At 52.5% G+C, this 55,044-nt stretch carries 55 protein-coding genes, 2 pseudogenes and 1 riboswitch (1 of these 58 only partly in view); of the genes and pseudogenes, 28 read left to right on the top strand and 29 right to left on the bottom strand.

The genetic code is table 11. The annotated features are described in order from the left end of the window. The 10 genes and pseudogenes from dsrK to ACXJJX_RS00800 all read right to left on the bottom strand — a co-directional run. A protein-coding gene (gene dsrK / locus ACXJJX_RS00845; protein ID WP_456430953.1) for a sulfate reduction electron transfer complex DsrMKJOP subunit DsrK crosses the window boundary here: on the bottom strand, nt 1-1,019 show its 5' portion. The gene continues 592 nt to the left of window position 1, outside the view; the window shows 1,019 of its 1,611 coding nt (coding positions 1-1,019); the start codon lies at nt 1,017-1,019; the stop codon falls past the left edge of the window. A gap of 27 nt (nt 1,020-1,046) precedes the next feature. After that, nucleotides 1,047-2,114 (bottom strand): sulfate reduction electron transfer complex DsrMKJOP subunit DsrM, encoded by a 1,068-nt coding sequence (gene dsrM, locus ACXJJX_RS00840; protein WP_456430951.1) that lies wholly within the window; start codon nt 2,112-2,114, stop codon nt 1,047-1,049. Nucleotides 2,115-2,119: 5 nt separating this feature from the next. Further along, nucleotides 2,120-2,668 (bottom strand): RsbRD N-terminal domain-containing protein, encoded by a 549-nt coding sequence (locus tag ACXJJX_RS00835; protein ID WP_456430949.1) that lies wholly within the window; start codon nt 2,666-2,668, stop codon nt 2,120-2,122. Between the two features lie 241 nt (nt 2,669-2,909). Continuing rightward, nucleotides 2,910-4,355 (bottom strand): ABC transporter ATP-binding protein, encoded by a 1,446-nt coding sequence (locus tag ACXJJX_RS00830; protein WP_456430947.1) that lies wholly within the window; start codon nt 4,353-4,355, stop codon nt 2,910-2,912. Next, nucleotides 4,352-5,125 (bottom strand): hypothetical protein, encoded by a 774-nt coding sequence (locus tag ACXJJX_RS00825; protein WP_456430945.1) that lies wholly within the window; start codon nt 5,123-5,125, stop codon nt 4,352-4,354. Before ACXJJX_RS00825 ends, ACXJJX_RS00830 begins: the two co-directional genes overlap by 4 nt. Beyond that, nucleotides 5,034-6,095 carry a hypothetical protein gene (locus tag ACXJJX_RS00820; RefSeq protein ID WP_456430943.1) on the bottom strand — a complete coding sequence of 354 codons (1,062 nt, stop codon included), beginning with the start codon at nt 6,093-6,095 and terminating at the stop codon, nt 5,034-5,036. The genes ACXJJX_RS00825 and ACXJJX_RS00820 overlap by 92 nt, the downstream gene beginning before the upstream one ends. Then, the gene (locus tag ACXJJX_RS00815; RefSeq protein WP_456430941.1) at nt 6,074-7,216 is read right to left on the bottom strand and encodes an adenosylcobinamide amidohydrolase; all 1,143 of its coding nucleotides are present in this window, start codon (nt 7,214-7,216) and stop codon (nt 6,074-6,076) included. The genes ACXJJX_RS00820 and ACXJJX_RS00815 overlap by 22 nt, the downstream gene beginning before the upstream one ends. Continuing rightward, on the bottom strand, nt 7,216-8,304 hold the full coding sequence (locus ACXJJX_RS00810) for a radical SAM protein (RefSeq protein ID WP_456430960.1): 1,089 nt from the start codon (nt 8,302-8,304) through the stop codon (nt 7,216-7,218). Before ACXJJX_RS00810 ends, ACXJJX_RS00815 begins: the two co-directional genes overlap by 1 nt. Before the next feature lie 51 nt (nt 8,305-8,355). After that, nucleotides 8,356-8,898, bottom strand: a pseudogene (locus ACXJJX_RS00805) (cobaltochelatase subunit CobN); the annotation flags it as partial. After that, nucleotides 8,882-11,998, bottom strand: coding sequence for a cobaltochelatase subunit CobN (locus tag ACXJJX_RS00800; protein WP_456430939.1), 3,117 nt, complete (start codon nt 11,996-11,998; stop codon nt 8,882-8,884). The gene ACXJJX_RS00800 and the pseudogene ACXJJX_RS00805, both read right to left, overlap by 17 nt. A gap of 121 nt (nt 11,999-12,119) precedes the next feature. Continuing rightward, nucleotides 12,120-12,332: riboswitch (cobalamin riboswitch) on the bottom strand. Between the two features lie 197 nt (nt 12,333-12,529). Here ACXJJX_RS00800 and ACXJJX_RS00795 point away from each other — a divergent pair. From ACXJJX_RS00795 to ACXJJX_RS00780, 4 genes are read left to right on the top strand one after another with little or no spacing between them, the layout of a single operon-like run. Further along, on the top strand, nt 12,530-13,282 hold the full coding sequence (locus ACXJJX_RS00795; protein ID WP_456430959.1) for an energy-coupling factor transporter transmembrane component T family protein: 753 nt from the start codon (nt 12,530-12,532) through the stop codon (nt 13,280-13,282). Continuing rightward, entirely contained in the window at nt 13,279-14,148 is an 870-nt protein-coding gene (locus ACXJJX_RS00790) for a WD40 domain-containing protein (RefSeq protein WP_456430937.1), read from the top strand. The genes ACXJJX_RS00795 and ACXJJX_RS00790 overlap by 4 nt, the downstream gene beginning before the upstream one ends. Then, entirely contained in the window at nt 14,145-14,747 is a 603-nt protein-coding gene (locus ACXJJX_RS00785) for a hypothetical protein (protein ID WP_456430935.1), read from the top strand. Before ACXJJX_RS00790 ends, ACXJJX_RS00785 begins: the two co-directional genes overlap by 4 nt. A gap of 17 nt (nt 14,748-14,764) precedes the next feature. Then, nucleotides 14,765-15,106 carry a cupin domain-containing protein gene (locus ACXJJX_RS00780; protein WP_456430933.1) on the top strand — a complete coding sequence of 114 codons (342 nt, stop codon included), beginning with the start codon at nt 14,765-14,767 and terminating at the stop codon, nt 15,104-15,106. Between the two features lie 5 nt (nt 15,107-15,111). Here the strand turns inward: ACXJJX_RS00780 and ACXJJX_RS00775 are convergent, their stop codons facing one another. Continuing rightward, nucleotides 15,112-17,346: a PAS domain-containing hybrid sensor histidine kinase/response regulator gene (locus tag ACXJJX_RS00775; protein WP_456430931.1), complete on the bottom strand. Its 2,235-nt coding sequence runs from the start codon at nt 17,344-17,346 to the stop codon at nt 15,112-15,114. 221 nt (nt 17,347-17,567) lie between these two features. Between ACXJJX_RS00775 and ACXJJX_RS00770 the strand changes: the two genes are divergently transcribed. Genes ACXJJX_RS00770 through ACXJJX_RS00760 form a run of 3 tightly spaced genes read left to right on the top strand, consistent with a single transcriptional unit; the run spans nt 17,568 to nt 19,727 of the window. Then, nucleotides 17,568-18,209, top strand: coding sequence for an urease accessory protein UreH domain-containing protein (locus tag ACXJJX_RS00770; RefSeq protein WP_456430929.1), 642 nt, complete (start codon nt 17,568-17,570; stop codon nt 18,207-18,209). Next, nucleotides 18,206-18,622 carry a MarR family winged helix-turn-helix transcriptional regulator gene (locus tag ACXJJX_RS00765; RefSeq protein ID WP_456430927.1) on the top strand — a complete coding sequence of 139 codons (417 nt, stop codon included), beginning with the start codon at nt 18,206-18,208 and terminating at the stop codon, nt 18,620-18,622. The genes ACXJJX_RS00770 and ACXJJX_RS00765 overlap by 4 nt, the downstream gene beginning before the upstream one ends. Before the next feature lie 13 nt (nt 18,623-18,635). After that, the gene (locus ACXJJX_RS00760; RefSeq protein WP_456430925.1) at nt 18,636-19,727 is read left to right on the top strand and encodes a M20 family metallopeptidase; all 1,092 of its coding nucleotides are present in this window, start codon (nt 18,636-18,638) and stop codon (nt 19,725-19,727) included. On the opposite strand, the gene ACXJJX_RS00755 is transcribed toward ACXJJX_RS00760, so the two are convergent. Beyond that, nucleotides 19,689-20,204: a GNAT family N-acetyltransferase gene (locus tag ACXJJX_RS00755; protein WP_456430923.1), complete on the bottom strand. Its 516-nt coding sequence runs from the start codon at nt 20,202-20,204 to the stop codon at nt 19,689-19,691. The two genes, ACXJJX_RS00760 and ACXJJX_RS00755, sit on opposite strands and share 39 nt — an antisense overlap. 327 nt (nt 20,205-20,531) lie before the next feature. Here ACXJJX_RS00755 and ACXJJX_RS00750 point away from each other — a divergent pair, with 327 nt between their 5' ends. The 3 genes from ACXJJX_RS00750 to scpB all read left to right on the top strand — a co-directional run bounded on the left by ACXJJX_RS00750 (nt 20,532) and on the right by scpB (nt 25,123). Beyond that, nucleotides 20,532-20,969 (top strand): Fur family transcriptional regulator, encoded by a 438-nt coding sequence (locus ACXJJX_RS00750; protein WP_456430921.1) that lies wholly within the window; start codon nt 20,532-20,534, stop codon nt 20,967-20,969. Between the two features lie 67 nt (nt 20,970-21,036). After that, a complete protein-coding gene (gene dnaE, locus ACXJJX_RS00745) occupies nt 21,037-24,543 on the top strand; it encodes a DNA polymerase III subunit alpha (RefSeq protein ID WP_456430919.1) in 3,507 nt (1,168 codons plus the stop codon). Between the two features lie 4 nt (nt 24,544-24,547). Further along, the gene (scpB, locus tag ACXJJX_RS00740) at nt 24,548-25,123 is read left to right on the top strand and encodes an SMC-Scp complex subunit ScpB (protein WP_456430917.1); all 576 of its coding nucleotides are present in this window, start codon (nt 24,548-24,550) and stop codon (nt 25,121-25,123) included. Here the strand turns inward: scpB and ACXJJX_RS00735 are convergent. Genes ACXJJX_RS00735 through polA form a run of 3 tightly spaced genes read right to left on the bottom strand, consistent with a single transcriptional unit; the run spans nt 25,104 to nt 29,566 of the window. After that, on the bottom strand, nt 25,104-26,195 hold the full coding sequence (locus ACXJJX_RS00735; RefSeq protein ID WP_456430915.1) for a DUF763 domain-containing protein: 1,092 nt from the start codon (nt 26,193-26,195) through the stop codon (nt 25,104-25,106). The two genes, scpB and ACXJJX_RS00735, sit on opposite strands and share 20 nt — an antisense overlap. Then, nucleotides 26,195-26,884 carry a flagellar brake protein gene (locus ACXJJX_RS00730; protein WP_456430913.1) on the bottom strand — a complete coding sequence of 230 codons (690 nt, stop codon included), beginning with the start codon at nt 26,882-26,884 and terminating at the stop codon, nt 26,195-26,197. Before ACXJJX_RS00730 ends, ACXJJX_RS00735 begins: the two co-directional genes overlap by 1 nt. Before the next feature lie 15 nt (nt 26,885-26,899). Then, nucleotides 26,900-29,566 carry a DNA polymerase I gene (polA, locus tag ACXJJX_RS00725; protein ID WP_456430911.1) on the bottom strand — a complete coding sequence of 889 codons (2,667 nt, stop codon included), beginning with the start codon at nt 29,564-29,566 and terminating at the stop codon, nt 26,900-26,902. A 70-nt stretch (nt 29,567-29,636) separates the two neighbouring features. Here polA and ACXJJX_RS00720 point away from each other — a divergent pair, with 70 nt between their 5' ends. Beyond that, nucleotides 29,637-30,938 carry an adenylosuccinate synthase gene (locus tag ACXJJX_RS00720; RefSeq protein ID WP_456430909.1) on the top strand — a complete coding sequence of 434 codons (1,302 nt, stop codon included), beginning with the start codon at nt 29,637-29,639 and terminating at the stop codon, nt 30,936-30,938. Here the strand turns inward: ACXJJX_RS00720 and ACXJJX_RS00715 are convergent. Genes ACXJJX_RS00715 through ACXJJX_RS00705 form a run of 3 tightly spaced genes read right to left on the bottom strand, consistent with a single transcriptional unit; the run spans nt 30,914 to nt 32,349 of the window. Beyond that, nucleotides 30,914-31,555, bottom strand: coding sequence for an endonuclease III domain-containing protein (locus ACXJJX_RS00715; RefSeq protein ID WP_456430907.1), 642 nt, complete (start codon nt 31,553-31,555; stop codon nt 30,914-30,916). The genes ACXJJX_RS00720 and ACXJJX_RS00715 overlap by 25 nt on opposite strands. Nucleotides 31,556-31,567: 12 nt before the next feature. Then, complete coding sequence (locus tag ACXJJX_RS00710; RefSeq protein ID WP_456430905.1) at nt 31,568-31,903, bottom strand: hypothetical protein; 336 nt, start codon at nt 31,901-31,903, stop codon at nt 31,568-31,570. A 2-nt stretch (nt 31,904-31,905) separates the two neighbouring features. After that, a complete protein-coding gene (locus ACXJJX_RS00705) occupies nt 31,906-32,349 on the bottom strand; it encodes a MarR family winged helix-turn-helix transcriptional regulator (RefSeq protein WP_456430903.1) in 444 nt (147 codons plus the stop codon). A 389-nt stretch (nt 32,350-32,738) separates the two neighbouring features. Between ACXJJX_RS00705 and ACXJJX_RS00700 the strand changes: the two genes are divergently transcribed. The 5 genes from ACXJJX_RS00700 to lgt are packed head-to-tail and all read left to right on the top strand — an operon-like array spanning nt 32,739 to nt 35,729. Beyond that, complete coding sequence (locus tag ACXJJX_RS00700; RefSeq protein WP_456430901.1) at nt 32,739-33,335, top strand: HNH endonuclease; 597 nt, start codon at nt 32,739-32,741, stop codon at nt 33,333-33,335. Nucleotides 33,336-33,366: 31 nt separating this feature from the next. Continuing rightward, on the top strand, nt 33,367-33,840 hold the full coding sequence (locus tag ACXJJX_RS00695) for a flavin reductase family protein (protein ID WP_456430899.1): 474 nt from the start codon (nt 33,367-33,369) through the stop codon (nt 33,838-33,840). Between the two features lie 11 nt (nt 33,841-33,851). Further along, complete coding sequence (locus ACXJJX_RS00690; RefSeq protein ID WP_456430897.1) at nt 33,852-34,499, top strand: tetratricopeptide repeat protein; 648 nt, start codon at nt 33,852-33,854, stop codon at nt 34,497-34,499. Between the two features lie 9 nt (nt 34,500-34,508). Further along, nucleotides 34,509-34,898: a DnaJ family domain-containing protein gene (locus ACXJJX_RS00685; RefSeq protein WP_456430895.1), complete on the top strand. Its 390-nt coding sequence runs from the start codon at nt 34,509-34,511 to the stop codon at nt 34,896-34,898. Between the two features lie 42 nt (nt 34,899-34,940). Continuing rightward, nucleotides 34,941-35,729, top strand: a complete 789-nt coding sequence (gene lgt / locus ACXJJX_RS00680; protein ID WP_456430893.1) for a prolipoprotein diacylglyceryl transferase — start codon at nt 34,941-34,943, stop codon at nt 35,727-35,729. Here lgt and ACXJJX_RS00675 read toward each other — a convergent pair. From ACXJJX_RS00675 to gatC, 5 genes are all read right to left on the bottom strand, one after another. Then, nucleotides 35,616-36,623 carry a GGDEF domain-containing protein gene (locus ACXJJX_RS00675; protein ID WP_456430891.1) on the bottom strand — a complete coding sequence of 336 codons (1,008 nt, stop codon included), beginning with the start codon at nt 36,621-36,623 and terminating at the stop codon, nt 35,616-35,618. The genes lgt and ACXJJX_RS00675 overlap by 114 nt on opposite strands. Further along, complete coding sequence (locus ACXJJX_RS00670) at nt 36,623-37,474, bottom strand: HDOD domain-containing protein (protein ID WP_456430889.1); 852 nt, start codon at nt 37,472-37,474, stop codon at nt 36,623-36,625. Before ACXJJX_RS00670 ends, ACXJJX_RS00675 begins: the two co-directional genes overlap by 1 nt. A 4-nt stretch (nt 37,475-37,478) precedes the next feature. After that, nucleotides 37,479-37,778 (bottom strand): hypothetical protein, encoded by a 300-nt coding sequence (locus ACXJJX_RS00665; protein ID WP_456430887.1) that lies wholly within the window; start codon nt 37,776-37,778, stop codon nt 37,479-37,481. Nucleotides 37,779-37,846: 68 nt separating this feature from the next. Continuing rightward, nucleotides 37,847-39,304, bottom strand: a complete 1,458-nt coding sequence (gene gatA, locus ACXJJX_RS00660; RefSeq protein ID WP_456430885.1) for an Asp-tRNA(Asn)/Glu-tRNA(Gln) amidotransferase subunit GatA — start codon at nt 39,302-39,304, stop codon at nt 37,847-37,849. Nucleotides 39,305-39,321: 17 nt separating this feature from the next. After that, nucleotides 39,322-39,612, bottom strand: coding sequence for an Asp-tRNA(Asn)/Glu-tRNA(Gln) amidotransferase subunit GatC (gatC, locus tag ACXJJX_RS00655; protein ID WP_456430883.1), 291 nt, complete (start codon nt 39,610-39,612; stop codon nt 39,322-39,324). Nucleotides 39,613-39,925: 313 nt separating this feature from the next. Here gatC and ACXJJX_RS00650 point away from each other — a divergent pair, with 313 nt between their 5' ends. From ACXJJX_RS00650 to ACXJJX_RS00600, 11 genes are all read left to right on the top strand, one after another. Further along, nucleotides 39,926-40,291 (top strand): response regulator, encoded by a 366-nt coding sequence (locus tag ACXJJX_RS00650; RefSeq protein WP_456430881.1) that lies wholly within the window; start codon nt 39,926-39,928, stop codon nt 40,289-40,291. Between the two features lie 88 nt (nt 40,292-40,379). Next, the gene (locus ACXJJX_RS00645) at nt 40,380-41,921 is read left to right on the top strand and encodes a glutamate synthase-related protein (protein WP_456430879.1); all 1,542 of its coding nucleotides are present in this window, start codon (nt 40,380-40,382) and stop codon (nt 41,919-41,921) included. Nucleotides 41,922-41,931: 10 nt separating this feature from the next. Continuing rightward, nucleotides 41,932-43,113 (top strand): class II glutamine amidotransferase, encoded by a 1,182-nt coding sequence (locus ACXJJX_RS00640; RefSeq protein ID WP_456430877.1) that lies wholly within the window; start codon nt 41,932-41,934, stop codon nt 43,111-43,113. Between the two features lie 13 nt (nt 43,114-43,126). After that, nucleotides 43,127-43,870 carry a GltB/FmdC/FwdC-like GXGXG domain-containing protein gene (locus tag ACXJJX_RS00635; RefSeq protein WP_456430875.1) on the top strand — a complete coding sequence of 248 codons (744 nt, stop codon included), beginning with the start codon at nt 43,127-43,129 and terminating at the stop codon, nt 43,868-43,870. A 23-nt stretch (nt 43,871-43,893) separates the two neighbouring features. Beyond that, nucleotides 43,894-44,928, top strand: a complete 1,035-nt coding sequence (purM, locus tag ACXJJX_RS00630; protein WP_456430873.1) for a phosphoribosylformylglycinamidine cyclo-ligase — start codon at nt 43,894-43,896, stop codon at nt 44,926-44,928. Continuing rightward, a complete protein-coding gene (locus ACXJJX_RS00625) occupies nt 44,900-45,325 on the top strand; it encodes a 2-thiouracil desulfurase family protein (protein ID WP_456430958.1) in 426 nt (141 codons plus the stop codon). Before purM ends, ACXJJX_RS00625 begins: the two co-directional genes overlap by 29 nt. An 11-nt stretch (nt 45,326-45,336) precedes the next feature. After that, on the top strand, nt 45,337-45,639 hold the full coding sequence (locus tag ACXJJX_RS00620) for an MTH1187 family thiamine-binding protein (RefSeq protein WP_456430871.1): 303 nt from the start codon (nt 45,337-45,339) through the stop codon (nt 45,637-45,639). After that, nucleotides 45,636-45,764: a CD1871A family CXXC motif-containing protein gene (locus ACXJJX_RS00615; protein ID WP_456430869.1), complete on the top strand. Its 129-nt coding sequence runs from the start codon at nt 45,636-45,638 to the stop codon at nt 45,762-45,764. Before ACXJJX_RS00620 ends, ACXJJX_RS00615 begins: the two co-directional genes overlap by 4 nt. Before the next feature lie 3 nt (nt 45,765-45,767). Continuing rightward, nucleotides 45,768-46,631 (top strand): 4Fe-4S binding protein, encoded by an 864-nt coding sequence (locus ACXJJX_RS00610; RefSeq protein WP_456430867.1) that lies wholly within the window; start codon nt 45,768-45,770, stop codon nt 46,629-46,631. Then, complete coding sequence (locus ACXJJX_RS00605) at nt 46,618-47,709, top strand: glycosyltransferase (RefSeq protein ID WP_456430865.1); 1,092 nt, start codon at nt 46,618-46,620, stop codon at nt 47,707-47,709. Before ACXJJX_RS00610 ends, ACXJJX_RS00605 begins: the two co-directional genes overlap by 14 nt. Next, nucleotides 47,710-48,456, top strand: coding sequence for a polysaccharide deacetylase family protein (locus tag ACXJJX_RS00600; RefSeq protein WP_456430863.1), 747 nt, complete (start codon nt 47,710-47,712; stop codon nt 48,454-48,456). It abuts the gene before it with no gap. Here the strand turns inward: ACXJJX_RS00600 and ACXJJX_RS00595 are convergent. The 6 genes from ACXJJX_RS00595 to ACXJJX_RS00570 form a co-directional block, all read right to left on the bottom strand. Then, the gene (locus ACXJJX_RS00595; protein WP_456430861.1) at nt 48,441-49,094 is read right to left on the bottom strand and encodes a sulfotransferase family 2 domain-containing protein; all 654 of its coding nucleotides are present in this window, start codon (nt 49,092-49,094) and stop codon (nt 48,441-48,443) included. The genes ACXJJX_RS00600 and ACXJJX_RS00595 overlap by 16 nt on opposite strands. Beyond that, nucleotides 49,094-50,218, bottom strand: coding sequence for a glycosyltransferase (locus ACXJJX_RS00590; protein WP_456430859.1), 1,125 nt, complete (start codon nt 50,216-50,218; stop codon nt 49,094-49,096). Before ACXJJX_RS00590 ends, ACXJJX_RS00595 begins: the two co-directional genes overlap by 1 nt. Continuing rightward, nucleotides 50,208-51,365, bottom strand: a complete 1,158-nt coding sequence (locus ACXJJX_RS00585) for a glycosyltransferase (protein WP_456430857.1) — start codon at nt 51,363-51,365, stop codon at nt 50,208-50,210. Before ACXJJX_RS00585 ends, ACXJJX_RS00590 begins: the two co-directional genes overlap by 11 nt. Beyond that, nucleotides 51,349-52,383: a glycosyltransferase family 9 protein gene (locus ACXJJX_RS00580; RefSeq protein ID WP_456430855.1), complete on the bottom strand. Its 1,035-nt coding sequence runs from the start codon at nt 52,381-52,383 to the stop codon at nt 51,349-51,351. Before ACXJJX_RS00580 ends, ACXJJX_RS00585 begins: the two co-directional genes overlap by 17 nt. A gap of 72 nt (nt 52,384-52,455) precedes the next feature. After that, on the bottom strand, nt 52,456-53,643 hold the full coding sequence (locus ACXJJX_RS00575) for a radical SAM protein (RefSeq protein ID WP_456430853.1): 1,188 nt from the start codon (nt 53,641-53,643) through the stop codon (nt 52,456-52,458). Next, nucleotides 53,634-54,305 (bottom strand): NAD(P)H-dependent oxidoreductase, encoded by a 672-nt coding sequence (locus ACXJJX_RS00570; protein WP_456430851.1) that lies wholly within the window; start codon nt 54,303-54,305, stop codon nt 53,634-53,636. Before ACXJJX_RS00570 ends, ACXJJX_RS00575 begins: the two co-directional genes overlap by 10 nt. A gap of 145 nt (nt 54,306-54,450) precedes the next feature. Between ACXJJX_RS00570 and ACXJJX_RS00565 the strand changes: the two are divergent. Further along, nucleotides 54,451-55,044: pseudogene (locus ACXJJX_RS00565) on the top strand (cytochrome c biogenesis protein CcsA); the annotation flags it as partial.

Genomic DNA, 55,044 nt, shown 5'->3' with positions numbered 1-55,044 from the left:
ATGGTATTCATATATTGGTGAACCACACGCCACATGTGGCCACACTCACCACCAAGGATCCATTTAACCTTTAGGCGCTCAGCCTCGTGATACATCTTGGCATTGAGCTTTTTCATCATTTCATGCGAGGTAAAGAGGCCAAAGTTACCCCCCTCTGAGGCATAGGTGCTAATGGTGTAATCAAGACCAATATGATGAAAGAGCAGGATATAACCCATCATGGTATAAATACCCGGATCAGCAAAGAAGTCTGCCGAAGGCGTGATAAAAAGGATCTCAGCCCCCTTCCGATTAATGGGAACCTCTATCTTAAGACCAGTTACCTCCTCGATATCCATAAGGAGGTATTCGATGTTTTCCTTGATGGTGTGGGGCTGAAGACCAAGATGATTGCCAATAAAGGCCGAATTCCTAACCGGCTCAAGAATCCAGTTAATATTACAGCCAAGCAAGTGAAGGAGCTCACGCCCTATTATAGTAATCTCAGCAGTATCAATACCATAAGGACAAAATACCGAACAGCGCCGACACTCCGTACACTGATAGAAATAATAAAACCACTCCTTGATAACGTCTTCGGTAAGCTCCCGGGCCTTAGCCAGCCGCCCCAAGATTTTGCCCGCCCGGGAAAACTCTCCTCGATATACCGAACGCAAAAGCTCGGCCCTCAAGACCGGCATATTCTTCGGATCCCCAGAGCCAAGGAAAAAATGGCATTTATCAGCACAGGCCCCACACCGGACACAGATATCCATAAAGAGTTTAAAGCTCCGAAACTTATCAAGCCGATCCCTAATGCCATCAAGGATTATTTCCTTCCAGTTAGAGGGAAGCTTCCAATCCTCATCCTTGGGAGACCACTCTCGAGGATTAGGTAGCCCCAATTCCTTGACGACACTGACCTTGCCTGGATAACACCAAGTACCATCCCTGAAATCGGGCTTGGTGTCCATCCAGTCCTTCTCTGGCGGGGTATAATCTATCTTTAACAGCTCTTCTGGTTTAGGAGTCTTAGCCATGCCTCATCCTCTCCAAATATTGCGAATTTAGGCCCCTTGCTTTTCTGCCTCTCCCTGAGCCTCGCCTTCGGAAGAGCCCTCCGCCGAAGATGCCTGACCAGCCTCACCCTCCTCATCAAGAGGAATACCGGCGGCCACAAGCTTATCACGGAAGGTCTCCTCCCACTCCTTGTAGGTGACAAACTTGACCGGATAATTCCAAGGATTGATATGACGAACCTCCCGGCTGTTGTTGGGAAGGTTCCTGGTCGGGCTCAAAAAGACCCCGGCCATGTGGACCAGCTTGCTAAAGGGGAAATAGGCAAAAAGGGCACAGACAAAACCAAGATGGATAAAGAAAGGAAGCCCTACCCCCTCAGGCACCTTGGGATGAAAGGTAGCCAATCCCATGGTCAACTCCTTGACCCCAACAATGTCAGTCTTTGTAAAATAGCGCATAGAAATACCCGAAAGCACTAGACCTAAGAGGAGAAAGAGGGGGAAATAATCACCGGCATGAGAAATATATCTTACCTGAGGGATAAAAAGCCGCCTAAGAAAGAGAAAAACCAAGGCCACAACCACAACCACATCAGTAACATACATGTGCGGGGCCCCAATCTGTAGAAATCCATCAACTTTATCCACAAGTTCTACTAACCCGGGCATTGGCTGAGTAAAAAAGCGCAAATGACGAATAAAAATAACGAAAAAGGAGACATGAAAGGCCAAAGCCCCCAGCCAAAGCCATTTAGTGGAGCCATAAATCAACTGCCGGCCCTTGAGCTCACCCTTGAGATTCCGGAAAAGAGAACGAAAGAGAAGAACCTCCAGGGCCATCCTCAAGACTACCTCTCCATTACTAGCCGGATTATCTAGCCTGTCGTGCTTAATCCACGACAAGGACTTCTGCTGGCCACAGGTGGTAGGGATCCTAAAGGGCACCGGCGACTGGGCCCACTTGACCACCCGATAGATGATCCCCCCAAGAAAGGTAGCAAAGGCCACATAGGGGATCACCACCCCGAAGAGGTAGCGAAGACCAGCTAATTCAACCCCTAAATAAACAAACAAAACGAGGACACCAACTACTATGAGGGAAAATATAACTCCCATTTACCTTACCTCGCTTCACATAAACTGTCTGTATTGCCTGGGTTTTGATTGTCAGGCTCGGGATCATATATCATGTTGGCCCGCTTAAGAAGCAAATAGGCCTTTCTCTTCCACTCATCTACCTTGAGTTCATAAAGCTTCTCCCTACAGGCCATATAAACATCAAAAGCCCTAAGGACTAACTCATCTATCCGAAAAAGAAACTCCAGAACTTCTTCAGGATCCTCACCCCGAAGCTCTCTCCTGATTATGCTTTTAAGTTGAAGAAGAAAAGATAGGGCCTGAGAGGGAGTAAAATCCTGAATAGCCCTTACCCGAACAATACGATCAAGGAAGTGAGACAACTCCTGAACATCGGCAACGTGGCTACTTAAAAGCTGATCAAATATACCCTCAATACCTTCGTAAATTCGATAAGCTACAGGATTTTCTATATCGTCCTTATGCCTTTTCAGAAAAGAGGCGGTCTCAGCTGGATAAGTGCCCACTATCTGCTCAAACCAGCGCTTGAGAATGACCTCTTTTCTTCTGCTCAGTTGTTCTTCAATACCCATTAAGAAACCTCGATAGCTAAAAGAGCCTTTAATTCCGTGCGTCCTCTTATAGAGGAATTTTGGGGGAGATGTCAAGACAAAAAAATTTGCTTGTTAAGGAAAATTTCGGGAAGAATATAGCCACTTACGGTCATTAGATTAGAATTTAATTATAAAATTCATCCTTATGATTCTTTTTAAGAAAAATCGCTGCTTCTTTAAAAGATGTGAAAAAAATTTCTTGGAAAAAATGAATCTAGCTTCAATTTGGCCCTAAAATTGCGTTAGCAACCTCACCAAATTTGAGAACAATTCTTCTAGTGGCGAACTTCAGGGCCAGATCCAGATCGTGGGTGGAAAAAATCAGAAGGGGAGCCACGTTAGAGAGTTGTTCCATGAGTCGTTCAACCTGCTCCTGATCCTGACCGGTGGTCGGCTCATCAAGAAGCAGAACCTGAGGGACTCCGGTGACCAACGAAGCCAGAGCTGTTCGCAGGCGCTGTCCTCGAGAAAGGGAAAAGGGAGGATCATCCTCAAGGCCGAGAAGATCAAACATCTTAAGGGCTTTAGAGACTCGACGATCGATCTCGCGACCTGAGAGTCCGAGACTCTCTGGAGCAAAGGCCAGCTCTTCGCTGACCCGAAAACGAAAAAGCATGAGATCAGGATCCTGAAGGAGAAGAGAGACCAAAAGACTGCCCTTAGGGGGAGGGAAAAACCTCTTAATCTGCCCTTGTTTAGGCCTTCTGAGGCCGGCTCTGATGTGGAGCAGAGTAGATTTCCCGGAGCCATTAGTCCCCAGGAGGGCCACTATCTCACCCTCATAAAAGGTAAGAGATATCCTTTTAAGACTAAAAGAACGGCTCCCTGGATATTGATAGGATACTTCCTCTAGACAAATAATGGGCTTTCCTCGGGACCGGCGAAGGGGCGGACAGAGGTCCTTCAGACGGTCAAATGGGTCTTCTCCTGGCCCAGACATGGATAAGGTCTCTCTAGCTGCGCCAGGGGAGAATGCCTCTGGAGGACCATCGAAGCGGATCCTTCCGGATTCCATATGAATTACCCGGGAGGCAAGGCCAAGGGTAGCCTCCAGACGATGTTCCACAAGGACGACGGTCAGTCCTTCCCGGAAGACGACTTTTTTCAAGAGTAAAAGAACCTCAGCGGTGGCCAGGGGATCGAGCTGGGAGATGGGCTCATCAAGGAGGAGAAGTCGAGGACGGACAGCCAAAGCGGCGGCGATGGCCAGACGTTGCCTCTGCCCCCCAGAAAGGCTCTGGGGAGGATCCTCTCTCCTTTCCCAAAGCCCGGCAAAAACTAAAGCCTCTCTGACTCGAGTCTCTATCTCTTCAGGATCCAGGCCGAGATTTTCTAGGCCAAAGGCGATCTCTTCGGCAAGACTCCCAGATATGAGCTGGGTAGCTGGATTCTGAAATACAGTGGCTACCTGGGGGAAGAGGTCTCCAGGTCTCCTGAGGCCGACTTCTTCTCCGAAGATCCTCACCTCTCCGGTGATATCTCCACCACTTTCATGGGGGATAAGACCATTTAGGCACGAAAGCAGGGTACTTTTACCACAGCCCGTCTTTCCGCAAAGGAGGACGAACTCTCCTTCTTTTATGGAGAGATTAATCCCTTTAAGGGTTGGTTTTTGGCGGCCAGGGTAAGTATAGTTCAGATCCTTGATGACTACCGCCTCCCTCATCGCTCAATTCTCCTCAAGACCTTCCCAAAAGGAACTCCCAAAGAGACCCCCAAAAAGGTATAAAAAAAGCCTTTCACCACCACGGCTAATCCTATGTACCAAGGGGGAAAAAAGAGACGATAAAACGTGGCGTGAAGAACAAGGGAGGAGGCCGTAGAAAGGGCATCGGCCAGCGAAAGACTGAGGGCCAACCTGATCCGAGAGGGAGGTCCTGAGGCCCTGGTAGCCCCCACAAGGAATAAAAGCCCTTCTTGATAGGCCAGCCGACTCCCTACAAAGACGGCATCGGTTACCCCAAAGCCTCCCATGAGGATCCCTCCCATGAGATAGGTCACCAGTCCAGAAAGGGTCACCGTACCCGGACGAGGTATAAGATAAAGGATGGCTGAAAGCACTAGGTAATGGCTGATCTCGGTAATCAGACCACCAACAAGGATATTAAAGGGGCCAAGCAAGGCGTAGAGGACGTTTGAGGCCAATCCTCCTAAGAAATCCAGACCAAACCCAACCGCCCCCATAAGAGAGATGAGAACCAAAGAGCGCACATTAAACCGGGAAAAATAGCCCTTTATGGCCACAAGTAAAAAGAGACTGTAGCCCACCCCTATGGCGACAACCATGAACAGGGCCACGGTGAAGAATGAACTGCCCCTTACAACCCCCAGGGGACCTTCGAGCTCAACAATAGGCTCTTTTTGTCCCAAGGGGGTAATGATCAGACGGCGAATGTACTCGCCAGGGGGAACCGAATCGTGAAGATAAATAGGCAATATGGCCCGGGCCTCTCCTTGAGGGGGCAACTCGACAAAGGCAATGACCTTTTTTGTCCCCCCCCGTAGGACCAAAGCGCCGGGGATAAAAGCCCGAGACTGGTTCCCGAGTCTTCTTGTCCAGAAAATCGCTACTCAGAAGAACCGTCAGGGGAGCCTTGAGCCTGTTCCTCAGGGTTACGGTCTGAAAGGCAAAGGGTTCAAAGCGGGAATAGCCCACCGCCTTGATTCCTAACCAGTAACCTAACCTCTCCCACACAGGCACCGGTGCCACCAAGGTGTCCTTTTCCCGATGAGCTTCAACAAAGCCGTAGGCATCCGTGGGGACGACCCAGGAGACCACCTCGATGGCCTTCTTTAAAGAGATTGAACGGCAGGAAAATAAAAGATCGGTCTTTAACGAAAGGGGCCCAGAGATCCTAAGGGGCAGAACTTTGGTTGGTTCCCCCTCGAACAAAATCCTTCTTTTTAAAAAGGCCCTGGAGAATTCTCCCCTGAGATGGGCCTTCTGGTCAGCAAAACTGATCTCTATCTCTTCCTGGCTTAAGGACTCGACCATAAGGGCTACTTCAAAGGAGTCTTTTTCTCCTAGAAGCTCAAAACGATGGGGCAAGTCTCCAGGAAGATAGAACTCTTGTGGGCTCTGGCCCAGTGGAGAAAAGACCAGGAGTCTAAGAAGGGGCCTCTTTTCAGGGGCCTTGAGTAGGAGAATGCGCTTTCCGACTTCAAGGCGGTATCTCTCCCCTGGATTCCAGGAAAAGATGAGCAGGACCTCGGTCTCCCTCAAGGACGGATAGGCCAGGATCAGGTCTCCCTCTGGTCCATAGAGCCTTAAAGGATTCTTAAAGGGCCCCCCATAGACCCTCACCCCCAGGGTCTCAAAGCTGGCCTTAAGGGGAAGGGAGTCCCCGGTGTGGCTACAGGAGAGCAGTAAACAAAGAATAAGGGCTAACGATAGGGAACGTCCCATTTTTCGGCAAAGCCCAAGGCCAAGGCCTGAACGAGGAGTTTCAGAGGGTCTGTCCGCCAGGAAGCCAATCTTTGAAAGTAGATCTGATAACGCTCGTGTTTCCCGGAGAGGCTGACCGCCACCAAAGTAGCCTGAGATAGGAAGACCTCAGTAGCCGAATGAGGGATGATACCCCAGGCCTTTTGATCAAGCAGATGAACATAGGCCAGGGTGTGGGCCACTAAAAGACTGTCTGAGAGAACAATCCGAAAATTCCTTTCAAGGAGAAGGGCCTGATCCCGGGGAAGCGCCTCTGTCAAGGCTTCTAAAAGGCCTTCTTCTCCAAGGCCAAAGCGCTCCAAGAGGCGGGGGAGATAGCGAATGGTTTGAGGGGTAAGTTTGTTCTGAAGCCCTAAGGCCTCAAAGACAGCCTTGCGCACGGCTCGGGCCAAAAGTTCTCCCAGTTTGACGTGCTTACCGGCCCCGGTAAGAGGGCGCCGGCCGGTCTTAAGAGAGCCAATAGCGATTTGATCAGTTCCGGTCCCGGTAGCCAATCCAGAAGAATAGCGCGAAGGGACATTTAGCTCCTGAAGGACTGAGGTCTTGGCCTCAGTGGCCATCTTTACGGACCGAACCATGGCCGCCGGGGTGAGCTCCTGGTTGATGAATATCAAGAGGTTGATGGTCCCGGCCTGAGGGCAGGAAAGATGTTCAAAAGATCCGTCCCACTCATATACCCGGGCCTCATCCCCAGCCCGACCGGCGTTAGTCTCTACACCGGCTGTGGCCGCGCAGAAGACCTTAAGATCCCGAAACTCGCAACCGGCCAGACCGGCCAGATTCATGTTGGCCGCTGTTCCCAAAAGGACCGTAGTCTCCGGCTTAAAACCGTGATATTTGCAGACCCGGGCATGATAGGCCGCCGGATCCCGCACTGCCAGACAGAGGCGGTGATCCTCACCCGGACAGGCCTTTGGCTCACAGGCTTGATGATTGGCAACCACGGTGATGTCTTCCCGAAGGCCCCCGTTTAACCTGCAGGTAGAGATAACCAGATGAGCTTTAGTCAGTTTGGCGACAAGGATCTTTTCGCCCCTCAAAAAAGAAAGGCCTTCATAGGGGCTGAGGAGATCGACTATCATTAAACCAGAGCCTCCTTTTGAAGGGTCTGGCCCCAAGCAGGGACCTTGAAAAGCAGGCATTCCCTGAGCAGACAGTCCAACCTGGCTGCCAAAGGGGCGAGAATAGCCCTTGAGGGACATCGCCCAGGACAGAATTTTTTATTGGGGCAGGCTAGACAGGCTGAAGGAAGACCTTCAACGTAGTCAATTCCATCAGTAGCACCAGTAGTAGCTTCGGCTAGACAGGCTGAAGGAAGACCTTCAACCCTTATCTCTTCTCCCCATATAGAACCTAAACGGTACTTTTTATGGCCAATCAAGCTGGCGCAAGGATAGATCTCCCCCTCGGGGGTGACGACCCAAGAGGCACCTCTGGCCGCTGGACAATAGGCCAACGAGGACGACAGAGATCTTGTTTCCCTTAAGATCAGATGATGTCCCCTGGATTTAAGCCAAGAAAAGGCCTCTTTCAGACCTTCAAGGCCTGCCTTAAGGGATGCTGTAGAGGGAAGAAGAGCAAGGTTTGCCCGGTCGACAGGCCGAAGGAGATCAAGGCCAACACTCCTTACGGCCGGAAACTGGGCCAAGAAGAGGATCACCTCTTTTAGGAAGGAAGCATTGTCCCGATTGACGGTAACGGTCACCCCACAGCCTAAAGCCTCTTGGGCCAACAGTTTGAGTCCGGCCATCACAGAGCCGGTCTTACCTCTTAGGGATTCGTTAATCTCTGGGGGGCCATCAATACTTACCCCCACTCCAAGACCAAAGTGGTGAATTAAGGAAATCAAAGTCGAAGAAAGAAGGGTAGCATTGGTCTGGAGGGAGATTCGGGCCTCAGGAAAGCGAGTCCTCAGGATTTCTAGAATGTTCTTTAGATTATCGGGAAAAATAGTAGGCTCTCCTCCAGAGAGGATAATCTCTTTAGGCTGAGTCTTAAGGTGGGCCAGGGTTTCCCTTAAAACCTCTTCCGACATGGCCACCTGCCAGATAATCGATTTAAGTTGACCTATATATGTTTCCCTTAAAACCTCTTCCGACATGGCCTCCCCTTCCGGCCCACAGTCAAGATAGCAATACCGGCAGGAAAGGTTACAGGCCCTGGTAAGGATAAGAACTGGTAAGGATAAGAACCAGAAGCTCTATAGAGAAGGACTGAGGCTTCATTCCACCTGGGCCTCCAATTTGAGAAAAAGATCGGTTAGCTCATCCATCATTTCTTCCTTAGGGTGTTCCCAGAGGCCCCGTTTGGCGGCTTCAAGGAGACGTTCGGCAATGTTTAGAAGGGCCTGGGGATTGTGTTCCTCAAAGAAGCGTTGCATGTCCTCATCCAGGGCGTAAGTCCGGGCCAGAGATTCATACATCCAGTCAGCCAGGACCTTACTGGTGGCATCCCACTGAAAACAGATATCCACCAAACGCGACAGATCCCCGGCTCCTTTGTAACCATGGCGCTTCATGCCCTCGATCCAGCGGGGATTAAGAACCCGCGTGCGGAAGATAAAACGGGCTTCTTCGGCCGTAGTCCGAACCTTTGGGGCCTGGGGATCGGATGAATCTCCGGTATATGACGAAGGACGTCTCCCGGAGGCTAGCATAACGGCGGTATTAAGGCCCCCGTGGTAGGCATTAAAATCATCTGAGGAAAAGATATCCATCTCCCGGGTATCAATGTTTTTAACGGTAGCCTCAACCCGCGAGAGGACTCGTCTGAAGCCCTCTTGGGCCGGGGCTCCGTACGTCTTCTCCCCGTAGGCATATCCCCCCCCATCTTATATAGACTTCCCCCAGATCCTCTGGGGCCTCCCAGGAGCCGGCATCAAGGACTTCTGGTATCCCCGACCCATAGGTACCAGGGCGATCAGAAAAGACCCTGAAGGTGGCCTGCCTGAGGGCCTCCTCCCTAGAGAGGCCTTTTTTGAGGAGTTCCTGAAGATCTCTTTTCACGTGGGCCGCCAGAAAGTTCTTTTCCGGTGGCTCTTTTAAAGCGGCCACCAGACGAACAGCCCGATCAAAGAGCTCCATAAGATTGGGAAAGGCATCCCTGAAGAAGCCGCTGGTCCTGATGGTGACGTCAATTCGAGGAAACTTAAGCTCCTGTGTGGGAATGACTTCGATGTCCCTGATCCGACCACTGCCTTCCTGCCACAGTGGTCTTACCCCTAGAAGATACAGGGCCTCGGCGAAGTCATCTCCCCTGGTGCGCATGGTGGGAGAGCCCCAGATCACCATGGCCACTGCTTGGGGGTAGCGTCCGTGTTCCTTAAAATACTTGGCCACCAGAGCCTCAGCATGACGACGCCCAATCTCCCAGGCCTCAGGAGAAGGGATCTTTAAGGGATCGACAGAATAGAAGTTGCGTCCCGTAGGCAAAACTTCTGTGTTGCCACGGGTAGGGGCGCCAGAGGGCCCCGGAGGGACGAATCCCCCGGAAAGGGTTTCCATGAGGTAGTCCATCTCCTCTTTGATCCCTAGGACTCGGGGATAAAGTTCTTCCCTTACAAAGCCAAGGGCTGCCTTAAGCCTTGGATCCTCTGGAAGCTGCCCCTTAAGGGCCTCCTTTATAAGAGCCTCAAGGTGGGCATACCTCTCCGGAGCTGAGGCCTGAGGGAGAAGTTCCTTTAAAACCTCAAAAGGAGATGGCCAGGGACCAGAGGGAACCTTAAGCATGGCCGCAAGGGTCGACCAAAGCCTCTGGCCTTCGGGGACTTCGCCAAGGATATGAAGGCCGTCATTGACATTAGTTTCAGCAATCTCCTCAAGGTAGTCATGGATCTTTTTGAGCAGACTCTCAGGGGCTTCATCATCAGAAAGAGGAATATCCTCTGCGAGATGGGTTTCCTCAATGAGTCTTTTGAGGTCCTCAAGGATAAGATCGGCCTTGGCTGGACTTTCCTGCCTGAGGATATGCCATTGGTTGATCTTTTCGGCCATCTCCTCCAAAGCCCCGTAACGGCCCGCGGCCATCTGGGGAGGGATCATATGATCGATGATGGCACAATAACTACGCCTTTTGGCCTGGGTCCCCTCGCCAGGATCGTTGACAATGTACGGATAGACGTTAGCCAAATCATCGATAGCCACATCAGGATAGCAATCCTCGGAAAGGGCTACGGCCTTACCTGGCAGCCATTCCAGAGAACCATGTTTGCCCACATGGATTACCACCTGAGCCCCAAAGCCCTCTTTGAGCCAGCGATAGAAACACAGGTAATGATAAGTAGGAGGAAGCCCAGGGTCGTGGAGATTGAGCTGCTCTGGAGAAAGACCCTCCAAGCGCTCAAGATGCCCTCTAGGTGGCTGAAGGCCGATAAAGATATGGCCATTTATCAGCCCCCCGATGAGAAGACGTCCCTCGTGGACAAATACTTCCCCCGGTGGGCTTCCCCAGGCCTGAGAGAGCTCTTCCTGAACCCGGGAAGAAAATGACCGACAGAAGGCCACATAGTCCCCCGGGGAGAGGGCAGCTATGGCCCTTTTGGCGAGCTCTCGGGCCGGAAGGTAGCGCCGGTCATGGATAAGGGTTGTCAAAAGTTCCCTGGCCAGCTCATCGCCGTCTTTGTAGAGACGATCAACCTTAAAACCAGCCTTTTTTAGAGATTTGAGAAGACGGACCACACTCTCAAAGCTGTCAAGTCCAAAGGCACACCCCATTGTCTCGGCCCGAGGCGGATAATGGTGAAAGACAATGGCCACCTTTTTTTCGGAGGGAGGAAGCGAAGCCAGCTTGGCCCAAGCGGTCGCCTGACGGGCCACCTTGAGGAGCCTCTCCTTAAGGGGGACAAAACGGGCCAAACGGGCCCCGGTGATCTCATCCCGGCCGACGATCTCTCTTGTAGCCACTAAGGTGGTGATAAGGCAACCGTCAAACTCTGGTTGGGCCACTGAGATGGAAAGCTCCATGGGGGAAAGCCCCATATGCTCCGCCTCCCAGCTTCTCCGGGAAGAAAAGCTGGTCAGGGCCTGGAGGACCGAGACCTTGAGGCCGGGATAAATGGCCGCTGTCTCCGGCCAAAGAAGGGTCATGGAGAAGGGTTGTAGAGATACTAGGGCCCTTATTACCGAAGTTCCTTTAAGTTTAAAGAAGCACTCGACCACTTCAGTCGGAGAGCGGGCCGGAAGATCCTGATCCACAAATCGGCGATGAAAGACAGCCAGAGGAATAATGCCCTGAGACTCAAAGGCCTTGATAAATTCATCGACTGGATCCAGATCTCCAGAAAGGTAGTATCCCTGATAGAACCAGATTCCTACTACCGGAGCCCCCATCCCTAGCCTCTTTTTAGCCCAGGAGAGATAGGCCTCAAGATCCCCGGGGCCAGAGTACTCCGGATGATAGATCCCCTCAAAAAGAGGGGCAACAGGAGGAGGGGCTGCCTCCTGGCGGCCGCTCACTGTGAAGAAGAGATCCTTGAAAAAACGATAGAGGTTCTCCTCGTCCCCATAGCGGAGATAAAGAAATCTTCTTTTGAAAGCCGGTGAATCAAGATCACAGTATCTGGCGGCTAGGGCCTGGTCCTCATCACTGCCTCCAGTGGGCTGAATGTGGATCAGAGCCTGGCGGGCGGACTCAAGGAGGCTTAGATAGCCGGGGATAGAATCATCTCCTCCATGAGGGGCAAGGATTACAGCCACCGCCCGAGCCGCTGAAGCCGCTAACTTTTCGATTTCTCGATTATCAAAAATGTCAAGTCGACTTCGGGCAATAATCTCAACGGGGAGGCCCTCAGCTTTAAGGCGTCTTGCGGCCCGCCCCAGGGCGGTCAGCTCCGTTCCAGAGGAAGTGTAATAGATAAACCGATACATTCCCGCTCCTTCAAGCCAAAGTGATGATTCAGGAGCGGGAGGGGGCAGGAAGCCAAAGAAGCTTCCCGAAAAGGATTCAAGGATCCTTTCGGGAGGGGACAGGAAGCCTCGAAGCCCTCCTCCCACTCAAAGGCCCCGGGCCGGTATCCCGGCTTCCGGATCAACCTACTTACCGCGCCTTCCCGGGGCCTTATGGGGCCCCAGTGGCCTGTCGCCTGGAGTCCTCCAGGCCTAGCGGTGTTCGTCCCCGGTCACGGTTGCGGGCCAGCGCCGGTCTTGCACCGGACTTCCCGTTTAACCCCCCTTCAAGGGCACCCGGGGCCTTAAAGCAAGGCACTCTAAGTGCAAATACCAGAAGCCGTGAGAAAGTCAAATCTCAAATCCCTTCCCCTGGGCGCCCTTTAGTTTATAATGGCCGGCATGTTAAAGAGGCTTGATCCCCGGACCAAGCTCTTCTTCACCCTTTCGGTCTCTCTTCTGGCCATAAGCCTTGATTAGGCCTTAAGTCTGGGAGCGCTAGCATTTTTGACGATGATCCTTTTCGCTTTGGCCAGACCCTCATGGTCAAGGATCAAACTTACCCTTGTCTTTGTTGCCTTTACTGCCTGGGGGATTATGTTCAGTCAGGGAATGTTCTACCAGTGTTTTCCCCGAACGGTCCTCTTCACCCTTGTTCCTCCGCTGGACATAGGCAATCTCCACCTAGGGGGCCTTTATGTTTACAAACAGGGGATTTATTACGGTCTAATCCAGTCTCTGCGCTTTATAAGTGGCCTTTTGGCCGGCCTTTCCCTATGCCTTTCCACCCCTCCAGACAAGCTCTTCTGGGGGCTGATAGGTCTCAGGATCCCTTACGGGCTTTCTTTCCTCTCCATTATGGCCATCAGATTTCTACCGGTCATCGCTGAAGAGATGGCCAATGTCCGGGCAGCCATGCGGCTTAAGGGGTACCGGCCCTTATCTCAGGGGATCCGCAGGACGATAACCACTGAACTCGCTAGCCCCCTTCCCATCCTGGCCGGGGCCGTAAGGCGCTCCCGGGAGGTAGCCGAGGCCCTGCTCACCCGGGGCTTTGATCCCCTAAAGCCCCGGAGCCATTACCGCCGGTTAATTTGGCCTCGCAGAGAGCTGGCCCTCAGCCTGAGCTTATTTTTTCTGGCCTTGGCAGTGGCAACTCTAAAGATCCTCTTCTGGCTCTATCAACAGGAAATTTTCTATTTTAGCCCCTTAAGACACCTCTATTCTTTCTTTAGCGAGATTCTATCTCTAGGAGACCTGAGATGACCAGAATGTTAATTGTCATTGCCATTTTGGCCTTCATCCCCGTTAGAATTGGCCAAGGAGAGGATTTTATCCCCAAAGTCCCTGGTCTTTCTCTTGCCTTCCGGATCGGCCTGGAAGACGTCTCCTTCTACGTTCGGGCCGGCCACCCCCCGGATGTTTTCCTTACCTTCTCTCCCACTGGAGATCTTTTGGCCATCGGAACCTTCTTAGGGCGGATCATGGTCGTTAGCACCAGAGACGGAAAGATCCTTTGGCAGAAGCGAATCCCTGAAGCCATGGTAAAAAGGGTTGCCTTCTCCCCTGATGGCCAAATCATCTACTATGGCGAGCAGGGTCCAGATGGCTTCATCTACGCTGCCCGGGCCGAAAATGGTCAGCCCCTGTGGCAGTTTCGCCTGGCAGACGACCTTCTCCCGGGGACTCCGCCAGAGAAGGGCGACATCTACGGCATCTACAGGCAACCTGGCTGTTATCGGCTCAAGGTCCTAAAAAACGGGGATCTCCTCGTCTTGGGGATCCACTCCTGGATGGATAAGGTCAAAGGCTACTGGCGGAGGCTCTCCAGGATCTATCGTCTAAGCCCTGAAGGGAGACTCCGCTGGGCTTGGCCTCAGGGAGGGCCGGCTGAGCTTTCTCTGATCTATGCAGACAGCGATCCCCAGGGAAAACTAATCGCCCTTGTCTCCACCATGGCCTCAGATCGACTTCCAGCCGATCATCCCTACACTCCGGAGACCTTTTACGTCCTAGATGGTGAAAGAGGCCGGGAGATTGGCCGCTATCGTATCCCCCCTTTGAACCCTTCTATGACCGAGTCTCGGTTTGGGAATCAGTGGCTGTTTCTCCCCAGGGAGACTTTGCCGTGATTACCACTGCCGACGGTCGGGGGTTCATCTTTGACCTCAAGAGGGTCCGGCCCTGGAAGACTCTTACCCTAGGCACCCCTATTCTCGTAGGGGGGCTTCCAGTCTCGGCCATGTCGAGCTACTCGGTGATCTCTTCTGAAAGGATCATCTATCTTCTTACCGACACCTCTAGCATTCCTTACGGGCTCGACATATCTGGCAACCGACCAGCCGGCCCTCATCCCAATGCTAACACCCTCTGGGCTTTGAGCCCGAAGGGAAAAATCCTTTGGCGGTTCTCGGGCCCCTTTCGCCTCCAAGGTTTGGCCCTTGACCCCCAGGGCCGAATCCTGGCCACAGTGGCCGGAGCCTCACGCCGGGGCAAGATGGCCAGCCGTCAGTATGGAGCCTTTGTCTTTGATACCCATCGGCCCGGAGGAGGTCTTCAGAAGCTTCTTGGCTTCTTTCCTACCCAAGGGCCTGTTTTTTTCCACCTAGCCGTGGGCCCCAAGGGGCAGCTTGTAGCCATCTGCGAGACCCCTTATTTAGACCAGCAGGGTCGTCTTATTGGCAGCTACCAAGTCCATGTGCTAAGGATAGAGAGATTTCCTAAACCTTAAGACTAAGGAGGCAGACTATGGCCTATTTTTATACCTCCCAAGAGATCCACTTCGAGGATCATCCCAAGTTTGCTGGCGTCAAAATCGCTATTCTTATCAATCATAAAAAGAGCCCCGCAGTAAGCGTCTCTTTACTTGAGATCTCTCCCGGGGTTGAAATTCCCATTCACACCCATGATACCCAGGCAGACTCCATTTACGTACTTGATGGTAAGGGCTTGGCCTATGTAAACGGCACTTGGCAGGAGATCGGCCAAGGGGACTATATCTTCGTGCCCCCTAAAGAAGAACATGCCGTAAGGAACGAAGGCGAGGGAGTGCTCCGGCTATTTATTGTCCACAGCCCGCCTCTTTTTTAGGTCTCCTAGGGATCAATTTCTAGAATTCTGCTTAGCACCTGGCTGAGTTCGCCTATTTTGTAAGGTTTGGCGATCACCCCGCAGAATCCGTAACGGTCATAATTGGCCATTACCGGATCGGTAGAGTAGCCGCTGGAGACGATCACCTTGGCCTGGGGATTGATCTTGAGGATCTCTCGTACGGCCTCCCGGCCCCCCATCCCCCCTGGGACGGTAAGGTCCATAATAAGAACATCGTGGGGGTGCCCGGAAATCCAGGCAGCTCGGTAAGAATCAACCGCTTGGCGGCCATCGGCGGTCTCCTCCACCTCGTAGCCCAGATGACGGAGCATGTTCTTCAGAATATCCCGGACCATGTCCTCATCATCCATGATCAGAACCCGACCCTGTCCTCTCTTAAGGGGGGCCTCCTCAGGGTCGGTTGAAACCTTCTTGGCCTCGGCTGCCGGCAGATAGACCATAAAGTTGGCCCCTCGCCCCGGCCTTGACTTAACGGCTATGTGCCCTTGGTGTTTTTTAACAATGGAATAGGCGGTAGCCAGTCCCAAACCACTGCCCTTTTTCTTGGTGGTGAAGAAGGGATCAAAAATCTTATCCAGATACTTCTTCGGGATACCCACTCCCTGATCCTTGACCGAAATCTTCACGTATTTTCCCGGGGCCAAGGGAAGACCATCGGCGGCTTCAACAACCAGGTTCCGGGCCTTCACCCGGACAACTCCCCCTTCAGGCATGGCCTGATCGGCGTTGATAAGGAGGTTGTTGAGGACATGGACAATCTGGTCTCGATCGGCCTCAACACTCCAGAGGTCCGGGGGGAGATCAAAAAGACAGCGGACATTTGAGCCGGCTAGGACAAATTCGGCCGTCTCCCTGATTAGGTCCCCGATGTCAACGATGTCCTTGACCGGCTCTCCCCCCTTGGAGAAGGTCAGCAGTTGCTGGGTGAGAGATTTTGCCCGCAGACAGGAGCGCTCGGCTTTCTCTAGGATGGAGCAGACCTTTTCATTGCCCTGAGCAAAGATCTTGGCCAGAGAAAGGTTTCCCAAGAGGGCTGTCAGAATGTTGTTGAAATCGTGAGCAATACCGCCGGCCAAAACCGCTAGGGACTCAAGCTTCTGGGCCCGGATGATCTCCTCTTCCATCCGCTTCTGTTCAGTGACATCGCGGACAATCCCCAGGACCTCATCAGGGGCACAGGGATTAAGCCGGGCCTCGTAGATCAGAATCTCTCCACTCCTGGTGGGAAGCTGGTACTTAAAGATCTCCATTCGTCCCTTATCAAGGGCTTGTCTGATCTTCTCAAGGGTCAGACGGGCCAGGGATGGAGGAAGGATCTCGCTGACATTGGAGCCAATGATCTCCTCTGGGGGCACGTAGAGTTTTTCCGTATCCTGGACGTGTAAATCGAGAAAATTGCCCCTGGAGTCCAAGCGAAAGATCATATCAGGTAAAGCGTTTATAATGGCTCGAAGCCGGGACTCACTCTGTCTGAGCTGCTCCTCGGTAAGCTTCCGCTCGGTGATGTCCTCTATCAAGGAAACGGCTCCAATGACTTCTGAATCAGAAAAAACCGGCACAGCTTCGGCTCTGATATAGAGGAATTTGTTACTGGTAATGGGAATATACTCTCCTTCATACGAGGCCCGCTTTCCAGAAAGGGCCTTACGGGCCGCCTCAATCACCCTGGAATTGGGCAAATCAAAGACATTTAGCTGGAGGATCTTCTCCCGACTTGAACCAACTATCCGCACCAAGGCGTCGTTGCAAGTCTTTATGTTTCCCTCCTTATCAAAGAAAAAAAGCCCCAGTGGGGCGTTATCGAAGACGATTCGATACTTTTCCTCACTTTCCCGAAAGGCCTTCCTGTCCTCAAGATAGGCAGTGAGATCAACGGCAACAGCTATCATACCCTGATACTCCCCTGAGGGGCCATCCTGACGGACAACCTCAAGGTGGGCCCAGAAGGAGCTTCCGTCCCGACGGCGCAGGCGAACCACCCCCCGGAAGGCCCCTTTCTTAAGAGTTGTCTCGAGGACGATTCGGGCCTCCTCAGGGTCGGCATGGAAGTCTGTTGGGGACATCCGACCAATGACTTCCTGAGGCCGATAGCCAAAGACCTCCTGAGAGGCTGGATTCCAGATGACGAACTTTCCGCTGGAATCTATGCCTCCGATATGGACGGGCAGGATATCCAGAAGAGACTGTTCAGAAGCCCTTTTAGAATGCCTTCGGGCCAAAGGATACCTCCTTGTCTTATTCTTTTAAAAAATTCCTCTTCCTGCCCCTCAATAGAAGTCAAGCCTTCTATAAACTAAATCATTACTAGTATCATTACTAGTTTAAATTACTTATCCTTCCCCTAAAAAATAATCTCCTAATCAAGCCCCAAGATTTCCCTTGACATTTTTAATTTTATTCTCAAGAATTTTGAAATTCAAAATAGACATGGAGGCAAGCCATGGCTTCAGAGTCACTCTTCATCTTGGCTGTAGAGGGTAGTCTTCTCCTGGGGCTCATTCATGGGGTAAACCCCTGCGGCCATTCCTGGGTAGTCCTGGCCCCTTTTGTCTTAGGCAACCGGAGCAAGTCCCAAGTCATAGGTCGCACGGTGGCCTTTCTGGCCGGAACGGCCCTGGCCTGCTTGGCTCTGGGATTAAGTCTAGGAGGGCTGGCCGGTCTCTTTCCTCAAGGAACCAAGGAGCTCCTAGAAAGGAGCACCGACCTAGTAATAATCCTCTTGGGACTTATTCTCATCATCAAGCCCAAGGTCCTCCACGGAGATCATCATCACCACCCCCCTCGGTCCTATCTGACATCGGCCGGCCTTTTCAGCCTGGGATTTATTAATATGATTATTCCTTGCCCGACGGCAGCGGTAATGTACTCTTATGCCATCAATTCTGCCGATGCCTTGAGGAGTAGCCTGATCTTTGGAACCTATGCCTTGGGAACGGCCGTAAGCTTAAGCTTGGTTATATTCGCCCTCTACAAGCTTGGACAGATGGTCTTGAAGCTGGCCCGAAAGGAGTTGGAGACCATCTTTTTGAGGCTTACCGGTTTGATTACCGCCTCTTTCGGGATATATTCCCTACTGACATGAAGGATCTTGAAAGGCTGACCCATCTCATCATCCAGTTCTTCGAGAAGATGGCCTCTTGGGAAAACTCGGTGGTCAAGGGAAGCGGCCTTTCTCCGGCCCAGATGCACACCATCGAGATTATCGGGGTCAACCAAGGCCTGAGGATGAAAGAGTTGGCGGAAAAGATGGGGATTACCACCGGCACCTTGACGGTAATGATTGATCGCCTGGAAAAAAAGGGGCTAGTAGAACGGCTTCCTAACCAAAAAGACCGGCGCTCTTACCTCGTTCATCTGACCTCTAAAGGCCAGGAACTCTTCCACCAGCACCACCAGCACCATCTCCGACTCACCGAAGAGGCCCTCTCCGGAATGAGCCCTGAGGAAAAACAGGACTTCTCCCGCCTGTTAGAAAAGTTTATCAGCCAGCTTTGACCCGGAGCCTCTCATGAACAACCTTAAGGAGAGATTAAAAGACCTCATCTTCACCCTTGCTTCCATCCCCAGCCCAAGCGGCCAAGAAGGAGCTATCCTTGAGTTCATTTGGAACCGCCTCTCGGCCTTAGGAATCCCTCTCAGACGCCAAGACGTCCCGGACCGCTTTTACAATCTCTTAGCCAATGAGGCCCGGGGCAACCGGCTCCTCATCACCGCCCATGTGGACACCGTTCCCCACTGGCTGGGAGTTTTCCCCCCACGGATAAGGGATGACCGCCTTGAAGGCCTTGGAGTCTGCGATGACAAGGCCGGAGTAGCCATTATGGTCCTCCTCCTTGAGGAACGTCTCCGGAAGAAAAGCCCCCTTCCAGTAACCTTTGCCTTTGTGGTCGACGAAGAGCGAGAAGGCCAGGGGTCAGCCACCCTGTCCAAGGAAGATCTTCCGCCACTAGCCGTGGTCCTTGAGCCTACAGAACTCAAATTGGCCATTGCCGAAGGGGGGTCAGTGGAGTTTGAGATCCACATCCGGGGTCGATCGGCCCACGGAAGCTGCCATCTTCAGGGAGAAAACGCCATAGATAAGGCCATAGAGCTCGTCGGCCATCTTAAAAGGCTCCCCTTCCTTTACTCAGAGCATCCCTTGGTAGGGCCTGGGGGGCTTAACGTGGAGCGGATCACCGGGGGGGATGGAGAGCTCAGGGTGCCAGATCTCTGCACCCTTGAGATCGACTTTCGGGTCCTACCAGGTCAGGAGACTGGCAAGATCATCGAGGAAATCAAAGAGGTCTTGGAGAGCTTCTCAGGGGTGAGTTACGTGGTTAAGGATGTCTCTGAGCCTTTCGCCCTGGCCCAGGATTCCTCCTTTGTCAAGATGTTCGCCCAGGCCTATCGAGAATCCCTGGGAGAAGAGCCCCGGTTCTCTGGCATGCCAAGCTGGACGGACGCTGCTCACCTCCAGGCCGCCGGCCTTGAGGCCTTGGTCTTTGGTCCGGGAGAGCTGGCCCCGTGCCACACCCCGGAGGAATACCTTGATCTTGGCCAAGCCGAAAAGGCCTATAAGGTTCTAGACCGACTCATTGACCTTCTGGCCGAAGGAGGCTAATGGGGCCTCCATCCGAAGCCAGACCCCTTGACGGGCGGTCTCATTAAATCCGTGACGACGATAAAAGTCCCTAGCCCGCTCGTTTCCCTCGCCCACCCAAAGGGCCACCCGCTGGTGCCCCCGATCTTTGAGGAAGGAAAGGGCCGTTTCGAGAAGCTTTTCGGCTACTCCAGTGTGCCGGTAATCCGGGGCCACCAAGAACTCGTGGATCTCGGCCACCTCCTCGCCTTGAAAATGGGCATCCGGCTGAATGGCGATAAGGCCCACCGGACGCTGCTTAACAAAGGCCACCCAAAATCCCCCCTGAGCGTGTTTAAGAAGCCAGCGAAGATATCCCTTTACCCTTCGGGGATCCCTAAAGGCATACTGAGGTATATCTTTATAGGCCAGAAGATAAAGGTCGATTAGATCCTTAAGCAGAGGATCAAGGGAAGAGATAGATCGTATCTCCAGGTTGGCTTTGGGGTCGGCCTCCATAGCGTCCCTTAAAAATTATCATTCTTAAACTAGTTGACCAGAGGCCCTATTTTGGTATTTAAATTCCGGATTTCCTTATGAACTTTTGTTTACCACCAAAGACTTTTATTCTTAGGCCTAGACTATGAAAATTTTTACTTTCTTCGCCATAAGCCAGCTTTAAATCTGGCATTTTTGTGATATCTGTGTTACAGATTTTTTTTGATTTTAAGTTTGCAAGAATAATTCTTACCTGGTATAGAACATTAGAATAAGATTAATTTTTACTTTTTAGATTCTTCCAGAAAGGATGAAGTTAAAGATTAAAATTATTCAAGGAGACATCCTATGAATCAAGAAAAAATCGAAAAATATCGTGGGTTAGGCCTCAAGATGACCCCTCAGCGTCTGGCCATCCTCGAATACCTTGAGGACAACAAGGAGCACCCTTCGGCCGAAGATATCTACCGCCACGTGCGGATCAAGTTTCCCAGTATGTCCTTTGCCACTGTCTATAACACCCTTGAGGCCCTCAAAGAACGAGGATTGGTCCAGGAGTTGCATATCGACCCCTCAAAGAAGAGATTTGATCCAGACACCACCCCTCATAATCATCTCATCTGTTTAAGGTGCCACAAGATCGTCGATATCTTCACCAACCCGCCCTTAAACAATATCCCCGAAGAGGAGCTCAAGGGTTACAAGATAGTCGCCGCCCAGGTAGTACTCTACGGATTTTGTCCAGAGTGCCAGAAAAAAGACAGCGAAGAGAACCACAGCTTCTAAAAGTATCCCTCCCCTTTTGGGCTCCAGGTCGTTAAAATAGCGCCAACCTGGATAAGGCGGAGGGATCATGGCAGGTTTTGTCCACCTTCATCTTCATACCGAATTCTCTCTTCTTGACGGAGCCATAAGGCTTCCGGCTCTCTTTTCCCTGGCCAAAGAGTATGGCTATCAGGCCATTGCCAAGACCGATCATGGAAATCTCTTCGGGACTGTTGCCTTCTATGAGGCCGCAAGAGCCGCCGGCATAAAGCCCATCATTGGCTCGGAAGTCTATGTGGCCCCAGGGTCTCGCAAAGAAAGACGGGCCAAGGGGGCCCATGAAGCCGGTTTTCATCTAGTCCTTCTGTGTATGAATGAGACCGGCTATAAAAATCTCATCCGCCTGATAACCCTGGCCAACTTTGAGGGGTTTTACTGGAAGCCTAGGGTAGACAAAGAACTTCTCAAACAATATCACGAAGGCCTTATTGCCCTCTCGGCCTGTCTACATGGAGAGATAGCCCATGCCTGTCTTCATCAAGATCCCTCAAAGGCCTGCAAGATTGCTGAAGAATACGCCAGGATATTCCCTGATCGCTTCTACATAGAGATCCAGGAGAATGATATTCCCGAACAGAAAGTGGCCAACCAAGGCCTAATTGAAATCGCCCAAAGGCTTGGGCTTCCGGTAGTAGCCACCAACGACTGCCACTATCTCCGGGCCGAAGATGCCCGGGTCCACGATGTCCTCCTCTGTATCCAGACCAACAAAACCGTCCAGGATGAAAATCGACTCCGTTTCTCTACCGACAAGCTCTATTTTACCTCCCCAGAAGAGATGGCTACTAGGTTTGCCTATCTTCCGGAGGCTGTGAGTATCACCGAAGAGATTGCCTCCCGGTGTCACCTGGAGCTCAAACTCGGAGAACACCACTTCCCCAAATTTCCCCTTAAAGAAGGCAAGACCTATGAGGAGATGCTCGATGAGGAAGCCCGAAAGGGGCTCAAGGCCCGACTAAAGGAACTCTCCCAGGGAATGGGACTGGCCGATGAAGAAGCCGGCTATTGGCGACGGCTTGAGCTTGAGCTTTCAGTGATCAAAGAGATGGGATTTGCCAGCTATTTTCTGATTGTGGCCGATTTCATTTCCTGGGCCAAGAAGAAGGGCATTCCGGTTGGCCCCGGCCGGGGATCAGCTGCCGGATCTCTGGTGGCCTACGCCATGGGAATCACCAACATCGACCCCATTCGCTACGGTCTCCTCTTTGAGCGCTTTTTGAATCTTGAACGGAAAAGCCTTCCTGACATCGATGTCGATTTCTGCATGCAACGCCGGGGAGAGGTTCTCCAGTACGTCTATCAAAAATATGGTGGGGCCGAATACGTGGCCCAGATTGCCACCTTTGGCCAGATGAAGGCCAGAGCCGTGGTCCGGGATGTCGGCCGGGCCCTGGGAATGAGTTATCCGGAGGTAGACCGTATCGCCAAACTCATCCCGGAGGAGCTGGGAATTACCCTGGATAAGGCGATCGCTCTAGAGCCCAGACTCAAGGAGGCCGCTGAAAAGGACCCCCAGGTGGCCGAGCTTCTCTCTATTGCCCGGGTCCTTGAAGGGCTTCCCCGTCATTCCTCCACCCATGCCGCCGGGGTAGTCATCTCTGATGCCCCCCTTACTGAATACGTTCCTTTAATGAAGGGGGACCGCGATGAGATCATTACCCAGTACGACATGAAGGCCATCGAAAAGATCGGTCTTATTAAGTTTGATTTCCTGGGACTCAAGACCCTGACTATCATTGATACGGCCTGCCGGCTTATCGAGAAACATCAAGGCCTTAAAGTAGATCCCCATCACATCCCCCTTGATGATGACAAGACCTTTGAGCTCCTCTGCCAAGCCGAAACCGCCGGGGTCTTCCAGTTAGAATCCTCAGGGATGCGCAATCTCCTCACCCGCATGAAACCCTCCCAGTTCACCGATCTTATTGCTTTGGTGGCCCTTTATCGACCTGGGCCCCTAGAATCGGGAATGGTTGATCAGTTCATCAAGGCCAAACATGGCCTTGAGCCTGTCCGCTATATCGTTCCTGAGCTTGAGGAGATCCTCAAAGAGACCTACGGGGTCATTGTCTATCAGGAACAGGTGATGAAAATCGCCAGCAAACTGGCTGGCTACAGCCTGGGTGAGGCTGACATCCTCCGCCGGGCCATGGGGAAAAAGGTCCCTGAGATTATGGCCGCCCAACGGGAACGCTTCATCTCCGGGGCCACCGAAAGGGGAATTCCTAAAGATAAGGCCGAGGTGATCTTTGACCTAATGGAAAAGTTTGCCGGCTATGGTTTCAATAAGAGCCATTCAGCAGCCTACGCCCTGATTGCCTACCAGACGGCCTATCTCAAGGCCCACTTCCCGGTCCCCTATATGACTGCCCTTCTGTCCTACGAAATGGGCAATGCCGATCAGGTAGTCAAATACGTCAATGAGTGTCGGCGGATGGGTATCGAGGTCCTGCCTCCAGATATAAACGAAAGCGACCGCGACTTTACCATTGTGGGTAATAAGATCCGCTTTGGCTTGGCCGCCATCAAGAATGTCGGCGAGGGGGCCATTGATTCTATTCTCCAGGCCCGCCAAGAAGGAGCTTTTTCTTCCTTTGAGGATTTCTGCCTTCGGGTGGATCTGAGAAAGGTCAATCGCCGGGTAATCGAATCCCTCATCAAGGCTGGGGCCTTTGACTCCCTTTCCCACCGCCGGGCCCAGCTGATGGACGTACTGGACAAGGCCATAGAGCTGGCCCAGAGACGGCAGCGGGCCAAAGAATTGGGCCAGATTAGCCTCTTTGATATAGCTGGGGCCAAAAATAATCGGGCCGAAGGCCTCAATCTTCCTGATGTCCCCGAATGGTCAGACACTGAACTTCTGGCCCATGAAAAAGAAGCTCTCGGTTTCTACATAAGCGGCCATCCTATCGATCCCTATGAGCAGTGGCTCTCCCGGATCTCTGGAGTCAACAGCCAGATGGTCTCTGAGATGAGAGACGGAGCCCGTGTCTGCCTGGGAGGGATTATCCGCAGCGTCAAAGAGATCACCACCCGTCGGGGAGATAAGATGGGTTTTGTCCTCCTTGAGGACCGCCACGGGCTTATAGAAATAGTCTGCTTCAGTGAGATCTACCGTCAGATGCGTCCTCTCATCGAGGCTGAGGCCCCGATCTTTGTCCAGGGAACCGTTAACCGAGACGAACGAGGGGCCAAGGTGATCGCCGACCAGGTCTTCCATCTCGAAGAGGCCCAAAAGGTGGCCCTGGGCTCGGTAACTATTAGGATCGAAGCTGGACGGATCACCCCCGAGGACTTCTCGGAGCTCAAGGAGATTCTTCTGGCTCATCCCGGCCGCTGTCCAGTGAGTCTTAACATCATCTATCCTGAGGAAGGGGAGGTGGAGATTGAACTGCCGGAAGAATTCTCTGTGGAGCCAGGGCCCGATTTTAACCGTTCGATAGAAGCTCTCTTTCGATATCAGGCTCTTGAATTCGGTCTCGCGGCCCCCAAAGGGCCAGAGGCCAACGGCCGTCAACGTTCTCTGAGGCCCTAAAACAATGGCTGATTTTACCCAAGAGGAGCTAAAACGGGCCATTGAGGCCATCATCTTTGCTTCTGAAAGACCGCTGGGGCTGGATAGACTCGGTAAGATCTTCCCCCAAGTCTCCAAACAGACCCTAAGGTCTGCCCTCGAGGGGTTGATAAAAGACTACCAGGGCCGAGGAATCGAGATAAAAGAGGTGGCCGAAGGCTTTCGTTTCCAAACGGCAGCCGATCTCAAAGATCTCGTCATCCAGGCCCGACAAGCCACCCCAACTAAACTTTCCCGGGCGGCTATGGAAACCTTGGCCATCATCGCCTACAGACAGCCTATTACTCGGGCCGAGATCGAGGAAATCCGTGGGGTTGACAGCAGCGGCCCCCTTAAGGCCCTCTTAGAAAGGGGATTGATTAAGGTGGTCGGCCGCAAAGACGTCCTCGGACGCCCCCTCCTCTACGGAACAACCACCTATTTTCTGGAGGTCTTTGAACTTAAAAGTCTCTCTGAGCTTCCGAATCTCAAGGAGATCGAAGACCTCGAACGCCCAGGAGACTCCGATCTAGCCCCCCTCTTTAAGGTTGAAAAAGCCTGAGCTGGGAAAGACGCCTTAGGGCCTCCCTCCGCTCCCTGTCTCCCAAGCGGGCCCGGGTGAGAACGTCCTCAAGGAAGGCTGTAGTCTGATCGTAAATCTTCCGGTCTACCGGGAAGGGATGACCATCTTTGCCGCCGTGGGCAAAAGCATAGCGGGCCGGATCCCTCCGGGAGACAGAGACCCCATGGATGATTTCCGCCGTAAGGCTCAAAGCCCTCAAGGCCTTAGGCCCCAGGCCCTTTATAGAAAGAAGCCTTTCAAAGGTATGCGGTTGTTCTTCATAGGTCCTGATAAGGACCTTTTCTAGGCCTCGAGGCCAGAGATCAGCTAAGGAGAGATGGTGTCTAGCCGGAAGGTTAAGGGTTTTGATCCGCTTTAAGGCCCGGATATTGGCCTCGGGGTGCTCCCGGGCCAGGGCAAGTATACTTTTGCGGGCCGACTCTGATTCCCGGGCCACCAGATTAAGGGGGCGGGTTATCTCCTGGGCACAAATGGCCGCATGGGGCTCACAGGTAAAGTCCCGAACCCTTTCTCCCAGCCAGTGATAGCGCCGGGCAAAGGCGGTCGTCTCGTTCATTCCTTGTTGGACCACCGCCCAGAGACCACTTCGGGTGAAGAAAAAACTGTGATGGTAAAGGGTATAGCCGTCCTGGAGGGCAGTGTTGTCAACCTTGGCCGAAAGACGGCTAGCCTCAACAAGGCCCCTGAATTCCTGAGGTAGGGCCTCTTTGGCGCAAATGGTCTCGATCTCCAGAGGGGTCTTGCGGGAAGTGGCTCCTTTGCCCCCGCAAACAAAAAGGCCGACTTCCCGTCCGGCATCTTTTAAGGCCAGCTTTAAAGCTCCACAAACCGTAGTTGTGATCCCTGATGAATGCCAGTCAAAACCCAAAACACAGCCCAAAGCCTGAAACCAGAAAGGATCGGCCAGCCGGCGCAAGAACTCCTCCGGCCCATAGTCATCTACAATAAGGAAGACTATGGCCTGAGAGAGACGAACCATGCGTTCAAAGAGCCATCTTGGGGCCCGGCCGCCGTGAAGGGGCAGATTGGCCACTCCAAGCCGTCTGGCCATCACTGTTCCCGACGGAGCTTAAGGATTTCGATCTCCCGTTTACGAATATATTGGAGGAGGGGTTCCTCTTCCCTAGGGGAGATATGAAATTTAAGCCCCATAAGTCTTGCCCCTTCGACCTCGGCCGTACGGACAACCTCGGCCTTGGTCAGATAAATTGGGGGATGGGCCGTGGTCTCGTTTAGCCAGAGCTCAAGGGTGATCTCTTCAACAAAATCCCTCAATGGCACCTCCAAAGTGTAATCCATCAGGGCCATACCCCCAAGACAGATATCCTTAATGCGGCCCAAACCTTCCTTTCCCTTAAAATGATAGGTGGCCCTGGATTTACTGGGGACCTCAATTCGATAATATTCCCTTCTTTCCAGACGAAAGAGAAGCTCCGGATAGGCCAGAAGAAGCCCCTGTTGGTCCCGGCCGAGAAAGTGACTTTCAAAATGATGCCAGATATTACTGCTGTCCCTGAAGACCACCCGAAGCTTCTTGGATATGGGTTGCCATTTGGGCGGAACATCAAAAAGAAGCCCTTTGGGGCCGTGGTCTATAAGTACTGTGGGGCCGGAACGAAACCCAGGGGCCAGGATCTCAAACCAGAGCCCCTTCTCCCGGGCCTCCTCGAGAACAGAACGGATCAGATCAGAGTCATCCGTCTTCTCCAGCCCGTCTTCGGCCTTCCGCCAGTAAGCCAAGGAAACCTCCCTAAATCATTTGAGTTCGGCCCAATTCTTCCCCCAGGAGAGATTAACCTTCAGGGGAACCTTAAGGCTAAAGACCCCTTCCATGAGTTCCCTGATCCGTTCTTTTGCCTCAAGAATCTCCTCTTCGGGAACCTCAAACAGGAGCTCATCATGGACCTGGAGGATCATCCTGGCCCTCAATTCTCCCCTCTTTATGGCGCCATAGATATCTATCATGGCCAGCTTTATAATATCGGCCGCTGATCCCTGAATTGGAGTGTTTATGGCCGTCCGTTCTGCAAATTCTCGAGCCACCCGGTTCGGACTGACAATATCTGGTAGATACCTTTTTCGGCCCAAGACAGTGGCCACATAACCCTTCTGTCTGGCCTCAGCAACAATCTTCTGCATATAGTCTCTTACCCCGGGATATCTTTCAAAATAGCGCTCGATAAATGCTGCTGCCTCCCGACGGCCTATCTTAAGCTCTTTGGATAGACCATAAGGACTCATACCATAGACAATACCAAAGTTGATGGTCTTGGCCAGACGCCTCATCTCTGGAGTCACCATCTCTTGACTGACCCCAAAGATCTCCATCGCCGTCCGGGTGTGAATATCCTCCCCTCTCCTGAAGGCCTCAATGAGGGTCCTGTCTTCGGAATAATGGGCTAGGACTCGAAGATCAATCTGGGAGTAGTCTGCCGAAAGGAGAAGATAGCCTTCTTCTGGGACAAAGGCCCGCCTGATCTTGGCCCCCTCCTCGCCCCGGACAGGGATATTCTGGAGATTGGGCTCAGAGCTTGAAAGCCTCCCGGTTGCGGTCACCGTCTGGTTAAAGGAGGTGTGGAGTCGGCCGTCGGCAGGATTGACCATCTTGGGCAGGGCGTCCACATAGGTTGATTTGAGCTTACTTAGAGTTCGATACTCGAGAACCAAACGAGGGAGCTCATGGAGCTCTGCCAGTTCCTCAAGGACCTCTACATCGGTGGAGTAGCCGGTCTTCTTGCGGGTCTTCTTGAGGCGAGGAAGTCCCAGTTTGTCAAAGAGAATGGCTCCCAGACGCCGAGTAGAATTGATATTGAAGGCCTCTCCGGCCAGGGCGTGGATCCGGGCCTCAAGCTCAAGAAGCCGCCTCTCAAATTCGCGTGAAAGCCCCTGAAGATAGGCAAGGTCAATCTTTACGCCCATCATCTCCATCTCTGCCAAAACATATATAAGGGGGACCTCTACTTTTACAAAAAGCGGCCAGAGACCGTGTTCCTTAAGGAGGGGCCACATCTTTTGATAAAGTAGGTAGGTTACATGGGCGTCTTCACAGGCATAGACCTTGGCCGTCTCTACGTCTACATCGGCAAAGTCTTCTCCTTTACCCAAGGCCAGATCTTTATAAGAGACCATCTGGTGGCCCAGATACTCCTGGGCCAAGTCATCGAGGTTGTGAGCCCGGCGGATGGGATTCAACAGATAAGAGGCAACCATAGTGTCACCCTCAAGGCCCTTGATCTCAAGGCCCTGGCGCCTAAGGAGGATGAGATCGTATTTAATGTTTTGCCCCACCAGCCGGACCTTTTCATCTTCGATGAGATCTTTTAAGACCATAAGGACGGTCTTCAGATCCAGCTGGGGGCCACTTGTCAGCCCCCGGTGGCCTATAGGAACATAGTAGGCCTTTGGCGGCTCAAAACAAAAAGCCACCCCGACAATCTCGGCCCGGAGGGGATCTTTGTCTGTAGCCTCTATATCTATTACGACTGGAGAGTTTTTTCGGGCCTTAGCCACCAGACGACAAAGCTTCTCTTCATCTCGGATGAGCTGGTAGGCCTCGTAGGAGATAGTTTTTTCCGCAGGGAGCTCTTTGAGGAGACGGTTGAATTCAAACTCCCTGAAAAGAAAACGCAGACGTCCCCAATCAGGCTCCCCAAGAAGATAGTCCTCAAGGCTCAGGCTCACCGGAGCGTCGTCTCTCAAGCGAACAAGTTCCTTGGATAGACGGGCCAATTCGGCGTGGGTCTCGAGGAGCTCCCGAAGCCTTTTGCGAGGGATCCTTTCCTTTTGCTCAAGAAGGGCCTCCAGGGAGCCAAACTCCCTGATGAGTTTAAGGGCTGTCTTCTCACCGATACCCGGCACCCCGGGGATGTTATCTGAAGGGTCCCCGGTAAGAGCCATAACATCAAGGAGCCTCTCTGGGGGAATACCGAAGCGTCTCTTTACTGACTGCCGGTCATAGAGGACATCTTTCATAGGGTCCCAGAGGATGACCCTCTCACCGACAAGTTGCAGGAAGTCTTTGTCTCCAGAGACGATGACTACCGGATGATTAATCTTTCGGGCCAAGGTGGCAATGATATCATCGGCCTCGTAGCCTTCGATCTCCAAGATGGGAAGACCAAAGGCCTGACCGATCTCCTTGATGTAGGGAAGCTGGATAGCCAGATCTTCAGGCATCTCCGGCCGATTGGCCTTGTAGGCCGCAAACATTTCGTGTCGAAAGGTAGGCCCCTTGGCATCAAAAACCAGGGCCAGATAACGGGGTTTTCTTTCCCTAAGGATCTTCCAGACCATGTTGCTGAAGCCGAAGATGGCCTTGGTAGGGAGGCCTCGCCGGTTAGAGAGATGGCCCGATATAGCAAAATAGGCCCGGAAAACATACGAACTGGCATCAATCAGGTATAGGCGGTCGTTCTTATTCATTGTTTGACTTTTAGAATCCTATTAAGTATCTTCACTGGCCGGAAAAGTAAACCTGAAAGAGGAAAGACCCATGCCCAATGTCATTGTTGTTGGTACGCAGTGGGGAGACGAGGGGAAGGGAAAGATTGTCGATTTGCTGACCTCTGAGGCCCAGGTTATCGTCCGCTTCCAGGGGGGCAACAATGCTGGCCATACCCTGGTCGTCGGAGGCCAAAAATACATCCTCCACCTTATCCCCTCTGGAATCCTTAACTCTGATGAAAAGATTTGCCTTATCGGAAATGGGGTGGTGGTGGATCCGGAGGTCCTCATCGGCGAGATAGATGCTCTCAAGGAACGGGGTTATCCAGTTGGCCCAGGCAAACTTTATCTAAGCGAAAATGCTCATCTTATCATGCCCTATCATAAGGCCATTGATCACGGACGAGAGGCCCGCAAGGGTAAAAAGGCTATCGGGACCACCGGCCGGGGCATTGGCCCTTGTTATGAAGACAAGATTGCCAGGCGGGGAATCAAAGTAATAGATCTTCTCGACGAGACCATCTTCGCCGAAAAGCTCCGCGAGATCCTTGAAGAGAAGAATTTTTATCTAGAAAAGTTCCTCGGGGTAGCCCCCCTTGACTTTAATCAGATTTTTGAGAACTATCGGGCCTTTGGCCAAAGACTGGCCCCTTATGTGACCAATGTCTCCTTAAAACTGGCCGAGGCCATAAAAAATGGCCGGAGCATCCTCTTTGAAGGGGCCCAGGGAACCCAACTTGATATCGATCACGGCACATATCCCTTTGTGACCTCTTCCAATACCGTGGCCGGAGGGGCCTGCTGTGGGGCCGGGATAGGCCCGACTCAGATCGACTCTGTCCTTGGAATTTGCAAGGCTTACACCACCAGGGTCGGAGGGGGCCCCTTTCCCACCGAACTCACCGACGAGGTGGGAAATCACCTGCAACAGCAAGGGGCTGAATTCGGCTCAACCACTGGGCGTAAGCGCCGGTGTGGTTGGCTTGATGCTGTAGTCCTCAGGGAGGCCGTCCGCTTAAATGGGCTTACGGCCCTGGCCATCACCAAGCTAGACGTCCTCTCCGGACTCTCCACCCTCAAGATCTGCACGGCCTACAAGTGCGACGGTCAGATCTATGATCACATGCCGGCCAACATCAACCAGGTGGCCCAGGCTGCCCCAATCTACGAAGAACTTGAGGGTTGGTCAGAGGATATCTCTAGTGTGCGCTCATTTGAGGATCTACCACCAGCAGCCCAGGCTTATGTCCGCCGGATAGAAGAGATTGCCGGGGTCCCGGTCTGGATCATATCCGTAGGTGCGGCCCGGGAGGAGACCATCGTCATTCACCATCCATTTGCCGGACACTGAGGGCATTTCGGTCGAGATTTAAGGCAGTAGCCTTTGCCCAAGGCTACCAAAAGAGCGTGATACTCCTGATAAAGGGCCACATCTTGAGGCAGGCTCTCCATAAAGAGAGCCTGAAGCTCATCATAGGCGATCTCCTCAGGGGCTAGCAGGTGTCGGTGAAGGATCCTTTTGGTGTAGGCATCAACGACAAAGATGGGAAGGTCTCCGGCGTAAAGAAGGATTGAATCCGCGGTCTCAGGCCCGATTCCCGAAAGACCAAGAAGCTTATCCCTCAAGGCCAGCCCTTCGGCAAACATAGCCTTAAGATCCCCCTGCCAGCCTTGGAGGAGAAAATCCACAAAGTTTCGCAGTCTTCGGGCCTTAATATTGTAATAGCCGGCAGGTCGGATGAGGTAAGCCAAGCGGTCAAGAGGGATCCTCGCCAGGGCAGAGGGCTCAAGGAGACTCTGTTTTTTAAGGTTTTCGATAGCCCGCTCTACGTTTTGCCAATTGGTGTTCTGGGTGAGAATGGCCCCCACACAGACCTCAAAAGGGCTCTCCGCCGGCCACCAGCCCTGGGGACCAAAGTGATCGAGGAGTCGATCGTAGAGTTCTAAAAGCCGCTTCTTGAGATCCAAGGCTTCTTAAGGCTAATCAGAACGCACAAATACCAGATAAAAAAGAACCGAAAGGAATCCAACACCACCGGCCACAAAGAGGGCAATACTTTTAAGATCAGTCTGTCCCCCGGTATGGGGCAAAATATAGTAGATGAATCCCCAGAGGCCAAAGGCCCCGCAGATGACCCAAGCCAGGGCATAGGCCCGGCGCAAGAAAAGAAAGACCATAAGCAACAAGAGTGGACCCCAGTATTTGGGACTTGAGAACACTAAGAAAGGATCGGTACTTTTGAGGAAAGAAAGAATAGATTTGGTACTTAAGAGTTCGGCCAGACGGCTTAGATCTATGGAGGGAGAAGAGGCCATAGTCAATCTCGGGCTTCAAGATTCTCCCAGACGAGCATCAAGTAGTCTCTAAGTTTTTCCGACTCCTGTTCCGACATCCCCTGGATAGCTTTACTGCGAACAGTCTCCCCAACCTTTCTAAGCTGTTTTTCAAGCTCTCGACCCCGATTGGTAAGCACAATCCGGTAGGCCCGTCGGTCCTTGGGGGAAGGACGTCGCCTAACCAGACCAGCCTCTTCCAAACGATCGATAATCCGGACCAGGGTGGGACTTTCGATGTGAAGCTTCTGGGCCAGGGCACTCTGGGTAATACCATCCTGGTTGTAGAGCTTCATGAGCACACAGAACTGAGCCGTGGTCAACCCTAAGGGTTGGAGTAGTCGATCCACCTCCTTCTGGAAGGAACGATAGACTCGATTGGCTAGAAACCCCAAACATCTGTCCAGTGTGAATTCCGGCTTAGTCATGCCACAAAAATTAGCCTCTTAATTAGGCAATTGCAACTTTTTTTTATGGTCATGGTTGACGATCAAGCTTGTTCTCAGGCCATTATAGGCAATGACTTTTTTACTTTCTTAAGAATTTGTCCAAAAAGGGCCTAAAACGGAAAAAAGCTTTAACTATTTTAGGGATGATTAAGGAAAAAATCCAGTAAAAATTAAGAGTAAGGGTAAAGACTTCTATCTTAGCTAGAATATTAGGGATATTTATACTTATTCCCTCTTTTCAAGACTTTTCAATCAAAAAACAGCCCGATCTCCAGAAGACTCTGGACTCGGAAGCGGGTCCTTTAAAGTCTCAGCTGTGATTGACAAGTCAAAATTTATGGCTACAAATGAAAAGCTGGTGTGCAGAAATGGCTAAAAACGGAATCCTCTCCGATAAGGTTTTGGTCCTTAATCGCTATTATCAAGCCATCCAGATTACCACTGTCCTTAAGGCCATCTGTCAGCTGTTTAAGGGCAATGCCCGGGTAATCACTCCTGACTGGACCACCCACACCCTGGAGGAGTGGGTGGAGGCCTCGAGTTTTTATGACAATGGCCGTCTTATTCGGAGCCCCAGCCTGGCTATAATGGCCCCTGAGGCTATCATCCTCAATCGTTACGACCGTCTGCCGCGCTCGGAGGTGGTCTTCAGTCGGGCCAACCTCTTCATTCGTGACAACTTTACCTGCCAATACTGTGGGCGAAGTGTCCATACGGCCAAAGATCGGACCATTGACCACGTCATCCCCAAAAGCAGAGGGGGAAAGACTGTCTGGACTAATGTCGTCCTCTGTTGCCGGAAATGCAACCTCAAAAAAGGAGACCGGACCCCAGAGGAGGCAGGGATGAGGCTTTTGAAAAAACCCAAGGCCCCTCGCTGGCATCAGATCCTCCTTGAGGAGTTTCCAGAACACAAACGGATGGTCTGGAAAGATTTTCTAGAATTTGCCGGCCTGTTTCGTTAAGATCAGAAAAAAACTTCCTTCGGAGGTCTCCATGGGACAACAACAGCTCATCACCAGGGGAATCACCCAAGGAGTTTATGTGGTGACCGTCAGGGCCAAGGAGAGAATAAACGGCATGACTGCCGCCTGGGTAAGCCAAGTCTCCTTCAAACCGGCCTATTTGATGGTCGCCATTGCTCCCCAGCGTTACACCTATGATCTTATCAAGGAAAGTGGCTACTTTTGCATAAATGCCCTCAAGGAGGGCCAAGTAGATCTGGCCAAACACTTTGGTTTTAAGACCGGACGGAAGGAAGACAAATTCCAGGGGATCGACTATTTGAACGCCCTGAAGGGCTCCCCCGTCCTCAAGGAGGCCTTTGCCTATTTTGAATGTGAGCTGATCTCCACCTGCGAGGCCGGTGACCATACCCTTTTTGTCGGTGAAGTGGTTGATTGTGCCATCCAGGACGAAGAAGCCACCCCGCTCATCTTCCGCTGGGATGATTACTTTGGTTCCAGATAAAGGGGGCCATTATGGAAAAGGATGTTGCCACTGAAGGAGCACCTTCCTTCCACGACCGCTGGATCAGACTTGCCGAGAGATATTTTCGGGAGATAATCATTACCGTGGTGGTGCTCGTCATCGGAGCCGCCGCCTGGGGACTCTATCAACACCAGAAGGCCCAAAAGGAGGCCGAGGCCTCTTTAAGACTGACCACTGCCGGTGGGCAGACCAAAGAGGCCTATCAGGAGGCCCTGGCCAAACTTATCAAAGACCACCCCCAGACCGGGGCGGCTCTTCTGGCCCGAATAATGCTTGCCGACATGCATCGGGAGGCTGGAAAATCCCAACAGGCCCGAGAGCAACTCCAGGAGGCCCTGAAGAGGGCCCCCGAACCTCTTAAGCCTTTTTTGTCACTGGGCATCGGCTACTCTTTTGAAGACGAGGAAGCCTACCACCAGGCAGCCCTTCATTACCAGGAGGCTGTTTCCGCCAAGGTGGGCATCGAGGAGGTTGTTTATCTTGATCTAGCACGGGTAAATGAGGCTGCCGGCAATCTTGAGTCGGCCCTTTCAGCCTACGAGAAACTCCTGGCCCGCAAACCTTTTGGTGAACGTCTTTTCTTTGTGGAGGCCCGGCTGGCCGAACTCCTGGAGAAAACTAAAAAGGAGGAACCTTAAAACTCACCTATGGGCATCCTGCAGATCTTTGAAAGGATTGCCGAACGCCGGATCCAAGAGGCCATGGAACGGGGAGAATTCGAAAACCTTGAAGGAAAAGGCAAACCTCTAGCCCTAGAAGATCTCTCTCACGTGCCTGAAGAACTCCGGATGGCCTACAAGATTCTCAAAAATGCTGGCTATCTTCCTCCAGAGATCCAGCTGATGAAGGAGATCAAGACCACCGAGGATCTCCTTGACCACCTGGAGGATGAGGGAACCAAATACCGCCAGATCAAAAAACTAAACTTCATGATCACCAAACTGAACATGATGCGGCGGCGACCAATTAACCTGGAGAAAGAACAGCTTTATTATGAGAAAATAGTAGCTAAGGTAAAGGTCCGCAAACACCGCTGATTCCTGCCTTGACAAGTCTCCGACCAGTGGCACCCTGTAATCATGCTCCCCTACCCTAAGATCGATCCGGAGATCCTGCGCATTGGTCCGCTTTCTATCCGCTGGTATGGCCTGATGTATGTGGTAGGCTTTTCAGTAGCCTACCTGATGGTCAAAAGAGAACTTCTTCGACTGGGCCGCTCAGGGCTTATACCAAGGCTTGACTCTCTTCTCTTCTATCTGGTCTTGGGCCTTATCGCCGGAGCCAGACTGGGCTATGTCCTCTTTTACAACCTGGATTACTATCTTAAGCACCCCCTAGAGATACCGGCCACATGGCACGGAGGGATGTCCTTTCATGGAGGACTTCTGGGGGCGGTTCTTGCCGGAGTAATCTGGTGCCGACGGCACCGGGAGGATTTCTTCTTCTGGGCCGATCGTTTCGTCCTCCCCGCCCCTATTGGTCTCGGCCTGGGACGAATTGCCAACTTTATAAACGGTGAGCTCTACGGCCGGGTAACCCAAGTCCCATGGGCTATGGTCTTTCCTCAAGGAGGCCCTCTCCCTCGCCATCCTTCCCAACTCTATGAGGCCTTCCTCGAAGGACCGGTTCTCCTGTCAATCATGTGGGTCTTGCGGAAAAAGGACTGGCCTTCGGGGGTAAGATTGGGAGTCTTTTTGATCAGCTACGCTGGACTGAGATTCTTTGTAGAGTTCTTTCGGGAGCCAGATCCTCAGCTAGGCTTTGTCCTCGGACCTCTGACCATGGGCCAGATCCTCAGCCTGATCATGTTCTTTGCCGGAGTCTTTCTCCTCAAGTGGCGCTTGACGGCGGTCAACAAGGTAGGTTGAGCCGGGGATCTTCTTCACGGCTTTCTTTATCTGGGCGGCCACAGTAGCCACCTCACCATAGTGAGAATAACGTCCCGGCGTATTGGCCACAATAGCAATGGATATACTCGGCAAGCCAAAACGGCGGATGTTACCTTGACGATCACGAGAGACAAACTCCCCGGCCTCAAGATCCTCCTCGTCTACAAAGAGCTTGATGAGGGCATCAAAGTGTTTGATGACCTCCTGAGCCACATCTTCGGCCACCTTAAGGGGACAGATGAATACAAAATCATCACCACCGACATGGCCCACAAAGCTTGCCCCCGGGGCCTTCTCGTTGATGACGTTGACCAGAATGCGGGCCAACATCCTGATAACCTCGTCTCCCCGGGCAAAGCCATAGCGATCATTGTAGGGTTTGAAATTATCGATGTCCACGTAGCCAATAGCCACCGGGCGGCCAGCCTCAACGGCCTCCTGGATGGCCTTAAGGATGGAGGAGTTGCCCGGAAGTTTGGTCAGGGGGTTGTTGTCAGCCACCCGATGAGAACGGGCAAAGGCCAGCTCCACCCGGTTGAGCAGGTGCTCTACGGCACATTCCCGGCAGATGAAATCATCCACCGGATAGGCGTTCCAGTCGATACCCCGGGAGACATCGGCCTCGTTGACCACCAGAATTATGGGCAAAAGAGCCAACTGGAGATTATTCTTTAGGGCCTTGATGACCTCAACCTCCAGACCTTCGGAAAGGCCCTTCTCAATGATAAGGAGATCAGGGGGATCGTTAAAAAGGGCCTCGACAGCAGTTTGAAGATCGGATTTTACAGCCAACTGATAGCCTTTGGCCTCCAGAAGAAGGCGATCCTCGGGGCGACGCAGATAATCCTCAGCGATAACACTTATCCTGGCCATCAGAGGGCCTGCATCTCCAAGGTAAAGGTTTTGAGCTCGGCCAGCCGTTCATCAAGCTCGGTCAGAATCTCCTTGAGCTCCTCTCGGCTAAATTTGAGCTCCTCCCAGGCAGAAGGACTCAAGGGGGGCACGAAGGGATCACCACTGAAACCGTAGCCCAGCCCTTTAATAAGGATATCGGAGAGATGAACGATGGCCGCTACCTCGGGAAATTGCTTGGCCGCATCTGGTTGGTGATGGCAGGAGATGGGTTCCACCAAACGGTCTGGCAGGTTCCATTGCCGGGTCAACCAACCACCAATGGTGGCATGCTCTACCCCCAGAATCTTTCTTTCTGCCTCGGAAAAATAGAGCCCCTCTTGTCTGACCAAGGCGGTTATCCTGTCGTAGTCTTCCCGGAATTCCGTCCGGATGACCACCTTGCCCAGATCGTGGATAAGAGCCGCTGTGGAGACCTCTTCCGGATCTTTAATCCCTCGCTTGCGGGCCATTATCCCCGCCGCCGCCGCACAGCCAAGCGAATGCTCCCAAAGGCCGACATCTTCGCTCTGCATGGTCTCAAAAATAGAAGAGGTGATAATCAGGGTCTTGATGACATTGAAGCCCAGAAGCACTATGGCATTGGCCACCGTGGAGATCCTTTTGGGGAAGCCAAAAAAAGCCGAATTGACCATCTTTAAGAGCTTGCTGGTAAGAACCTGATCCTTCTCGATAACCGCCCCCAGCTGGACAGCAGTGGTCTTCTCGTCGGCGACCATCTTGGTCAACTTGGTAATGATGGTCGGCAAGGTGGGGAGGGATTGAAGGCTCTTGAGCCTCTTTTTGATCTCTGACTTTTTCTCTTCCATCATTTCTTTATTCTTGGCTTAAATGTTCCTTGATGACCTCTTTGAGCATCATAAGGACAGGATCTCCCTCAACCTTCTGGAAAGCGACCTCAAGATCAGCCAGTTTCTCCTCAAGGCTTTTCTCACCAGGGATCTCTACTGGATGCCCTTCGACAACCACAAAAGCAACCCCCATTTTGGCCAGACGATCTATGAGGCGTTGACTGAGCTCTGTACCCGGACCGCAGAGAACACGCCCGGCCTCATCAACCACCTCTTTGGCCAAGACCATTCCCTCTTCGGCCAAGCTGATGGGTATCTTCTGCAACAAGACCTCCTTAAATAAAGTTCAAAGTCCCCCCTAGATAGTTTCGGCCTTAAAGGGCCTTTTCTTGATCAAAGATCTGGTCTGGCCCGATGATAATCCGTTAGTTGCTCAAAGGAATAGGCCACCTTAAGGAGCCTTTCCTCCTCAAAATGCGGGGCCATGAGTTGAAGACCTATGGGGAGACCTTCTCGGCTAAAGCCACAGGGGATAGAGATCCCTGGGATACCGGCCAGATTGGTAGCAATGGTAAAGACGTCAGAGAGATACATCTGGAGAGGATCATCCAGTTTTTCTCCTAGGCCAAAGGCCGGGGTTGGAGCCACTGGGGTGGCAATAACGTCACAGCCTTCAAAGGCCCTCTGGAAATCCTCGACGATCAAGGTCCTGACCCGGCTGGCTTTGAGATAAAAGGCGTCATAGTAACCAGCCGAAAGAGCATAGGTTCCCAGCATGATCCGTCTTTTGACCTCCGGACCAAACCCCTCCGACCTGGTCTTCTTATACATGGAGAGAAGATCTCGATACTCCTGGGCCCGGAAGCCGTACTTGACCCCATCGTAACGGGCCAAGTTTGAGCTGGCCTCAGCCGGAGCAATGATGTAGTAGGCAGCCACAGCATACTCAGAGTGAGGAAGAGATATCTCTACCAGGTGGGCTCCCTCCTGCTCAAAAAGAGCAAGAGCCTCTTTAACCGCCTTTTCTACCTCGGGGTCGATCCCAGAGATAAAGTACTCCCTGGGAACCCCTATCCTAAGCCCTTTAAGCTCAACTTTTAAGGCCTTTTGATAATCGGGAACAGGCCTGGGGGCAGAGGTCGAATCCCTAGGATCGTAACCGGCAATCACCGAAAGAAGAAGGGCACAGTCGGTGACATCCTTGGTCATCGGACCGATCTGATCAAGAGAAGAGGCGAAGGCAACCAAGCCATAGCGGGACACCCGGCCATAGGTAGGCTTAAGGCCCACAATGCCACAATGGGCTGCCGGCTGTCTAATAGACCCCCCGGTGTCCGAGCCTAAAGAGGCCAGACATTCATCAGCGGCCACGGCGGCCGCCGATCCTCCACTTGAACCCCCAGGGATGCGGGAAAGATCCCAAGGATTGGCCGTGGGATAAAAGGCTGAGTTCTCCGTGGAAGACCCCATGGCAAACTCGTCCATATTGGTCTTGCCGACAATCACCGCCCCAGCAGCCTTAAGCCTTTCGACCACCGTAGCGTCGTAAGGGGGGATAAAATTTTCCAACATCCTGGAACCACAGGTTGTCCGGATACCCTGGGTACAGATAACGTCTTTGATCGATATCGGACAGCCCAAAAGCGGAGCCTCTTCTCCGTCCTTTCTCCTCCTGTCGGCCAAACGAGCAGACTCCAGAGCCTCTTCGGCACAGACAGTGATGTAGGCCTTTACCTTGGGTTCAACAACCTCGATCCTTTCAAGAACACTCCGGGTAGCCTCCTCAGAGTTCACCTCTCCCCGGTCAAGGAGATCAAGAAGCTCATGAAGAGTCAGACGGAAAAGGTCCATGTCATCCTCCCTGGTAATCAGGACTTAAGCACCCGCGGAACAACAAAGAAACGCCCCTCCCTCTCCGGAGCGTTGGCCAAGGCCTCATCTATCTTTATGGACTCCTTGACCTCATCCTCCCTGAAGGCATTAGTTAGAGCCAAAGTATGGGTGGTCGGGGAGACTTCGGCTGTATCCAGGCGATCAAGTTGACGGACATACTCCAGGATCTGCCCCAGTTGCCTCGTAAAGACTTCAATCTCTTGATCATCAAACTCAAGACGGGCCAGATGGGCCACGTGTCGGACCTCTTCTTTTGATATGGCCATGGATCCTCCTTCCTAAAAGGGCTCTTTACAAAAACGACTTATTTCTAGCACGCCCCCCTCTAGCCCACAAGAAGGAAGCTTCTGTTTCTCCTCAAGGTTTTAATTAAGGCCTAGTTCCAAAGAACCGATTTTATTATTATAATTTCATTTTAAATTTATTTTGATCCTGGTCGTCAAAAGTATTGGTTTTTCTTTTAAGTTAAGAATTTTTAAAAAATTCGAGAAATTATACCATTTTCTTCAGGAAAAAGTTGTCAATTCTCAGAAATGTCTGCTAAATTAGATTTAAAGTGTCTTTTTACTGGAGTCCTTTATGGCAAAAAATAAGCGGATTTTAGTAGTCGAAGATGATCTTGAAGTTCTTTCTATGCTCAAAGATTATCTTCAGTTTGTAGGTTATGAGGTAACCACGGCCGAAGATGGCCTAAAAGGCATGAAGGCTCTGAAAGAAGGCCAATTTGATTTAGTAATAACTGATCTGACTATGCCTTATGTTTCCGGAATTGGTCTAATAACTATCATCAAACGCGAGCACCCCAATGTCCCAGTAATTGCTATTACTGGGTTCGGCTACTATGCCGAGGAGCTGGCCCACGAGAAGAAAGCTGACTATATCCTCAGCAAACCCTTTGAGATTGAAGAGTTGCGCCAGATAATAACCCATTTGCTGGGGGAATAGGCCAAAATTCCTCCCTTCCCACCCTTGACACCACCCCGAGTTATTTTATAACTTCCGTCCACTTTAAGAGTCCTCAATAGGGGGAGAGATGGCCACAAAAAAGAAGAAGAAAACCGTCTCCTTTGCTAAATTTTATCCGGATTTTTACGTCGAGCGGATTGAAGAAAGGTGCATCAAGTGTAAACGGTGCATAAGGGAGTGTTCCTACGGGGTCCACGCCTTCAATAAAAAGAAAGAGATTCTTACGGCTGACCACAGCAAGTGTGTGGGCTGTCATCGTTGTGAGGTTATGTGCCCCACCGAGGCCCTCTTCATCAAGCACTATCCTTCGGATTTTCGAGAACACGCCCACTGGAGCCCCTGGTTTATCAAGAATATTTATAAACAGGCTGACACTGGTGGCGTTCTCTTGGCGGCCACCGGCAATGCCATGCCCTTTAAGATCTACTGGGATCATCTGGTCCTTGATGCCAGCCAGGTAACCAATCCCTCTATTGATCCCCTGCGGGAACCCATGGAACTTAGGACCTACTTAGGTTCAAAACCAGATGTCCTTGATGTTATCTACGAAGACGGTCGTTATCGCCTTCAGACCAAACTCTCGCCCCAGATAAAGATAGAATATCCCATCCTCTTTGCGGCCATGTCTTATGGAGCCATCAGCCTCCATGTCCATCAGGGGCTGGCCCGGGCCGCTAAAGAACTGGGGATCCTCTACAATACCGGTGAGGGTGGTCTTCATGCTTCCCTTTACGAATATGGCCCCTGGACTATTGTCCAGTGTGCCTCGGGTCGTTTTGGTCTCCACGTTGATTACCTAAATACCGGAGTGGCCATTGAGATCAAGATCGGCCAGGGGGCCAAGCCAGGCATCGGTGGGCACCTCCCGGGGGAGAAGGTCACTGAGGAAATATCCAAGACGAGGATGATCCCTGTAGGCTCGGACGCCCTCTCCCCGGCCCCCCACCATGATATCTACTCCATTGAAGACCTTCGTCAACTCATCTACGCCCTCAAAGAGGCCACAGATTATCAGAAACTCGTCTTCGTCAAAATTGCTGCCGTTCATAACGCCCCGGCCATTGCCAGCGGTATGGTCCGGGCCGGAGCCGACGTCATTGTCCTTGATGGATTTAAAGGGGGCACAGGGGCAGCACCGACCATGTTCCGTGACTATGTCGGCATCCCCATAGAGCTGGCCCTGGCCCAGGTAGATGAGCGTCTGCGTCAGGAGGGCATCCGCAACCAAGCCTCTATTGTTATCTCCGGTGGAATCAGGTGCAGTGCTGATGTCATCAAGGCAATTGCCCTGGGGGCAGATGCCGTCTATATCGGAACTGCTGCCCTTATCGCCGTAGGGTGCACGATGTGTCAGCGTTGTTTTACAGGAAAGTGCCCTTGGGGGATTGCTACCAACAACCCAGAGCTTATCAAACGCCTGGATCCAGACACCGCTTACGAAAAGCTGGCCAATCTGGTCAAAGGTTGGGGGCACGAGATTCAGGAGATGCTTGGGGCCATGGGTATCAACGCCATAGAAAGCCTCCGGGGCAACCGGGAAAAGCTTCGAGGAGTCGGGCTCACCGAGACCGAACTACGCATCCTCGGGGTAAAACATGCTGGGGAATAAGGGAGACACTATGCAGGGCTTTCATTTTGAAAAGAGTATCTCTGGCTGCGGTCTCGCCGGTCTTATCCATCGCAAAGGCCACCGGATAAAGGGGGAGACCATCGTCTGTTCCATCTCTTGCCAGAAGGAAAGGGGAAACGGCCTCGGGGCTGGTTATGCAGCCTATGGGATCTATCCTGATTTTGAGGACTACTACGCTATCCATATCATGGCCGATAGCAGGTCAGCCCTTAAAGAGGCCGAGGCTGTACTCAAAGAGCATACCTATATGGTCCATGAGGAGAAAATTCCTACCAGACCAGTGAGAAGGATCGAAAAACCCCCTGTCCTGCGGCGTTATTTTGTCAAACCCCGCTATGAGGGAGAGATTCGGGATCTTTGCGAAGGGACTCAGGCCGAAGACGACTATATGGTTGAGGTCGTCATGCGCATCAATCGGGATATCTCCGGGGCCTATGTCTTTTCTTCAGGCAAGAACATGGGGGCCTTTAAGGGAGTGGGATTCCCGGATGAGATCGCCGAATTCTACCGAATAGATGAATATTCCGGCTATATCTGGACATCCCATAACCGCTTCCCCACCAATACCCCTGGCTGGTGGGGAGGAGCCCATCCCTTTACCATTCTGGACTGGTCCATTGTCCACAATGGAGAGCTTTCTTCCTACGGGATCAACAAACGCTACTTGGAGATGTTTGGCTACCACTGCACCCTGCTTACTGACACCGAGGTGGTAGCCTACTTACTTGATCTTCTCATCAGAAGACACCGGTTGCCCATAGAGGTGGCCTGCTTAGTCTTTGCCCCTCCTTTCTGGGAAGAGATAGACCGGATGGATCCAGAACGCCGAGAACTCCTTACAGCCATCCGGGCGGTCTATGGAAGTGCCCTTCTCAACGGACCTTTTGCCATCCTGTTCGCCTACAACGGGGGTCTGGTTGGCCTTAACGACAGGGTCAAACTCAGGCCTCTTGTGGCCGCTGAAAAAGGCGATCTGGTCTTTATGGCCAGCGAGGAGAGTGCCATTCGGGCCATCTGCCCTGATCCCGAACGGGTCTGGGCCCCAAAGGCCGGAGAACCTCTTATTGTTGAGCTTGAACCTGGGGTCATCCCCAATCAGCGTACTTACTTGATTCCGGAAGAAAGCCCGCTTCACAAGGTCTGCGCCCTTCCGGAACGAGAGGAATCCTAGACAGGAGCCCTGTATGGTCATGGAAATAGATGCCAAAGACATCCACTATCGGGTACTAAATAAGATGATCCGTCAGGCTGTAGCCCAGGGGGAAAGGGAGTTTGTCCTCCGCAACGTCAACGGTCAGCGATATCTGGCCGACGGTCTCTCTGGTGAGATCGTCATGGATATTTATGGGACCCCTGGTCAGGATCTGGGAGCCTTTATGCGCGGCCCCAAGGTGACTGTTTACGGAAACGTCCAGGATGGGGCTGGAAACACCATGGATGACGGCAAGATTCTTGTCCATGGTATGGCAGGGGATGTTCTGGGCTATGCCATGCGGGGTGGCAAGATCCATGTCCGCCAGGATGTTGGTTATCGGGTTGGCATTCATATGAAGGCCTATATGGATAAGGTCCCGGTAATCATCATTGGCGGTAAGGCCGGAGATTTTCTGGGCGAATATATGGCGGGGGGGATCATCATCCTTCTGGGCATAAATAGCATCTATCCGGAACGCCCCATCGCCGGTATTTATCTGGCCACCGGAATGCACGGCGGCACTATTTACATCCGTGGTCAGGTCCCCCGTGAACAATTGGGCAAGGGCATGGAGCCCAGAAAGATAGATGATCAAGACTACGAGCTCCTTGAGGCTCATCTGCGAGAGTATTGTCAGGATTTTAATTTAGATCTAAAAGAGATCCTGAGCGAACCCTTTGAAAAGATACAGCCGGCCACCCATCGGCCTTATGGCAAGCTCTACGCTTACTAGGCAAGAGGAGGGCAAGGGAAAAGATGTCTCGCTATAAAGAGGCCGGGGTGGACATCGAGGCCGCTAATCGTTTGGTGGAAGCTATAAAACCTCTGGCTGCTTCTACCCATCGCCGAGGGGTCCTAAGCCCCCTAGGGGGCTTTGCCGGTCTTTTTGCCCTGGATACCGAAAAATATCAGCAGCCCGTTCTGGTATCTTCCACCGATGGGGTGGGGACCAAGATCAAGGTGGCCATCATGGCCGGCCGTCATGAAACCATCGGCATTGATCTGGTGGCCATGTGTGTCAACGACATCTTGGTCTGTGGGGCCGAGCCCCTTTTCTTTTTAGATTATCTGGCCTGCGGTCATCTGGAACCTCAGGTAGCCATCTCCATTATCGAAGGCATCGCCAAGGGTTGTCAGGCTGCGGGTTGCGCCCTTCTCGGTGGGGAGACGGCAGAATGCCCCGGAATGTATCAACCTGGAGACTATGACCTAGCGGGTTTTGTGGTGGGGGTTGTCGAGAGGGAAAAGATCATCGATGGTTCCGAGATCTCGGTGGGGGATAAGATTATTGGTTTGGCCTCATCAGGGCTTCACAGCAATGGCTTCTCTCTGGTGAGGAAGCTCTTCTTTGAAGAGCTCGGCCTTGGTCCCCAAAGCTTTGTCCCTGAGCTTGGGTGTAACGTGGCCGATGAGCTCCTTAAGCCTACTAGGATCTATGCCGAGCCTGTACTACATCTCCTTAAAGCCTGCCGGATTAGGGGGATTGCCCATATCACCGGTGGTGGCTTCTACGACAATATCTCCCGAGTCCTCCCTCAGAGTACCAAGGCTGTGATCCATAAGGGTTCCTGGAGGATCCCGACAATCTTTAACTTCATCCAGAAAAAAGGCCAAGTTGAAGAAAGGGAGATGTTCAGGATTTTTAACTGCGGCGTCGGGATGACCCTAATCCTGCCCCCAGAAGAAACCGAGGATGCCATCCTCCAGCTCAAGGCCCTTGATGAAGAGGCCTGGGTGATTGGTGAGGTCGTCCAGCGCAGAGATGACGAACCACCGGTTGAGATCCTCTGAAACCTTTCTAGTTAGTGCCTGCCTGCTAGGGGTTTGCTGTCGCTATGACGGCCGGAGCAAAAAGGACCTCCGTCTGGAGGCCCTTTCAAGAAAGCTTCGTTTGGTACCCGTCTGTCCAGAGCAATTAGGTGGCCTCTCCACCCCTCGTTGCCCGGCCGAAATCCAAGGAGGAGATGGTCTGGCGGTACTTCTAAAACGGGCTAAAGTGGTCACCCGGAGCGGAGAAGATGTAACCTCGGCCTTTATCCGAGGAGCCGAGGAAACAGTACGCTTGGCAGAAGTCTTTGGGGCCCGGGGGGCTATTCTCAAGGCCCGAAGCCCTTCTTGTGGCCTTGATCCCCTGGGAGTCACCACGGCTGCCCTCCTAAGGAGGGGCCTTAAAATCTACGAATTTTAGGAGAAAGACCTATGGCCCTTATGGAGATCAGCGTTGTTCCCCTGGGCACGGGTTCAACCAGTCTGGGAGATTATGTGGCCAGGATTGTAAGGCTCCTGGAGGCCGAAGGGGTCCCCTTCAAGTTAACCGACATGGGGACCATCATCGAGGGAGACGTTGGCCTTCTCCTTGAACTGGCCCGCAAGATCCATGAGCTCCCTTTTGAGGAAGGCTGCCAACGGGTCTATACGAGCCTCAGGATCGACGACCGGAGGGACAAGACCGTCCATCTAGATGATAAGATTGCCTCGGTAAGGGAGAGACTCAGCCCATGAAAAAAAGCCTTTTTCTTCTGGCTTTGGCCTTGGGTCTTATTCTTCTGGGGCTTATTCATGGGGAGTACAACGAGGTTCTCCAGAGGGCTACCCGGCTGTGTCTGAGCTGTATCGGAATCGGTTAACCCATGGATCGCTTGCGCTTGCGTGTTCAGCTCCTGATGAGCCTTTTGGCCAATGCCTACTTTGGTTTTCTCTCCACGGGGACCATTTATCTCGGACGCCTCAAAGGGATATGTTTCCCCGGGCTTAACTGTTATTCTTGTCCGGCAGCCCTCTGGGCCTGTCCTTTGGGAAGCCTCCAGGGATTCGCCTCCGAGATCAGGGCCTATGGCCTTAGTCGGCCAGGCTTTTACGTCCTGGGAACAATCCTTCTCTATGGTCTCCTATTCGGACGTTTTGTCTGTGGATGGCTCTGCCCCTTCGGACTCATCCAGGAACTCCTCTGGCGCTTTCCCGGACGCAAGTTCTCCCTGCCCCGATCGGTCTCTTATGGGAAATACGTTGTCCTTCTCCTTTTTGTCTTTTTGTTGCCCGCTCTGATAACTGACCGGTTTGGTTTTGGCCAGGTCTGGTTCTGCAAGTACATCTGCCCAGCAGGAACCATTGAGGCCGGAATCCCTCATGCCCTCTGGAAGGCTGAGATCCGGCAGATGTTGGGACTCCTTTTTCTCAATAAAGTGGTCGTTGCCGTCCTGATTATCATGGGCTCGATCTTCTTCTTTCGCCCTTTCTGCCAGGGGATTTGCCCCTTAGGAGCCCTCTACGGTCTTATTCAGAGACACGGCCTTCTGAGACTTTCCTGGCAGGAGAAGGATTGTCTCTCCTGTGGTATCTGTAGCCGGATCTGCCCTATGGGGCTTAAGATACCGGAGGAACTTGATAGCCCGGATTGCATCCGCTGTCTGCGGTGTCTTGAAGCCTGTCCCACCAAGGTCATCAAGATCGCCCCCCCACCAAGGGGGCCAAAAGAAGGACATGGGCGCCCCTAGAATTCACACCTTGCACATGATTGCCAGCAAGACCCTTGGGGGAGCAGAGCGCTTCTTTCTCCGCCTCGTCGAAGCCCTGGGCGAAAGGCTCCCAAGGCCAGCCGTAGCCTTAAGGAAAGCAAGTGAGGTCATCCCCTTGGTGCCTCCGGGAGTAAGCCTCTATGAGCTCCCCTTCCGGACCGTCTGGGATCCTTTCTCCAGGATGGCGGTCTCCCGACTGATAAACAAGCTCAGACCAGACATTGTCCAGACTTACATGGGCCGGGCTACCAGACTAACGAGGCTTGGAAAAGGTCCACCTGTCCACATCGCCAGGCTTGGTGGATATTATAAACTTGATAGTTTTCGCCATGCTCATGCCTGGGTAGGAAACACCAAAGGAATCTGCGATTATCTTGTCTCGGCCGGCTTTCCGGCCAAACGGGTCTATCTTATCGGAAACTTTATTGATCCTCCCCCGAGACTCGGGCCAGAGGAGCTTAAAAAAATAAAACGAAGGCTCGGCCTTCCTGAAGACGCCTTGGTTCTGGCCACCGCCGGCCGTTTTATAGAGGTCAAGGGGCACCGTTTTCTTCTTGAGGCTTTTAGCAGACTTCCCCGAGAGATCCGAGGCCAGAGGATCTTTCTTCTAATGATTGGAGACGGACCTTTGGTCGCGGCCCTAAAAAGTCTGGCCATTGATCTGGGAATTGAAGGGCGAATTATCTGGACCGGCTGGCAAACCAACCCAGAGGTCTTTCTCCAGCTGGCTGATCTGGTCGTCTTTCCTTCCCTTGAGCCCGAGACCTTAGGCAACGTCATCCTTGAGGCCTGGGCCTTAGAGAAGCCATTGGTGGTTACCAGATTTCGAGGAGCTCTAGAGATCACCAGAGATGGAGACGACGTCTGGCAGGTGCCCTGTGGAGACTCCGAGGCCTTAGCCCAGGGGATCGCCCTGGTTTTAAAGGATGAAACCCTGGCCCAAAGATTGGCCCGTCAAGGACATCAGCGGATAAAAAAGGAATTTTCTCGAAAGATAGTGGTTGACCAGTATCTGGCCCTGTATGAAGAACTCCTTGCTCCCGGAAGGTGGATCTAAATGACCAGGGGTATTTCCATCCTTATGTATCACCAGATTGGTGACTTTGCTCCCATGAAGACCCACCGGGCAACTTATTGTCTGCACCGCCGTTTTGCCGCCCAGATGGCCCTGCTACACCTTTTGAGGTATCGGGTGATAAGCCTTGATGAGGCCCTTAAGGCCCTAAGTGGCCGGGCCCCTTTCCCTAAACGGGCCGTAGTGCTCACCTTTGATGACGGTTATAGAAATTTTTATGAATATGCCTTTCCTATCCTCAAACGTTACCGTTTTCCAGCAACGGTCTACCTGCTCTCAGGCCTGATCGGCCAAAAGGCTGAGTGGTTTGCGGCCGATGGTCGCCCCTGCCCGCCCCTTTTAGATCGGCAAGAGATCCTGACCTTGGCCCAGGAGGGAGTAGAATTCGGCTCCCACGGTATCAGCCATATCAAGCTGGCCGAGGCCGATGACCAACGCCTGCGAGAAGAGGTCTTTAAGAGCAAAAAAGATCTAGAAGAACTCCTCGGCCGACCAGTAAGACATTTTTGCTATCCTTACGGGAATTATGATCTCCGGGCGATAGCGGCAGTAAGGGAGGCCGGCTATCTTTCGGCCGTCACCTGTATCCGGGGAGCAGCTCTTAAGGGGGAAGATCCCTTTCAGCTGCCTCGCAAGGCCATCTCTTATGGAGACAGCCTTATTGGCTTTCTTTGGAAACTTGAGCTTAAAAATAAACGCAAAAGTCCGCCCCTTCAGTCAAAGGTGTAGCCAAACATCTCGATGTCCCGGCGGAAGTGCTTGGCCACCATCTCTGCCGTCTCTGGGGTATAGTACTCCTGATAAGGACGACGATCTTTAGCCTGCCTTTTGTGAGGAAGAGGTGGGGGATTAATTCCGATCCGCCGACAGACCTCGCGAAAATCCTCCTCTAGGCGTTCATAGCGGCCGATAAAATCAACGATCACGTTGCCGTGAAGATCAATGAGATAGTCTGACTGGAGCTGAATAGAGGTATCAATGATGTAGTGATAGGGCCGCCGGACGTCAAACTTCCAGCGCAAAAAGGCCTCAAAATTGTTTATCCCCTTGAGTAGATGAGGCCTCTCCCGGCGGATGTGGTGGTAGGAACTTACCTGCAGATCCCAAGGATTGCGGACAAAGGCAAATTTAAAAAGGCGGTCAAAAAGCTCCCGGGGAAGCATCTCCTGGGCAGCAATGGCCTTGGCGTGTCTGGGGAACTTGACCCCCAGACGATGACCGCTCAGGTGGCTTATTCGGCTACAAATAAAATAGAGAATCCGGTATGGATCTCTCCAAACATAGCGGTTTAAGGCCGAACGAATACTTGTTCCACCGGTTTTGGCAATGTGGATAAAAAGAAAATTATAGCGCCAAGAAAGCAGCATCACTCCTCTCCCAGAAGGATTTGGAGGTATCTTCGGGCACTGTAGCCCTGATGATATTCCCTGACCGCCTCTTTAAGGATCTCAGGAGGTAGGGGATTTTTAAGGGTCTTTACCATTGCTTGGCTTAAGGTCTCAACATCCCCCATGGGGACCAACTCTCCGTAACGCCCTCCGGCCAGAATCTCCCGCGGTCCGCTGGGACAATCTGTAGCCACCGAGGGGATACCCAGGGCCAAGGCCTCGGTCAAGACATTGGGAGAGCCCTCCCAGATTGAAGAAAGCACAAAGAGATCGGCCCGACTCATATAGGCATAGGGGTTAGTCACAAAACCTGGAAGATCAACCCGCCCCTCAAGCCCCAAGGATTCAACCAGGGCCTCCAGGGCCTTCCGCTCTTCCCCTTCTCCGATGATGATCAGCCGAGAAGGAATCTCCCGACAGAGCCTGGCAAAGGCCTTAATAAGAGTGGGAAAATCCTTTTGGCGAGTAAGCCTTCCGGCAGCAAGCACCACAGGGACCCTCTTGGCCTTGAGCCAGGGGTGTTCCACCGCCTCCTGGGCCAGGGCATAAAGACGGGGGGTAATGACCGGATTAGCCACTACCTTAAGCTTTGCTTCAGGAAGTCGGCTCAAACGGGCCAGATCCTCGGCTACCCCCGTGGAGACCGCGACCACGGCATCGGCCCGAGGATAGGTAAGCCGCATACCCAAAGACCACCACCAAAGACGCCAGGGGCTCTTATCCCTCAGGGCGGCCGAGGTTGTAGTCCCCATCCTCAAGACCACCCGCAGAGGTACCCGGGAAAGGATCCTGGCGGCTACAGCCACCTGGTTGGCCCTGTTTTTAGCAGAAAGCAAGGCCGCGGGCCGGGCCATCTGTAGATAATGGGCTAGAGGTAAAAGACAGGCATAAGTGTGCTCTGGGCCAAGCTTTATAAGCCTCACTCCAGGGGGAAGTTCGCGGAGATACTCGCTTCGGGCCTTGATCGCCAAGACATCTACTCGGCAGCCAAGATCGACCAGCCCCCCAGCAAGATTAACTAGCATCCTCTCTACTCCCCCCCGACCGGAAAAAGAGGCAAAGATGGCGATCAGAGGAGATCCCTTATCCTTTTTAAAGGCCATGGATGTCTCCCTCGCCCTCTTGGATCTTTCCCGGGCTTTTAGAATCTGTGCCTCGGCCTTTAAGAACCTTGGAATAAACTTGAAGGTTTCCCTTGATCATCCTGGCAAGGGAGAATTTCTCCCGGGCAATACGTCTTCCCTCTTCTCCCATTTTCTTTCTTACTTCAGGCCTGAGGATAAGGGCCAAAAGGGCCTCCTTCAAGGCGCAGACATCACCAGGGGGCACAAGGAGGCCATTTACTCTGTGTTGGACGATCTCCGGGACTCCCCCCACCCGACTGGCCACTATCGGGACCCCGGCAGCAGCCGCCTGGATAAGGGAGACCCCCAGCCCCTCCATCGTGGCTGGGTGGACCAGGAGGTCCAGACAGGGAAGGAGACGGGGCAGATCTTCCCTGAAGCCGGCCAAGATAAAATAGGGGCCAAGACCAGCCTCATTTATCAGGGAGCGAATCTTTCCCTCAAGGGGGCCCTGACCCAAAAGGACAAAGCGAATCCTTTTCTCCTTGAGGACCAGTTCCTTGGCGGCCTCAACCAGAAAACGATGCCCCTTGCGGGGTATGAATTGGGCCACCATTCCGATGAGCAGCGTTGCTGGCTCAAGGCCGAATTCCTTCTCAAACTGGCCCCGATTACCAGGACCGGCATAACAATCGACCTCAATCGCACTATGAACACAAGTTATCCGCTCTGGCGGAATCCCCTCAGAGATAAGAACATCCCTTATCCCTTGAGAAATAGTGACCACATGGTCAAAAGAGTTATAGCGCCACCTGGCCAGCCAAGCTGGCTCCGGATTATCTACCCGACGGGTGATAACCGCCTTTATCCCGGTTATCCTGGCGGCCAAGGCTCCCCAGAAATCGGCCCCACGACGGCTGTGGACATGGAGAATATCCGGCCTTTGGCGACGAATAAGCCTTAAAAGATGCCCCAGAAGTCGGGGATCAGGCTCACCGAGGCTTGAAATCGGGCTAATCCGAGCCCATTTCCCGGAGGCTTTCTCAATCCCACTGCCCTGCTCACAGACGAGGATATTCTGATGCCCAAGACCAGAAAGCCCTCTTAGAAGATAAAAGACCTGGAGGGCCCCACCGTAAAGGTTCCGCCCCATCTCCACGTGGATGATCTTAAGCCTCGACTTCATGACCTTTAAGGAATTCAGCGACCAGGCTTAGGATCTCCTCTACCTGGATGTCCCTCATACATAGATACTGGTGGCCACAGGTAACCTTGCGGCGGCATGGAGAGCAAGGCCGCGGTTTGTAGACAATACGGACCTCAGAAGAAGGTGGCTCGAGATAAGGCCTTGTGGCCCCAAAAAGGGCTATAGTTGGGCGCCGCAGGGCCACTCCCATATGGGTAAGACCAGTATCGACTCCGATGACTACCCGGGCCCGGGCCACCACGGCAGCACTTTCTATAAGGGACATTTCCCCCACAAGGTTGACCACCCAGGCCGGAAGCTCTCTGGCAAGCCTTCTTTCTCCCGGGCCGCCGAGGATGACCACTGGCAGAGAAAATCTCCTTTTGATGCCTTCGGCCAAGTCCTGCCAACGTTCAAAGAACCAGTGTTTCTGGGGCCTGGTGGTAAATGGACAGAAGAGCACAAAGTTGTCTTTAAGCCCAAAGGCAGCCAAAGTCTCCCCAACTCGCTCTTTTGCCCCTTTGGGGATATGTATAGAGGGACGGAAAGGTCCGGGATCGATTCCTAAAGCCTTTAGAAGATAAAAGTATTCAGAACCCATTCGGTGATTTTGAGGCCCCCGAGAGATGATCTTAGTCATCAAGAAGTCCCCCGGCTCTTTGGATCCAAAACCTATCCGCTCCCTGGCCCCGGAGAGATAGGCCAGGAGTCGTCCCCGGAGAAGACCGGTGGTCTCCAGGGCAAGATCATAGCCCCGGTCTTTAAGAGGCTGGGAAAAGTCTTTTATGGCCTTGAAGAGAGTCGCAAATCTTCCGGACTTAAGAAGAGCAAGCCACTTTCCCTTAGGCCAGACAATCACCTCATCTAGATCCGGATGGTGGCGGATAAGCTCGGCCAAATGGGGCTCAATAACCCAGGAGACCTTTGCCCCCGGCCAGGCCCGTTTTATGGCCGCCAGGAGGGGAGAGGCCATGACCACGTCACCAATAGCGCTCGGTCTGATAATGATAATTCTCATAAGGCAAAATAATTAACCAAAGTGATCTCCAAGATACAGCACAGGAAGGGCTCTAAAAAGAGAATAAAAATTTCAGAAGGTTACATACCGGCTAGCTTTATCAAGGAGCCTCCTCTGGCGGCTGAGGCCCTCCAAGCTCCTCAAACGGGCCTTCCGCCTTAATTTAAGGATTCGATCAACCAAGGTAGGCCCCAGGCCTGGCACCCTGAGGAGCTCTGTCCTTGAGGCCCGATTTACATTGACCGGGAAGAAGGATGGATTCTCCCGGGCCCAGGCCTCTTTGGGATCCATCTCCAGGGGCAGAAAACCGTCCTTGAGGGGAATCTCCTTTACAGTAAAACCATATTGGCGGACCAAGAAGTCTACTTGGTAGAGTCGGTGTTCTCTGGTCAGAAGATCGACTTTTGGGGCCAAGGTCTCACCGGGAAGCCCGGGGCGACCAGCCCCAGGCTGATAGGCCGAAAAATAGACCCGGTTGAGCCCCAGACGCCGATAAAGGGCCTCAAGATAGAGAAGGATTTCCCGGTCGCTCTCTCCAGCAGCCCCAACGACAAACTGGGTCGTCTGGGATAGACGGCGCCCCCGATCTTTTAGCCTCTCTTTGAGGTTGGCAATGTACTTGAGGGGTTCAACTATATCTCTAAAATAATCCTTTGTTTTTGAAAGCCGACGAAAGTTCTCCCGACCTGCGGTCTCCAGGTTTATGGAGACAGCATTGGCCAACATAGCGGCCTCTTCAATGGCTGCCCGAGAGGCCCCGGGGATGACCTTCAGGTGGAGATAGCCGCGATAGCCCTCCCGAAAACGCAAAAGTCTCCCTACCCGATTCAAAAGCTCCATGGTGGTGTCCGGATCGTGGATAACCCCAGAGCTGATAAAGATACCGTTTACCCAACCGCGACGATAATAATCCATAAAGATCCTTACCGTCTCTTCCGGACTCAGACTCACCCGACGGAAGTCTCTTTCGGCCCGCAGAGGGCAATAAGCACAATCCCCCAGGCAGACATTGGAGATCAGGGTCTTAAAGAGGGTCATCCGCCGACCATTGGGAAGGGTTATGGGATAGATCCAGCGATTGTCCGGCCCCCTGCGGCGCCCCCGGCCATCCGGCCCTCGATGACATGAGCCCGCAAGATCAAACTTTGAGGCCTCGGCCAGAATTTTGAGCCTTTCCTCAAGCCCGGGACGCCGGATAATTGCCAGCAACGGCCTCCGGGCAACCCGCCTTTGGTCAAAGACTTGATTTCTCAATACCACCGAACAATCCTCTCAAGAGTCTGCCTGGTCTTTGGTCGCGGCTCCTTGCGACGATAACCAAAGGCTACCATGTAGGCCACGGCCATCTTCTCGATATCTATGCCAAAGTTATCCCTCAGGACCTGGTTTACCTTTTCCGGATTGAAGCCCTCCATGGGGCAAGAATCTATACCAATCATGGCTGTAGCCGTCATCATGTTGGCCATAGCGATGTAGGTCTGTTTGCAGGCCCAATCAAACAGGGCTCGTTCGTTCTCCAAAAGGCGGAAGTCCTCCTCCTGAAACTCCCGATATTTCTGACGCTTAAGCTCCCTGAGCTCTGGAGGCAGTTTTTGGACCTCTCTCATCATGTAATCTATATAGTCGCTGTCATAACGCATAAAAAACTCCCTACGGGCCAAGCAGACCACCAGATGGCTACAGGTCGGTATCTGCTGCTCACCACCCCAAGTAAAATCCAAAAGTCTTCTCCGAAGCCCAGAATCCTGGACAACTAGAAACACCCAGGGCTCAAAGCCAAAGGAGCTAGGGGAAAGACGGGCAGCCTCAAGGATAAACTCAAAGTCTTCTTCAGGGATCTTCCTTTCTGGATCAAAATCCTTACAGGCATGGCGAAACCAAAAAGCCTTAAGCACCAAGTCTTTGACTTCTTTAGGGTTCATGATTCACCTCCTAGGGAGCCTGGATGGCCGGCTCTTTAAAAAGTTTTTTAAGAATCATTATTAGCCAAAGATCTTTTCTTGCCCAAACAAAAATTGTAAGTTCGAAAGGCTTAGGTTATTAATTATTGCTCTGACTGGAGAGCCGATGGAGAATCTCATCCCCCTTGAGACTTTTATCCATATCGGGGAGAGGATCATTCTTCTCCTCTGGGCCTTGGGCCTTGTTGCTGGCGGTTGGGGTCTGATCAACCTCTTTCGTCCCTTCCAGGAAAGGGCCTCTTGGTTCTTGCTCTTGGCCATTGATTTCATCTTTTTGATAGGATTCCTCTGGTTTTGCTGGTTCCACTACCAGATCTATGTCCATCTACCCTTGGAACTTCCAGAGGAGTTAGCGCGCTGGCTCAACCACTACTTAGAGTCCCTAAACCAAAAGTCATACTATGGTCTGCCCCTTTATGACCCCAAGGCTCCCCCCCGCTATCTCCTACCCCTCTGGATTGAGAAGGAAAAATATTACTTTTGGTTCATGTGTTACGGCCTTATGGCCCTTTATGCTTACAGGCGCCTTACTGACCATCGTTTTCGGGGGGCCCTTCTCTTGGGATTGGCCATCCAGATAGGGATACTTAAGGTCTTTGTGGATCCCTTTGCTCACCCCCTGCCCCGTTTTTTTGAAGAAGTCTCACCCTGGTTCAATGAGTCCCTGGCCCCTGTAGCTAAGCTAGGGCTCTTTATGAAG

This window comes from Thermosulfuriphilus sp. (assembly GCF_054026695.1).
This window is presented reverse-complemented; position numbering and strand designations above follow the sequence as displayed.

What these genes read in the sequence shown, in the direction of transcription:
- dsrM (WP_456430951.1), bottom strand. Translation starts at nt 2,114, where the DNA reads ATGGGAGTTATATTTTCCCTCATAGTAGTTGGTGTCCTCGTTTTGTTT.
- ACXJJX_RS00835 (WP_456430949.1), bottom strand. Translation starts at nt 2,668, where the DNA reads ATGGGTATTGAAGAACAACTGAGCAGAAGAAAAGAGGTCATTCTCAAG.
- ACXJJX_RS00830 (WP_456430947.1), bottom strand. Translation starts at nt 4,355, where the DNA reads ATGAGGGAGGCGGTAGTCATCAAGGATCTGAACTATACTTACCCTGGC.
- ACXJJX_RS00820 (WP_456430943.1), bottom strand. Translation starts at nt 6,095, where the DNA reads ATGGGACGTTCCCTATCGTTAGCCCTTATTCTTTGTTTACTGCTCTCC.
- ACXJJX_RS00815 (WP_456430941.1), bottom strand. Translation starts at nt 7,216, where the DNA reads ATGATAGTCGATCTCCTCAGCCCCTATGAAGGCCTTTCTTTTTTGAGG.
- ACXJJX_RS00800 (WP_456430939.1), bottom strand. Translation starts at nt 11,998, where the DNA reads ATGTATCGGTTTATCTATTACACTTCCTCTGGAACGGAGCTGACCGCC.
- ACXJJX_RS00795 (WP_456430959.1), top strand. Translation starts at nt 12,530, where the DNA reads ATGATCCTTTTCGCTTTGGCCAGACCCTCATGGTCAAGGATCAAACTT.
- ACXJJX_RS00790 (WP_456430937.1), top strand. Translation starts at nt 13,279, where the DNA reads ATGACCAGAATGTTAATTGTCATTGCCATTTTGGCCTTCATCCCCGTT.
- ACXJJX_RS00780 (WP_456430933.1), top strand. Translation starts at nt 14,765, where the DNA reads ATGGCCTATTTTTATACCTCCCAAGAGATCCACTTCGAGGATCATCCC.
- ACXJJX_RS00770 (WP_456430929.1), top strand. Translation starts at nt 17,568, where the DNA reads ATGGCTTCAGAGTCACTCTTCATCTTGGCTGTAGAGGGTAGTCTTCTC.
- ACXJJX_RS00765 (WP_456430927.1), top strand. Translation starts at nt 18,206, where the DNA reads ATGAAGGATCTTGAAAGGCTGACCCATCTCATCATCCAGTTCTTCGAG.
- ACXJJX_RS00760 (WP_456430925.1), top strand. Translation starts at nt 18,636, where the DNA reads ATGAACAACCTTAAGGAGAGATTAAAAGACCTCATCTTCACCCTTGCT.
- ACXJJX_RS00755 (WP_456430923.1), bottom strand. Translation starts at nt 20,204, where the DNA reads ATGGAGGCCGACCCCAAAGCCAACCTGGAGATACGATCTATCTCTTCC.
- ACXJJX_RS00750 (WP_456430921.1), top strand. Translation starts at nt 20,532, where the DNA reads ATGAATCAAGAAAAAATCGAAAAATATCGTGGGTTAGGCCTCAAGATG.
- dnaE (WP_456430919.1), top strand. Translation starts at nt 21,037, where the DNA reads ATGGCAGGTTTTGTCCACCTTCATCTTCATACCGAATTCTCTCTTCTT.
- scpB (WP_456430917.1), top strand. Translation starts at nt 24,548, where the DNA reads ATGGCTGATTTTACCCAAGAGGAGCTAAAACGGGCCATTGAGGCCATC.
- ACXJJX_RS00735 (WP_456430915.1), bottom strand. Translation starts at nt 26,195, where the DNA reads ATGGCCAGACGGCTTGGAGTGGCCAATCTGCCCCTTCACGGCGGCCGG.
- polA (WP_456430911.1), bottom strand. Translation starts at nt 29,566, where the DNA reads ATGAATAAGAACGACCGCCTATACCTGATTGATGCCAGTTCGTATGTT.
- ACXJJX_RS00720 (WP_456430909.1), top strand. Translation starts at nt 29,637, where the DNA reads ATGCCCAATGTCATTGTTGTTGGTACGCAGTGGGGAGACGAGGGGAAG.
- ACXJJX_RS00710 (WP_456430905.1), bottom strand. Translation starts at nt 31,903, where the DNA reads ATGGCCTCTTCTCCCTCCATAGATCTAAGCCGTCTGGCCGAACTCTTA.
- ACXJJX_RS00705 (WP_456430903.1), bottom strand. Translation starts at nt 32,349, where the DNA reads ATGACTAAGCCGGAATTCACACTGGACAGATGTTTGGGGTTTCTAGCC.
- ACXJJX_RS00700 (WP_456430901.1), top strand. Translation starts at nt 32,739, where the DNA reads ATGGCTAAAAACGGAATCCTCTCCGATAAGGTTTTGGTCCTTAATCGC.
- ACXJJX_RS00695 (WP_456430899.1), top strand. Translation starts at nt 33,367, where the DNA reads ATGGGACAACAACAGCTCATCACCAGGGGAATCACCCAAGGAGTTTAT.
- ACXJJX_RS00690 (WP_456430897.1), top strand. Translation starts at nt 33,852, where the DNA reads ATGGAAAAGGATGTTGCCACTGAAGGAGCACCTTCCTTCCACGACCGC.
- ACXJJX_RS00685 (WP_456430895.1), top strand. Translation starts at nt 34,509, where the DNA reads ATGGGCATCCTGCAGATCTTTGAAAGGATTGCCGAACGCCGGATCCAA.
- lgt (WP_456430893.1), top strand. Translation starts at nt 34,941, where the DNA reads ATGCTCCCCTACCCTAAGATCGATCCGGAGATCCTGCGCATTGGTCCG.
- ACXJJX_RS00675 (WP_456430891.1), bottom strand. Translation starts at nt 36,623, where the DNA reads ATGGCCAGGATAAGTGTTATCGCTGAGGATTATCTGCGTCGCCCCGAG.
- ACXJJX_RS00670 (WP_456430889.1), bottom strand. Translation starts at nt 37,474, where the DNA reads ATGATGGAAGAGAAAAAGTCAGAGATCAAAAAGAGGCTCAAGAGCCTT.
- gatA (WP_456430885.1), bottom strand. Translation starts at nt 39,304, where the DNA reads ATGGACCTTTTCCGTCTGACTCTTCATGAGCTTCTTGATCTCCTTGAC.
- gatC (WP_456430883.1), bottom strand. Translation starts at nt 39,612, where the DNA reads ATGGCCATATCAAAAGAAGAGGTCCGACACGTGGCCCATCTGGCCCGT.
- ACXJJX_RS00650 (WP_456430881.1), top strand. Translation starts at nt 39,926, where the DNA reads ATGGCAAAAAATAAGCGGATTTTAGTAGTCGAAGATGATCTTGAAGTT.
- ACXJJX_RS00645 (WP_456430879.1), top strand. Translation starts at nt 40,380, where the DNA reads ATGGCCACAAAAAAGAAGAAGAAAACCGTCTCCTTTGCTAAATTTTAT.
- ACXJJX_RS00640 (WP_456430877.1), top strand. Translation starts at nt 41,932, where the DNA reads ATGCAGGGCTTTCATTTTGAAAAGAGTATCTCTGGCTGCGGTCTCGCC.
- ACXJJX_RS00635 (WP_456430875.1), top strand. Translation starts at nt 43,127, where the DNA reads ATGGTCATGGAAATAGATGCCAAAGACATCCACTATCGGGTACTAAAT.
- purM (WP_456430873.1), top strand. Translation starts at nt 43,894, where the DNA reads ATGTCTCGCTATAAAGAGGCCGGGGTGGACATCGAGGCCGCTAATCGT.
- ACXJJX_RS00625 (WP_456430958.1), top strand. Translation starts at nt 44,900, where the DNA reads ATGACGAACCACCGGTTGAGATCCTCTGAAACCTTTCTAGTTAGTGCC.
- ACXJJX_RS00620 (WP_456430871.1), top strand. Translation starts at nt 45,337, where the DNA reads ATGGCCCTTATGGAGATCAGCGTTGTTCCCCTGGGCACGGGTTCAACC.
- ACXJJX_RS00615 (WP_456430869.1), top strand. Translation starts at nt 45,636, where the DNA reads ATGAAAAAAAGCCTTTTTCTTCTGGCTTTGGCCTTGGGTCTTATTCTT.
- ACXJJX_RS00610 (WP_456430867.1), top strand. Translation starts at nt 45,768, where the DNA reads ATGGATCGCTTGCGCTTGCGTGTTCAGCTCCTGATGAGCCTTTTGGCC.
- ACXJJX_RS00605 (WP_456430865.1), top strand. Translation starts at nt 46,618, where the DNA reads ATGGGCGCCCCTAGAATTCACACCTTGCACATGATTGCCAGCAAGACC.
- ACXJJX_RS00600 (WP_456430863.1), top strand. Translation starts at nt 47,710, where the DNA reads ATGACCAGGGGTATTTCCATCCTTATGTATCACCAGATTGGTGACTTT.
- ACXJJX_RS00595 (WP_456430861.1), bottom strand. Translation starts at nt 49,094, where the DNA reads ATGCTGCTTTCTTGGCGCTATAATTTTCTTTTTATCCACATTGCCAAA.
- ACXJJX_RS00590 (WP_456430859.1), bottom strand. Translation starts at nt 50,218, where the DNA reads ATGGCCTTTAAAAAGGATAAGGGATCTCCTCTGATCGCCATCTTTGCC.
- ACXJJX_RS00585 (WP_456430857.1), bottom strand. Translation starts at nt 51,365, where the DNA reads ATGAAGTCGAGGCTTAAGATCATCCACGTGGAGATGGGGCGGAACCTT.
- ACXJJX_RS00580 (WP_456430855.1), bottom strand. Translation starts at nt 52,383, where the DNA reads ATGAGAATTATCATTATCAGACCGAGCGCTATTGGTGACGTGGTCATG.
- ACXJJX_RS00570 (WP_456430851.1), bottom strand. Translation starts at nt 54,305, where the DNA reads ATGAACCCTAAAGAAGTCAAAGACTTGGTGCTTAAGGCTTTTTGGTTT.